The following is a 45,833-nucleotide window of genomic DNA, read 5'->3' on the forward strand; positions in this document are numbered from 1 at the left end:
GCGTGGACGACGCCACCTGGACCAGGGGGCGGGGTTGGGCGCTGGCCACCGGGCTGAACGCCTACACCTCATACGCCGACGACCCCCGGGTCGCCGCGCAGACCACCCGCCAGATCAACGAGGCGCTTGTTCGACAGCACACCGCCTGACGATTCCCACGGCCCGGGGCGGGACCCATCGGGACCCGCCCCGGGCAGGGAATCCGGCCGCCGGCCGGACTCAGAAGGTGACGTCCGAACAGGCATAGAACGCGTTGCCGGTGTCGGCGATCGTCCACACGCCCAGGATCAGGTGCTTGCCCGACTTCTGCGGCAGAACCCCGGAATGGGTCACGGTGGATCCCGGGAGACGGCCGCCGAAGGGCACGGTCAGGAACGGCTGCGGCTCCAGATCGGCCCGGGTGAGGGGCTTGGTGGGGTCGTAGCCGTCCTTGGTGATGTAGTAGCGGAAGTCGGTCGTGGCGTGCCGGGCCTCGATCCGCCAGCGGAAGGTGTAGCTCTGTCCGCCGGTGACCTGTGTCGCGGGCCAGGCACCGCCGCGCGGGTCGTCGAGCTCGGAGAACCGGCCGTTGCCGCCGGCGCAGATGGTGCCGTCGACCGGGCCGCGGGCGGGGAAGCCCTTCGGGCCCTCGACGCTCGGCGGCTCCCACTGGATCTGGCCGCAGTTGCGGACGGTGCCGTTGCCGCAGAGCTGCTGACGGCTGATGGGTGCGTCGGTGTAGCCATGGCCCTGGGCGCTGCCGGTGGTGACGAGGAGGGAGGCTCCGGCGATCCCGAGGCCGAGAACGAACGAGGTGATCCTTCTGCGCATGCTTCTCTCCTGAGGGAGGTGTGGGGGCGCTGCGAGGCGAGTGGGGAGGGCGCGCTCCAACCCACTAGGTCTAGACCAACTTCGAGACTAGTCAGGTGAATTGGTCATGTCCATACCAGTAATGCGCCGCTGCGTAACCGATCGGTAACCAGATCGATCGGGTCCGGGAGTGCCGCCGACGCAGTGCTTTGCCGGACAAAGCAGGCGTAGGCTGACTAAAGCGCCTGTGCACCGCGAGTGAGCGATGGAGGCGGCCCATGACCGACCCGCACGGCTTCCTCAAATTCCCCCGCCGCCCTGTCCCGGCGCGCCCCGTCGAGGAACGGCTCCGCGACTGGAACGAGGTCTACGCGGGACAGGCGACGCTCCCCCTCGTCTCCGAGCAGGCCGGGCGCTGCATGGACTGCGGCATACCGTTCTGCCACAGCGGCTGCCCGCTGGGAAACCTCATCCCCGAGTGGAACGCCTACGCGAGGCGCGCGGACTGGCGGGCCGCCGCCGAGCGGCTGCACGCGACGAACAACTTCCCGGAGTTCACCGGACGACTGTGTCCGGCCCCGTGCGAGGACGCCTGCGTGCTGACCATCAACGCCGACCCGGTGACCATCAAGAACGTCGAGCAGGCCATCGCCGACCAGAGCTGGGAACGCGGGTACGCGTCACCGCGGCCGCCCGAGCGGCTCAGCGGGAAGACCGTCGCCGTCGTCGGCTCCGGGCCGGCCGGACTGGCCGCGGCGCAGCAGCTCACGAGAATCGGCCATACCGTCGCCGTCTACGAGCGTGCCGACCGCATCGGCGGACTGCTCCGCTACGGCATCCCCGCGTTCAAGATGGAGAAATGCCACCTGGACCGCCGCATCGAGCAGATGCGGGCGGAAGGCACCGTCTTCCGCACGGGCGTGGACATCGGCAGCGACCTCGACGCCGCCGAGCTCGCCGAGCGCCACGACGCGGTCGTCGTCGCCGTCGGCGCGCGAGGACAGCGGGAGTTGCCCGTCCCCGGTCGCGAGCTGCGCGGCATCCATCAGGCCATGGACTATCTGACCCTGGCCAACCGGGTCACCGAGGGCGACTTCGAGACATCCGCCGTCACCGCCGAGGGCAAGCGCGTGGTGATCATCGGGGGTGGGGACACCGGCTCGGACTGCATGGGGACCGCGTTGCGCCAAGGGGCCTCCTCCGTCGTGCAGTTGGACATCAATCCGGAGCCCGGCGACACCCGGCGGGACGGCGAGCCCTGGCCCGTGTACCCGAAGGTCTATCGGATATCCCACGCCCACGAGGAGGCCCGGGGACGCGAGGGCGCGGATCCGCGGGTCTTCGCCTCGGCCACCCTCCGCTTCGAAGGCGACCCGACCGGGCAGGTGCAGGCGTTGCGCCTCGCGGAAGTGGAGCCCGAGGGCAGGAGGCCACGCCCGGGGACCGAGCGGGGGATCCCGGCGGATCTGGTCCTGCTCGCCCTTGGCTTCCACGGCCCGGAACAGGGCACGGGGCTGATGCGACAGCTCGGACTCAGGCTGGACGACCGGGGAAACTTCGCCCGGGACGACGGCTTCGGGGCCCGGACGGCGGAGCGCACCCGGCCGGACGGGATCTTCATCGCCGGTGACGCGGGCCGCGGCCAGTCCCTCGTGGTGTGGGCCATCGCGGAGGGACGGTCGGCCGCCGCCGCGACGGACCGCTACCTGAGCGGCTCCACCGTCCTCCCGGCCCCCATCGCACCGCAGGACCGGCCTCTGGTGGCCTGAGCGTCCGACCGCGCGGATCCGCCCGGGTGTCGAACGGCCGACGTCAATGCGCCATCCTCGCCCCGTATTTCAGGCGTGTCCGTCGCGCGGCACACCGTTGGCGGCCGCGCATACGGACCTCAGGGCGACGTCCAGCGCCGCCGCATGCAGTTCGTCGAGGCTCCTGTCGCGGCCCACGCGTCCCGCCGAGACGGCCAGAGCGGTGCGGCAGAGCGTGACGGAGCGCCGGTACGGCGCCGCGTCGGCGACGGCCCGGACGAGCGCCTCGTTGAGGTGGTCGATCTCCTCGCGTGCCTCGTCGAGGTCGGGACGGTCGGTGGGCGCCTCGCCCGGATGGTCCCGCCACAGCCGGTGCAAGCCGCGCTGCACCTTCTTGTTCGCCTCGATCTGGTCCCTGAAGACCAGCCTGGTCAGGCGTGGGTCCGCGCCGAGCTTCCTGGCCTGTCCGGCGGCGGAGTCCAGCACCCGTTGTTCCCTGGCGGGGTCGTCGACCGGCTCTCCGGCGCCCCACTTGGCCGCGGCGACCAGGTCTCCGGTGGCGATGCGCCGGGCGGAGATCTCGGCGACGGAGAACAGGGGAGGCCGCTGGGACGGACCGCCGGTACGCGTCGCGGCCGTGGCGGGCGGGACGGCGGCCGCTCCGACGAGCAGTACCGCCGTGGTCACCGTACTGGTCGGCAAATGGCGCGGCAGCGGGGTCCGTTGCACAGGGATTCCTTGTCGATCCGGAGCGGCGTTCGAGGGAAATCGAAAATACTTTCCGGTATTACTAGTAATTCATATTCACGGCGGGCTGAAGGATTCGGGAGTCATCCGCCATTTTCTCCAGGATCGCCGCAGCGTATCGCTACGAGGCTTGAATTCGACGGTTGGGCCCGCTGGTAGGGGAAAAGTAAGGAGGGCGGGCCACGAGACGGCACTCGGGTCCGCAGGGCCCATCAGACGGTCCGCATCACACTCCAGCCCACATTCTCCGCGCGTGACAGGCGACGAACGGTGTGCCGGTCGTGTGTATCCACAGGTAGTAGTCAGTTTCTCCTTCACGGTCTGTGCGCCCATCTGTGCATCGCTCCGTGCTGGTTCCTTCGTAAAGGTGCTGCGAGTGGAAAGTTGTGAACCGCTGCCCGGCGGTGAGCCGGAGGTGGATTCCGGTCGGGCCCGGGGGGAAGGCGCGCCGACATCCTCCACGCGCGCTGTTCTGTGTGTGTCGGCCTACCCCTTCCTGCTGGCGAGCACGGTTTTGGTGGCCGCCGTGGCGTTGTGGTTCGACTGGGACCCCGACCGGGTGAGTCCGCTCTTCCTGCTCGGCGTCATCTCCTATCTCACCGCGCTCGAACGCCTGATTCCGCACCGGCGGTCCTGGCACCCGAATGCCGGTGAATGGCGTTGGTACGGCGTCTATTTCGTACTGACGATGGTGGCCAGCGCCTTTGCGCAGTACCTGGTTTCCGCGGTCGTCACCGTGGTGTCGCCGCACGAGCCGGCGTTCAACCTCTGGGTGGAGATGCCGGCGGCATTGCTGACGGGTTCCCTGGCCAGTTATCTGGTGCACCGGCTCGGTCACACCAACGCGATACTGTGGCGCGTGCACGGGGTGCACCATGTGCCGGAGAAGGTCAACGTCGCCAATAACGGCGTCAACCACGTCCTCGATATCGTTCTCGCGCAGGGAACCGTTCAACTGGCCCTGGCGCTGGTCGGTTTCTCGCGTGACTCCGTGTTCGTCGTGGGCCTTTTCGTCGCTGCCCAGGGCTACTTCGTCCACGCCAACATCGACGTGCGCATCGGCCGGCTCAACCATGTGCTCGCCAGCCCCGAACAGCACCGTCTGCACCACAGCACCGACCTGTCCGAGGCGGGCCACTACGGCTCGGACCTGTCGATCTGGGACCACTTCTTCGGCAGTTACACCTGGCGGCCCGGCCGCGAACCGGTCGCGGTCGGCCTTGGCGACCCCGCGTCCTTCCCCCCTACCGGGGAGATCGTTTCCAGCCTTCTTCACCCCTTGCGCCGTGCGAAGGGGCCCGGGACCGGTTCTGCCTGAACTGCCCTTTCCATGCCGTGCCGCGGCGCCACGATCTAGGAGTACAGCCTTGCCCGACGTGAACAGTGCCTCTGTGAGCGACAAAGTAGCGATCATCGGCATGGGGTGCCGACTGCCCGGCGGTGCGTCGGACCATCGCACGTACTGGAAGAATCTCATGGAGGGCAAGGACTGCATCGCACCGACACCGGCCGATCGCTACGACGTCGGCAGCCTGGGCAGCAGACACAAGGAGAAACCCGGACGTCTGATCGGCGGCCGCGGGGGATACATCGACGGATTCGACGAGTTCGACCCCGCCTTCTTCGGTATCAGCCCGCGCGAGGCCGACCACATGGACCCGCAGCAGCGCAAACTGCTCGAAGTCGCCTGGGAGGCACTGGAGGATGGCGGCCAGCGGCCCGCGGAGCTCGCCGGCAGCAACACCGCGGTGTTCGTCGGTGCGTTCACACTGGACTACAAGATCCTCCAATTCTCCGACCTGGGCTTCTCGTCGCTCGCCGCGCACACCGCCACCGGCACCATGATGACGATGGTCTCGAACCGTCTCTCGTACTGCTTCGACTTCCGCGGACCGAGCCTCTCGATCGACACCGCGTGCAGTTCCTCCCTGGTGGCGGTACACCTCGCCTGCCAGAGCCTTCAGAACCGGGAGACGGACCTCGCGCTGGCCGGCGGTGTACTGCTGCACATGGCGCCGCAGTACACCATCGCCGAGACGAAGGGCGGATTCCTCTCGCCCGACGGCCGTTCACGTGCCTTCGACGCCTCGGCCAACGGCTACGTACGGGCCGAGGGCGTCGGCCTGGTCGCGCTCAAGCGGCTGGACGACGCCCTGCGCGACGGCGACCCCATCCACGCCGTGATCCTCGGCGCGGGGGTGAACCAGGACGGCCGGACCAACGGCATCACCGTCCCCAACGCGGACGCCCAGGTCTCCCTCATCCGACGCGTCTGCGGCGAAGCCGGCATCACGCCCGGCGACCTCCAGTACGTGGAGGCGCACGGCACCTCCACTCCCGTCGGCGACCCGATCGAGGCGAACGCACTGAGCCGGGCGCTCTCCGTGGGCCGCCGACCGGACGCGGCCTGCTACGTGGGCTCCGTCAAGACGAACATCGGGCACACCGAAGCGGCAGCGGGCATCGCCGGACTGATCAAGACCGTGCTCTGCCTCAAGCACCGTCTCATCCCGCCCCACATCAACCTGGAGCAGCTCAACGCCGCCATCGACCAGGACTCCGCCCCGTACCGGATCCCGACGGAGCCCACCGCATGGCCCGACCACGAGGGACCCGCACGGGCCGGGGTCAACTCGTTCGGATTCGGCGGCACCAACGCGCACATCGTGCTGGAACAGGCGCCGCCCAGTCAGACACCACCGGCCGCACCCGCCGAACGGGCCTGGAATCTCCTCCCGTTGACCGCCCGCACCCCCGAAGCGCTGCCGGAGGTGGCGGCCGGAATCCGCCGCGAGCTGGCCGGCGTCGACGGGCCCGGGGTGTCGCTGCCCGACCTCGGCCACACACTGGCCCACCGCCGCCAGCACCTGGAGTCACGGCTCTCCGTCGTGTACTCCTCACGGGCCGGACTGGACGAGGCACTCGCCGCCTTCCTGCGCGACGAACCGCACCCCGGAGTCGTCCACGGCAGACAGCTCGAACCCGGACAACGCGGTCTGGTCTGGGTCTTCACCGGCATGGGCCCGCAGTGGTGGGGGATGGGCCGCCAGCTGCTGGAGAGCGACGAGGTGTTCCGGGACGCGGTCACCCGCTGCGACCGGGCCATCCGCGCGATCGCGGGCTGGTCCCTGATCGAGGAGATGCGGGCCGACGAAGCCGGATCACGCATGGGCGAGACCTGGCTCGCCCAAACGGCCAACTTCGCCGTCCAGGTGGGCCTCGCGGCGATGTGGCGCCAGTACGGAGTACGACCCGACGCCGTGGTCGGCCACAGCACCGGGGAGGTCGCCGCTTTCTACGAAGCGGGGGTCTACACCCTGGAGGACGCGGTGAAGGTGGTGGTGAACCGCAGCCGCCTCCAGCAGAAACTGACCGGCACCGGCACCATGCTCGCCGTGAGCCTGACCGAGGAGGAGGCGCAGTCCCGGGTGTCCGCGTTCGGGGACCGGATCTCGGTCGCCGCGGTCAACAGCCCCTCCGCGGTCACCCTGGCCGGGGACCGGGACGCCCTGGCCGAACTGGCGGAGAGTCTCCACGCCGAGCAGGTATTCGCCAAGTTCCTCACCGTGCAGGTCCCGTACCACAGCGCGGGCATGGAGGCGATCAAGGACGAACTGCTGACCTCGCTGGAGGGTCTCGCCCCCCGGCCGGCCACGGTTCCCCTCTACCTGACCGGGCAGGAAGGCACGGCGCACGGCAGCGAACTGGACGCGGACTACTGGTGGAAGAACGTCCGTGACAGGGTCCGGTTCCGCTCGGCCGTCGACCGGCTCGCCGACGACGGGTACGGGCTGTTCCTGGAGATCGGTCCGCACCCGGTGCTGGGTCACTCCATCCGCGAATGCCTCGAAGGCAGGGAGACGCCCGCCCGGACCCTCCCGTCGATCCGCCGGCAGGAGAACGAACCCGAACGCTTCGCCGCCTCGCTGGCGGAACTGCACAACCTCGGCGTCCCCATCGACTGGGACACCCTGCACCCGACCGGCAGACCGGTGGTTCTGCCCCGCTACCCGTGGCGGCGCGACCGCCACTGGACGGAGCCCGCACCCGTCGCCCAGGTCCGCCTCGGCCACTTCGACCACCCGCTGCTGGGCCGCCGCACCGACGACACCGAGCCGACCTGGCACGCCACACTGGACACCGAGCGGCTGCCCTACCTCGACGACCACCGCATCCAGTCCACCGTGGTCTTCCCGGCCGCGGGCTACCTGGAGATGGCCACGCAGGCCGTCCGCACCCTGACCGGCGGCACCCATGTGGTGCTGACGGACATCGAATTCCGCAAGGCACTGTTCCTGCCCGAGGGCGAGGACCGGGCGGTGCGCCTGACCCTCTCCTCGCAGAACGCGGCGTTCACCATTGCCTCGGCCGGACCGGACGAGGGCAGCCGTGCGGTGCACGCGAGCGGCGTCGTGCGCTCGGGGCAGCCACGCCCGGCCGGGCCCCCCACCGACACCGAAGCCCTCCGGGCGCGCACCCGGCGACGGCTGGGCGGTGAGGACTGCTACGCGGCGCTCGCCGCCCTCGGCTACCACTACGGGCCCGCTTTCCGGGCCATCGAAGAGGTGTGGATCGGTTCCGGAGAGGTCCTCGCCCGGCTCCGGCCACCCTCGGTGATCGGCGACGACGCGGCCGGACACCACATCCACCCCGTACTGCTCGACGCCTGCTTCCAGTCACTGCTGGCGACACAACTGCCCGAGACGGAGGCAGACGCCGAAGGCGCGGGTGAACCGGAACGGCAGAGCTCCGGGATCCGGCTGCCACTGTCGATCGACGAGCTGCGCCTCGCCCCGGTGGGAGACCGGCCGATCTGGGTGCACGCGACGGTGACCCGCGACGGCGCGGACGAGCTCGTCGGGGACATGGCCGTCTACGCGGACGGCGGCGAGCCCCTCGGCGGCATCCACGGCTTCCGCGCGGCCGACGTGGAGAAGGCGTCCACGGCGGTCGGCCTCGGCACGATCGATTCCTGGCTGGCCGAGACCATGTGGATCGACAGCCCCTCCGCCGAAGAGGAGGACGGAGCCGGTCCCGACCGTGCCGTGCCCACCGGCGGCGACTGGCTGGTGTTCGCGGACCGCCAGGGCGTCGGCGACGCCCTGAGCGCCCTGCTCGCCGAGCGCGGCGAGCGCTGCCACCTGGTGCGCCCCGGCGACACGTACCGAAGAAGCCGCGAAGGCGGCGAGTTCACGATCGATCCGGAGTCCGACACGGACCTGGAGCGGCTCCTCACCGAGCTGAGCGAAGACAGCGACGGCGCGGACGGCGCCGGGGGACCTGTCGGCACCGTCGTGCACCTGTGGAACCTCGACCTGCCCCACCGCGCCGACGCCTCGCCCCAGGACCTCGTACGGCACAGCGGCACCGGGGCCTACTCGCTGGTCGCGCTCGCCCGGACCCTGCTCCGCCGCGAGGCGGCCGGCCGACTGCACATCGTGACCCGCGGCGCGCAGCACACCGGCCCCGGCGATGCCGTCGAGCCGCTGGGAGCGCCCGCGTGGGGAGTCGGCCGGGTGCTCAGGCACCAGGAGCTGCTCTCCCACCCCGGCAAGCTGATCGACCTCGCCCCCGGTCCGCAGAGCGGCGAAGGATTCCGGGACGAGGCCCGCGCACTGCTGCGCGAACTGCTGACCGATGACGAGGAGGAGATCGCCCTGCGTGGCGCGGCTCGCCTCACCAGCCGGATCCGGCAGGCCGAGCAGCTGACGCACCCCCTTCCGCTGCGCCTGCGCACCGATGCGAACTACCTGGTCACCGGCGCCTTCGGGGCGCTCGGCCGACTGCTGTGCCGCACGCTCGTCCGGCGCGGGGCGCGCAGTCTGATCCTGATCGGACGCACCGCACTGCCCGAGCGCTCCGCCTGGCGGGACCTGGACCCCGGTACCGCCGAGGGCCGTGCCACCGCTTTCGTCAAGGAGTTGGAGGCGCTCGGGGCACGGGTCGTCCTGGCACCGCTCGACATCACCGACGAAGCCGCGCTCGCCTCCTGGCTGGAGCTGCACCGGAGCACCGACCCGCTGCCGGTGCGCGGTGTGTTCCATCTCGCCGGACAGGTCCGCGACACCCTCGTCGAGGACATGGACCGCCGGACGTTCGCGGACGCCCACGATCCCAAGGCCATCGGCGCGTACCTGCTGCACCGCCACCTCCGGGACGAACCGCTGGACCACTTCGTCCTGTTCGCCTCGATCGCCTCACTGCTCACCACGGCCGGCCAGACCAACTACGCCGCCGGGAACGCGTTCCTGGACGCGCTGGCCCAGCACCGCCGGACACTCGGACTGCCGGGGCTGAGCGTGGACTGGGGCCCATGGGCCACCGGCATGATCGAGGAGCTGGGACTCGTCGACCACTACCTCCACCACCGGGGGATGAGCTCGCTCGCGCCGGACGTCGGCATGGCCGTACTGGAACGCGTCATCGGCCAGGACCGCGCCCAGCTGCTCGTCGCCACGATCGTCGACTGGCCGGTGTTCCTGGCCTGGTACGCCTCGCCGCCCTCGCTGGTGGCGGAGCTGGCCGCGGCGGCACCGGCCGGGACGGCCACCGGGCCGGGGGAGGGCGTCCTCGACACCTTCCGCCACGCGGACCCGGCCGAACGTCTGGCCCTGGTGACCGGGCGGTTCATCACGCTGACCGCCTCCGTGCTGCGGACCGGCCCCGACCGGATCGATCCACACGCGGGACTCAACGCGCTGGGACTCGACTCGCTCCTGGCGATGGAGCTGCGCGCCCGGATCAGCTCCGAGCTGGGCGTCGCCCCTCCCGTGGTGGCGCTGCTGAGCGGCACTCCCGTGGCCGAGCTGATCACACAACTCCACGATGCTCTCGCGGAGTTGGTCGCCCATGAGGCCGGCGGCGCCGACACGGCCGCGGTGGAGGTGTTCGAGGACGAACTCCGCCACCCGCTGACGCAGAACCAGAAGGCCCTGTGGTTCCTCAGGCAGCTCAATCCCGAGGGCTACGCGTACAACATCGGCGGCGCGGTCGAGGTCCGGGTCGCACTCGACCCGGAACTCATGTTCGAGGCCGTCCGCTGCCTGGTGGCACGGCACCCCGCGCTGCGGACCAACTTCCTCACGGTGGACGGCGTCCCGATGCAGCAGGTGTCGCCGGAGGCCGTCGCCGACGTCGCGCTGTTCGACGTGCGGGACCAGGAGTGGGAGGACATCCACCGCACGATCGTGGCCGAGTACCGCAAGCCCTACGACCTGGAACACGACCCGCTGTTCCGCTTCCGCCTCTTCAAGCGCGCCGACGACCGCTGGGTGATCATGAAGGCGGTGCACCACATCGTCTCCGACGCGATCTCGACGTTCACCTTCATCGAGGAACTGCTGGCGGTGTACGAGGGGCTGCGCCAGGGCCACGCCCCCTCGCTGCCGCCCGTCACCGCCCGCTATCTGGACTTCCTCAACGCGCAGAACCGCTTCCTGGCCGGACCCGCGGCACCGCGCATGCTCGACTACTGGCGCTCGCACCTGCCGGTCGAGGTCCCGACCCTGGAACTGCCCGTCGACAAGCCCCGCCCCGCGGTGCAGACGCACAACGGCGCCTCGGAGTTCTTCGTCCTGGACACCGGGCTCACCACCCGGGTGCATGCTCTGGCCCGTGAGCACGACGTGACCCCGTTCATGGTCCTGCTGAGCGCCTACTACCTGCTGCTCCAGCGCTACTCGGGCCAGGACCAGGTCATCGTGGGCAGCCCGGTGACCGGCCGGACCGAGCAGGAATTCGCCTCCGTCTACGGCTACTTCGTCAACCCGCTCCCGTTGCACGCGGACCTGTCCGGCGACCCCTCGGTCGCCCGGCTGCTGCAACAGGTCCGCACCACCGTGCTGGGCGGCCTGGACAACCAGGAGTACCCGTTCGTCCTGCTGGTCGACAAGCTGGGACTCCAGCACGACCCCAGCCGCTCCGCGGTGTTCCAGGCCATGTTCATCCTGCTCACCCACAAGGTCGCCACCGAGAAGTACGGCTACCGGCTCCAGTACATCGAGCTCCCCGAGGAGGAAGGGCAGTTCGACGTGACCCTGTCGGTGTACGAGGACGAGGCGGAGCGCCGGTTCCACTGCGTCCTGAAATACAACACGGACCTGTTCCTGCCGGAGACCATGCGGCGGATGGCATCGCACTACACCGCACTGCTCGACAGCATGACCCGGGCCCCGGCGGAGCGGTCCACCTCCCGGCTGGAGATGCTGGGCGCCCAGGAGCGCGAGCGGCTGATCGGCGAGTGGAGCGGCGCCGGGCGCACCGCCCTGCCCCCGGGAACGGGCGAGGCGGACGCGTTCCGTCCGGTGCATGAGCTGATCAGCGAGCGGGCCGCCCGCTGCCCGGACGCCGTGGCCGTCACGGTCCCGGCGCTCCACGAGCCGGCCCGCCGGCTGACGTACGCGGAACTGGACCGCCGGTCCGAGGAGTCGGCCCGGCACCTGCGAGGGCTCGGGGTCGGCGCCGGATCGGTGGTGGCGCTCTGCCTGGAGAAGTCGCCAGAGCTCGTCGTCGCCCTGCTCGCGGTCCTCAAGGCAGGCGGCGCCTACCTGCCGATCCCGGCCGACCACCCGGCCGACCGGGTCGCCCACACCGTACGGACCGCGGGCGCCACCCTCGTCGTCGCCGAGGACGACGCCTGCCGCGACCGGCTGGCCGGGCTGCCGGAGCGGACGCTGACCCTGCGGGAACTGCGCGAGGCCGCGCCCGCGACGGACGACCTGAGCGGAACAGGCCCCGGCGCCGCCGAACCGGCCGGTCCGGACTCGACCGCGTACGTCATCCACACCTCCGGCTCGACCGGCCTCCCCAAGGCCGTGCGGGTCAGCCACCGCAATCTGGCCTCGGCCTACGGAGCCTGGCTCCAGGAATACCGGCTAGACCGCGACGTCCGGGTGCACCTCCAGATGGCCGCTCCCTCGTTCGACGTGTTCACCGGAGACGTGGTGCGCGCGCTGTGCTCGGGCGGCAGCCTGGTGCTGGTCGACCGCGATCTGCTCTTCGACACCGAGCGGCTGTACACCACGATGCGTCAGGAGCGGGTCGACTGCGCGGAGTTCGTGCCCGCCGTCGTGCGCGGACTCATGGACCACTGCGAACGCCGGAGCCTGCGACTGGACTTCATGCGGCTGCTGGTCGTCGGATCCGATGTGTGGAAGGCGGGGGAGTACCGGAGGCTGCACGAGCTGTGCGGACCGGGCACCCGTCTGATCAACTCCTACGGGGTAACGGAGGCGACCATCGACAGCGCCTGCTTCGAGGGACCTCTCGACGACCTGGAACCCGGACGGACGGTGCCGATCGGGCGACCCCTGAGCAACAGCACGCTCCATGTGCTCGACCGGCACGGTGAACCGGTGCCGCCCGGTGTGCCCGGCGAGCTGTGGATCGGCGGCGACGGCGTCGCACTCGGCTACGCGGGCGACCCCGAGCTGACCGACCGGCGCTTCGTCACCCGGACCCTGAGCCGGGAGCCGGGCGCGGCTCCCGTACGCCTCTACCGCAGCGGCGACGCGGCGCGCTGGGACGCGGACGGCCGGGTCCATCTGCTCGGCCGGGCCGACAGCCAGATCAAGCTCCGGGGCCACCGGATCGAGCTCGGCGACATCGAGGCCCACCTCGCCCAGTGGCCCGAGCTGGTCCGGGCCGTCGTCACGGTGCGCCCCGACGCCCGGGGCGAGGAGGTGCTCTGCGCCTACTGCGTACCGGCCGAAGGAGCGGTACTGGACCGGCGCGCGCTGCGCCGGCACCTCGCGGACCGGCTGCCCGGGTACATGGTCCCGGCGCACTTCGTCACCGTGCCGGAACTGCCCCTGACCGCCAACGGCAAGGTCGACCCCGCCGCCCTGCCGGTGCCCCGGTTCGACGCGGACGACGAGCCCGAGGAGAAGCCCAGCACACCGTTCGAAGTAAGCATGGCCCTGCACTGGAAGGAGCTGCTCGGCCTGGAACGGGTCGGCCTCACGCACGAGTTCTTCGAGGTCGGCGGCAGCTCCATCAAGCTGATCGAGCTGATCCACCGGCTGCGCAAGGAGTACGGCGTCGGCATCCCCGTCAGCCTGCTGTACCGGGTGACGACCCTGCACGGGATGGCCGCCACGCTGGAGCGCCTCGCCACCGGATCGGTCTCCGACGACCTGCCCTGCCTCAGCTTCAACAGCGACCGGGAGCCGACCATGTTCTGCTTCCCGCCCGCCGGCGGGCACGGACTCGTCTACCGGGAGTTCGCCGCCACCCTGCCCGAGTACCGGCTGATCGCGTTCAACTACGTACCCGGCGCGGACAAGGTGGCCCGCTACGCCGACCTCGTCGAGTCCCACCGGCCCGACGGCAGGTGCCTGCTGCTCGGCTACTCGCTCGGCGGCAACCTCGCCTTCGAGGTGGCCAAGGAACTCGAAGGCCGGGGACGCGACGTCGCCCATGTGATCGTGCTGGACTCGCACCGCATCCTCGAACCGTATGTGCCCGGCCCCGAACACATCGAGTTCTTCGAGGCGGAACTGGCCGAGCACCTGCGCAAGCACACCGGATCCGATGCCGTCGCCCGCGAGACCCTGGACCACGCCGCGGAGTACCTGGCCTTCTGCGGCCGCACACCGAACCTCGGAACGGTGTCCGCGACCGTCAGCGTGGTCACCGACGAGGACAAGACGGCGCTGTACGCCGCGGACGCCCGCGGTACCTGGCACGGCAGCTCGACCGCCGCCACGGCCGTGCTCCGCGGCTCCGGGATCCACGCCGACATGCTCGACCCCAAGCACGCGGCCCGCAACGCCGACCTGGTGCGCGGCATCCTCCAGGAGGGCGGCGCCGATGTCCGGTGAACCGGAGGACGAGTGGAGTTCCCGTGACGGTGCGGGGGACGGCGGGCCCCGGGTCATCGTGATCGGCGCAGGCGTCGCGGGAATGTCCACCGGGTGCTACGCACAGATGAACGGGATGCGTTCGCGCATCTTCGAGAAGCATGTACTGCCCGGCGGCTGCTGCACGGCCTGGTCGCGCGACGGCTACATCTTCGACTACTGCATCGAGTGGCTGATCGGTACGGCCGAGGGCAACGAGGCCCATCAGGTGTGGCGCGAGCTGGGGGCGCTCGACGGCAAGACCATCACCAACTTCGAGATGTTCAACAGGGTCGTCGACGAGACCGGCCGCTCCGTGACCTTCTACAACGACCCGGACCGGCTGGAACGCCACCTGCTCGACGTCTCGCCCGCCGACGCCCGGCTGATCCGGACCTTCTGCCGGGACCTGCGCCGGTTCGTCGACATCGAGCTGTACCCCTTCCTGACCGCCCCCGCCCTGCGGACGGTACGGGAGAGAGCGGCCCTGCTGCGCACCGTCCTGCCCGCGTTCCGGCTGTTCTGGCGCACGGCTTCGACGCCGATGCACGAATTCGCCGACCGGTTCCAGGACCCGTTGCTCCGCCGGGCGTTCCGCAACATCTTCTTCCAGGACCCGGAGGGCTTCCCGCTCCTGCCGTACCTGTTCAACATGGCCGGCGCCCATCACCTCAACGCCGGTTTCCCCCAAGGAGGTTCGCTGGGCCTGGCCCGGTCGATCGAGGAACGCTACACCTCGCTGGGCGGCCGGATCAGCTACCGGGCACGCGTCGAACGGATCCTGGTCGAGGACGGGCGCGCCGTCGGGATCGAGCTGCGGGACGGCAAGCGGTACTACGCCGACCACGTGGTCTCCGCCTGCGACGGCCACACCACGATTCACGGCCTCCTGCAGGGCCGGTTCACCGGCCCCCGGATCGACAAGCTGTACGACGAGCTGCTGCACCGTCCCGGCGCCCTCTTCCCCGCGGTGGTCTCCGCCTTCGTCGGGATCCGGGGCGATCTGGGCCCCGACCGGGCCCACAGCACCACCTATCTGCTCCCGCCCGAGGACGCCGCGCAACTGCCCGGCGCGCTCCAGAGCAGTGTGGTGGTCCAGCTGCGCTCCGACTACTCGGACGGATTCGCCCCACCCGGCAGGTCCGTCATCCACTGCACCTACTTCAGCGACTTCGCGTACTGGAAGGCGCTGCGCGCCGCCGACCGCAAGGACTACCGAGCGAAGAAGGGCCAAGTGGCCGCATTCGTCAGGGAGTTCCTGGAACGCCGGATGCCCGGGGTGGGCGAGCGCATCGAGCTCGTCGACGTCGCGTCCCCGGCGACGACCCGGCGCTACACCGGCAACCACGACGGATCCATCCTGGCCTGGAAGGCGTTCTCCGAGGCCGACGACATCGCGGCCAAGCTGGTCGGCAAGGACCGCATGCGTCTGCCCGGCCTGAGCGGTTTCTCGATGGCCGGGCAGTGGGTCGGCATGGGCGGACTGATCCGCGCCGCGTCCACCGGGCGCTTCGTCGTCCAGTACCTCTGCGACGAGCTGGGACGCGGGTTCACGGCGTCGGAGAGCCGGGGCACCGAGCCCTGGCACCCCGGGAAGCTGGGCCGACTGCCCCAGCTCGACAAATGGTCCATGCGTGGTGACATCCGCACATGAACACCGAGGAGAACAGGTCCATGGCGCGTTCCGGAAGACAGTCGATGATCATCATCGGCGCAGGGCTGGGTGGGCTTTCCACCGGTTGCTACGCCCGGATGAACGGCTACCGGACCCATGTCCTGGAGATGCACGAACTGCCCGGCGGCTGCTGCACGGCCTGGGACCGCGGCGACTTCAGGCTGGACCCCTGCGTCAGCTGGCTCCTGGGCAGCGGCCCCGGGAACGAGATGCACCAGATCTGGCTGGAGCTGGGTGCGCTCCAGGGCAAGGAGGTGCGGCACTTCGATGTGTTCAACGTGGTACGCGGCACCTGTGGCCGGTCGGTCTACTTCTACTCCGACCCCGACCGGCTCCAGGCCCACCTCATGGAGCTCTCGCCCGCCGACTCCGCTCTGATCAAGAACTTCTGCGGGCAACTGCGCGCCTTCCGTAAATGCCTCGCCGTCTATCCGTTCCTCAGACCGGTCGGGCTGATGCCGGCGATGGAGCGCTGGCGCATGCTGGCCTCCTTCGTCCCCTACTTCAACGTCGTACGCAAATCCATCGGTGTACTCATGACCGACTACTCGGCGCGGTTCAAGGACCCCCTGCTGCGCGAGGCGTTCAACTTCATCCTCTACGAGAAGCACCCGGCCTTCCCCGTACTGCCGTTCCACTTCCAGCTCGCCTCGCACGCCAACCTCTCCGCGGGCGTCCCCGAGGGAGGATCCCTCGGGCTGGCCGAGTCGATCGAGCGGCGCTACCGCTCGCTCGGCGGCGAGATCACCTACAACGCCAAGGCCGAGGAGATCCTGGTCGAGGACGACCGCGCGGTCGGGGTCCGGCTCAGCGACGGGCGTGAACTGCGCGCCGACATCGTCGTCTCGGCGTGCGACGGACGCACCACGACGATGGACCTGCTGAAGGGCCGCTACCTCAACGAGGAGTACCACCGCCTCTACACCCGGACCATCGAAGCGCCCGGCATGGTCTTCCCCGGGTACTTCACCCTCTTCCTCGGCCTGCGCCGCGAATTCCCCGACGCCGACCCCTGCACCACCTATCTGCTCGACGAGAAGGAAGCGGCCGGGCTGACCGGCATGCGGCACCCCAGCATCAACGTCCAGTTCCGCAACAGGCACTACCCCGAGCTCTCCCCGCCAGGGACGAGCGTCGCGTACGTCACCTACTTCTGCGACATCGCCCCCTGGCGCGCCCTGGACGAAGGCCCGGAACAGGCGACCCGGACTCGCGGCGGGCAGGAACTGCACACCCTTCCGGTACGCCACGGCCGCGGGTACTACGCGGCCAAGCGCCGGGCCCGCGAGACCCTCGTCGCCTTCCTGGAGCGGCAGCACCCCGGCATCGCGGACGCGATCGCCGTCCGCGATGTGTCCAGCCCGCTCACCCAGGTCCGCTACACGGGCAACTACGACGGCACGGTGCTCGGCTGGCAGCCCTTCGTGGAGAGCGGGGAGACGCTGGAGAAGCTCATCAAGAAACACGGCCCCGGTCTGCCCGGACTGCGCAACTTCTACCAGTCCGGGGTCTGGGCCACCACGGGCGGCCTGATCCGCGCGGCGGCGGCGGGCCGGCACGTCATGCAGTTCATCTGCCGCGACGACGGCCGCCCCTTCACCGCGTCCGTGGACGAGAGCGGTCCGCCTCCCACTCACCGGGTCATCGAGGTGGGGCCCCGGCCGGTGTCATCGGCGCCACGTCCCGTCGCGGAGGGCCGTCCGGCCCTCGTCGAGAGGAAGGGAACAGTATGAGGGCCAGGAAGTGGGTGGTGCGCGAGCACATCGAAGGCGTCCCCGACGTCGAGCGGGTCTACGGACAGGTCGAGGAGGATCTCGACACCGAACTGGCCCCGGACGAGATGCTCCTGAGGACGCGGTACGTATCGGTGGACCCCTACCTCCAGGGCATCGCGCTGGACACCCCGCTCGGTGGGCACATGGGGGCCGACTCGATCATGGAAGTGCTGGAGGCGGGTCCGCGCGCGGCCCACCGGCCCGGTGATCTGCTCCAGGGCTTCGGCGGCTGGCGCACCCATCTCGTCAGCAACGGCGCGGCCACCCCGTGGTGGACCGGGACGTTCCCGATGGTCTTCCCGGCCTTCCGCCGCCTCGATCCCCGCTGGTACGACGACGCGCTGCCGCTCCCCACCGCGCTCAGCGCCATGGGCGGCCCCGGCATGACCGCCTGGGGCACCCTGACGAAGTTCATGTCGGTCCGCCCGGGGGACACCGTGGTGATCAGCGGCGCCTCCGGCTCGGTCGGCTCGCTGGTCGGCCAGATGGCCAAGCTCGCAGGGGCCCGCGTGGTGGGCACCACGTCGACGACGGAGAAGGCGGACTACCTCGACGAGCTGGGATTCGACGCGGTCATCGTCTACCGCCACGGGGACAACCACGAGGCCGTCCGGGACGCGCTCCTGTGGGCCGCACCGGACGGCGTCGACAAGTACTTCGACAATCTGGGCGGCACCGTCACCGACGCCGTGTTCTCCATGCTCAACGTCGACAGCCAAGTGGCCGTGTGCTGGCAGTGGGCCACCCAGGTGGGCCGCGACGTCACGGGTCCGAGGCTGCTGCCGCAGATCATGTTCCCGCGCGCACATGTGCGGGGCATCTTCTCGCTGGAGTGGTTCACCGAGGAGAACTGGCGCGCACTCCACGACGAGCTCGGCGGCCTGATCCGGCGGGGTGAGGTGCGCTGCGGACACACCCTTCACCACGGCTTCGAGAACATCCCCGACGCCTACCGCAGTCTCTACCAGGGCACCGACGGAAGCCGGGGCAAGGTCCTGGTCGAACTCTGATCCCGGCCCCGCACCACCGCGTCCCCCGTCAGCCCCGTCCAGCGGTTCACCGTATCCGTGCAAGCCAGGAGGTCCTGTGTCCTGCCCCGCCGACGCCCACGTCCGCCCCGGCCCGTCCATGCCCCCGCTGCACCGTCTGTCGTTCGGCCCCGCCGGACCGCCCCGGCTCATCGATCTCCCCGATGGGACACGGGCCTGGATGGTGAGCCGCTACGCCGATGTCCGCAAGGTCCTCACCGACAGCCGATTCGGACGCGCGGGGCTCCACACGGCCGACGCCCCGTCGCTGTCGGGCGAATCCGGCCTGGTGAGCAGCCTCGACCTGATCTTCAACCAGGACGGCGAGGACCATCTGCGTCTGCGCCGCACCATGCGGCGTGCCTTCACACCGAGGGCCGTCGCCCGATGGCGGCCGTGGATCGCGACGATCGTCGAACAGTGCCTGGACGAATTCGCGGGCAGCGCACGCCCGGCGGATCTGGTGGCCGGCTTCACACTGCCGTTGCCGGTCGCGGTGGTCAGCAGGCTGATGGGCCTCGATGCCGAAGCCCGGGAGCGGCTGCGCCACTGGAGTCAGTACGCCTTCTCCGACGGTTCGCATCCCGAGGAGGAAATGGCGTCCGCGCTGGCGGAGTTCGCCGCGTTCGGAGCGGAGCTGCTGGCAGAGCGGAGGCGGGCACCGGGCGACGACCTGACCAGTGTGCTGGTCACGGCGGCCGACGAGGAGGGGGGTGTCCCGGAGAGCCAACTCATCGACCTGGTCTGCGGATTGGTGGTGGGTGGCCATGACAGCACCATGACGATGCTCGGTAACTCGCTGCTCTATCTGCTGGGCGAACGGCCGGAGGTCTGGCCCCGTCTCGGGACGGACGAAGAGGCCGCCGGGGCGCTCGCGGAGCGCCTGCTCCATCTGATTCCGCTCGGCGACGACCGGGGGACCGCGCGCCACGTCGCCGTCGACACGGAGGTCGGCGGCGTGGTGATCCCGGCGGGTGCGGTGGTACTCGCCGAATGCGGCACCGCCAACCGCGACCCCGAGGTGTTTCCGTCCCGGCCGTTCGAGGACCTCTTCGCACCCCTGGCGGCGCCGACCCTGTCGTTCGGCGCGGGCGCGCATTACTGCCTGGGCGCCTGGCTGGCCCGGCTGGAGCTCCAGCTCGCCCTGCACCGGCTCGCCGCGCGCTTCCCCGGACTGCGCCTGGCAGAGCCCGCCGACGCGGTCGAGTGGCATCTGGGCACCACCTCCCGCAGTCCGCGGCGGATCGCCGTCACCTGGTAGGAGACCGTTCGCGTGGGCGGGCGTCAGGCGGGCTTCGGCCAGTCCTGGGCGTCCGCCCACGCGGCGTAGGGCGTCCAGGGAACGGTGGGGAACTGCGTCCGCAGCGCCGCCAGGTCCACCTGGTAACCGGTGTTCACGAAGAAGTTGTACATGGCGAACATATCGGGGTTGCGGGTGCGCAGGTCCTCCAGCGACGACTGACGGAACTCGACCGTGCCGCCCGCGGCCCGTCCGATCTCCGCAGCCATCCGTAGTGGCGTGGGATCGTCGCCCGCCACCTCGACCCGCTGCCCGATCCAGCGGTCCGGGTCGGTGACGACCGCGGCCACGACACGGCCCAGATCCTGCCGCGCCACCTGCTGAACAGGGGTGTCGCCGGGAACCGGCATGGTGAGGAGGCCGGCGGCCACCTCGTCCAGACCGCCCAGGGCGTTGTCGTAGAAGTAGGTCGGCGCCACCACCGTCGCCGGCAGCCCCGAGGCGGCCAGCAGTTCCTCGGTCCTGGCCTTGGTCTCGAAGTGCGGGACACCGGTGTCACGGTCCGCACTGGCGACCGAGGCCATCACCAGATGGGGCAGGGCGGCGTCCGCGGCCGCCCGTACGATCGCCGCGCCCTGGGCGACCTCGGCGTCCAGGCCGTCCTGGAACGGGGTGGTGACGGCGAACGCGGCCGCCGCGCCCCGGAACGCGTCGGCGAGCGAGGCCGCGTCGAACAGATCCCCCGGCACGACCTCCGCCCCCGCAGCCGCCAGCGACCGGGCGCGCCCGCCGCCGGGATCGCGCACCACCGCCCGCACCGGACGTCCCGCTTCCAGCAGGGCGGCAACCACCGCGCCACCCTGCCCACCGGTCGCGCCGAGTACCGCGATGGACATGAGATCTCCCTGGCCGAGCGACATGTGTCCATGGTGACCAGACCCGGCCGGGGCTGCCACCGGGAGACGGGGACTCAGCCTCCGGAGCCGGAACCGGCCGCGTTGCGCCAGACGGTGAGATCGAGTGTCATGTACGTGCTGGGGGACTCCTCGCCCGAGAGCCCCTGGACCGTCACGAGGCCCATGTGCCCCGTCCCCGTCGTGACACAGATCTGCCGCCCCTTCGAGACCGTGTTCAGGTAGATGGTCTCGGTGAACCGGGTGTCCGCGCGGCAGGCCTCCAGCGACCCCTCCTGCCCCGGATCGAGCAGCACCAGGCTGCCGCCCGTGGACTCCGCGTCGAGATATCCACCGGTGTCGTAGGAGAGTTCGTACCCGCCGTCCTCGCCCTGCTGGGGCCGGACGTGGTCGTCCCCGAGCGTCAGGTGGTAGCCGGCCGTCAGATTGATGCCCTTGTACTCGACGGGCTTCGGCCGGGGCTTGGCGCTCGGCTTGGCGTCCGCCTCCTTGTTCCCGTCGTTCCCGTCCTTGGCCGGGTCGTCCGTCTGCTTGCCGTGCGAGGAGCTGTCCGCCCGCTTCTCCTGGCCGTTGTCCTTGAGCAGCACGTAGAGAGTCCCGCCGCCCACCACACCGAAGACCAGCGCGGCGGCGAGGGCGAGGACCACACGCCGCTTGCCGGAGCCCTCGGGCCGCCCGGGAGCCTGGGGCACGGGCTGACCGGGGTACGTCGGCGCATGGGCCGGCATCTGGGTCGGGGCGTAGGCCTGGGCGTGTGCCTGGGGCGGATGGGGCGTCGGGTACGGGGGCTGAGGCGTGGGCGGGAGCTGGGAGGGCTGAGCGGGCTGGGTGGGCTGGTACGCCGCATGCGGGCCGAAGCCCGGGGGAGGGGTGGCCGGTGCGACCGGTGCGGTGGGCGAGTAGCCCGAGGGCGGGGCGGACGCGGGGGGCGGCGGCGTCTGGACCGGCGCCGGGGCCGCCGCGCGTACCGTGATGTCGGCGGTGACCGGGGCCGGCAGCCAGTCCTCGGGGCGGCGCAGCACGGTCCCCGCGTTCGCGGACTGGCAGAGCGCGATGACCTCGGCGATCGACGGCCTGGCGGCGGGATCCTTGGCGAGGCAGCGGCTGACCAGCTCCAACAGCCGCTGCGGGACGCCGGTGAGGTCCGGCTCCTCGTGGACGATCCGGTACAGGACACCGTGCGAGGTGCCCTCGCCGAACGCCGGGGCCCCCGTCGCCGCGTACACCGCCACCTGGCCGAGCGCGAAGACGTCGGTGGCCGGGGTCACCCTGCTCCCGGCGGCCTGCTCCGGCGCCATGAACGAGGGGGTGCCGATGGTGACGCCGCTGCCGGTGAGCGAGGTCGCGTCCGCGGCGTGGGCGATACCGAAGTCGATGACACGGGGTCCGTCCGAGGCGAGCAGCACATTGGACGGCTTCAGATCGCGGTGGACGATGCCCGCGCCGTGGATGACGTGCAGCGCCTCGGCCATCCCGGCGATCAGCAGCAACACCGTCTCGACGGGCAGCGCCCCGTGCGCGACGACCGCGTCGGAGAGCGAGGGGCCCGGCACGTACGCGGTGGCCAGCCACGGCTGCGCGGCGTCGGTGGCGGCGTCGATGACCGGCGCCGTGAACAGGCCCTGCACGCGCTGCGCGGACTTCACCTCCTGGGCGAACCGGCGGCGGAATTCGGCGTCCTCGCCGAACTCGGGCCGGATCACCTTGATGGCCACGGGCCGCCCGCCGGGTGTGTACGACAGGTACACCTTGCCCATACCGCCCGCGCCGAGCTTGGCGGCGAGCCGGTATCCGGCGATGGTGGTCGGGTCGTCTCCGCCGAGCGGCTGGAAGACCTGGAAGGCCCGTCCCGGGTCCGGCTGCTGACCACTCATCACTTACGTCTCCCCCGTAGAACGCCGATGTCGAAACGGCACCTTATACAAGGACGGGCCGTCGGCGCGGCTTCCGGTCAGGTGTTCAGAGCCGGGAGGACGCCACCGGTGGGTCCGGTCGCGGATCCCGGTCCTGGGGCAGCCTGCGCGCGGCGTACACGCCCGCGCCCGCCGCCAGCAGCACCACGCAGCCCGTGAAGACCAGCCCGGCCGGGCGCAGCCCGAGCAGCACGGCCAGGGCGCCGACCCCGACCACCGGCACGGAGATCCCGGCGTAGGCGACGACGAAGAACGCCGAGATGGTGCCGCCGCGATGCTGAGCCGGGGCAGCGCCGCCGATCAGGGTGAGCGCGGCGCGGAAGGCCAGGCCCTGGCCGGTGCCGCCGCACAGGGCGCCCAGGACGAGCAGCGGCAGGGATTCGACGAGCAGCGACGAGGCCACCAGCAGCAGACCGGCGACGAGGACACCGCAGCCGGCCGGGAGCGCGCGGCGTGCGCCGATCCGTCGAGTCAGGGACTGCCCGGCGGTCGAGGCGAGGAACACCGAGAAGACCACGGCGCCCGCGACGGCCAGGTTGTGCACCCCCAGCGTCTTCGCGGCGAAGCTCGGTGCGACGGCGGTGAACAGGCCGAGCAGTGCGAACCCCGCGAAGGCCGCCAGCGAGGCGGGGAGGAAGACCGTCTTCACCTCGGGTGGAACGGACAGTCCCTGCGGCCTCAGGGGTGGCAGGCGCTTCGGCTCGGCGACGGTCTCCGGCAGGAGCCAGGTGATCCCGCAGGCCGCCGCCACCAGTCCCAGGTGGACCCAGAACGGAAGCGTCAGCGGCCAGGGCGTGTACTGCGCGAGGATCCCGGAGAGCAGTGGCCCGCAGCCCAGGCCTCCCATGTTCGCCGCGGTGGCGGCGAACCCGGCGCGTGCCCGGTGCTCCGGTCTCGCCAGTTCGATGACGGCCGCCGTCGCCGCGCCGCTCAGCAGCCCGGCCGCGCAGCCGGACAGCATCCGCCCCGTGAAGAGCAGCGGCAGCCCGCCTTCGAGCAGGAAGCATGCCGCGCTTGCCGCCGACAGTGCCAGGGCGCACAGGAGGACGGGTCTTCGGCCGACCTCGTCGGAGTAGTTTCCCGCGACCAGCAGCACCGTGATGACCGCGACTGCGTAGACGGCGAAGACCACGGTCACCATCAGCTCGGAGAACCCGATCTGCTTCTGGTAGAGCCCGTACAACGGGGTGGGCAGCGTGGTCCCGGCCATCCCGATGGCGAACACCAGGGCCGCGGCCACGTAGCCGGGGCGCCGTCTTCCGCCGACTTTGGATGTGCAGTCGCGAATGTTCATACACATCACCTCGCGGCCGGTGCCCCGGCGCGGCCGGGCCCGGGAAGGTCAGTCCCAGAGCTCGCGCGTCACGACCCGCTCCGTGTGCGCCGGGGTGCCGTCGGTGTAGACGAGGTGGAGCTGGGTGAACTGACGCTGTTCCGGATGGGCCTGCCAGGTCTCCGGGTGGTCCAGCCGCACGATGACGGGGTAGGAGTGGAACGTACCCGCCGCGCAGTAGGGCTGACAGTCGTTCACCGCGTCGAGCGCCGTGCCCATGGCCGACGCCGGACCCCAGTGGGACCAGTGGATGTCGACGAGGCGGTTGTTGCCGTCCCCGCAGGCCAGCAGGAAGTCGCCGGGGCGTACCTGCGCCTGTGAGAAGCAGTCCACGGCCACCGCGTGAGCCGACGGGCGGGACTCCGCGGATGCGGATACGGACGCGGCTGCGGATACGGCGGCGGACGCCGGTACGGGAATCGCCGCCGCGAGCGCCGCGGTGGCGCACAGCATGACCGCTGTCCTGAGCTTGCTCTTCTGCATGTCGGCTCCTCGGCTGCCTCATGTCGAGCCCACGCCGCCCCGGGCAGTCGTCGGGCGTGGCGCCCTTCTTCCAGCCGTCGTTCCTGCATCGACAATATGGCCACACCCAGTGATACACCACCCGTACGGGTGAGAACAGTGTAAAAACGGTGCGAAAGGTATTCGGGTCGTCATCCGAAGGTTTGTTACCGGCCGGGGGTGTGTTCCGGTCACTCCGGCGTTCGGACGGCGCTGTTCGTGCGTTCCGGGGCCGATTCGCTCGCGTGCTCCAGGGCCGATTCCCACTCCGCGCGTGCGGGGCCGTCGTACGCGGGCGTGAAGTCCGGGTGTGCGTCCAGCCAGTGCGCCAGACGGGCGCGCACCTCTTCGGTGCTGTACGCCCGATCGGCGGTCAGGACGAGATGGCGGGCCTTCGCCCGTGCGCGCATGACCATCGGGTCGTCGTGCGCGCAGGCAAAGAGGGCGGCCCGCTCGCGAGCGGCCGCGGTGGGAGGTTCGGCCGACGCCCGTGCGGGGTCGGCCAGTTGGGTCGCGTTGGCCCGGTCCGCGGCGACCTGGGCGTCGAACCACGGGCGCAGGGCTCGCGCGAGCCAGCGGTGGTACTCGGCGGCGAACGAGGCCGGGTCCGGGGCCGTGTCGGCGTGCTGGGCCACCCACTGCGCCGCCCACAGGGCCATGGCCACCCCCTGCCCCATCGTGGGATTGGTGTACGCCACCGAGTCCCCGACGCCGACGAGACCGGTGACCACGGGTCCGTCGGCATCGGCCGGCGCGGCCCAGCGATTGTGCAGGCCCCCCATCGCGAGCACCCCGGAGACCGGCTCCGGATCCAGCGCCAGCCAGGCCGCGATGGCGGGGAACGTCCGGGCGGCCCTCTCGAACACGGCGGGGTCCCGCAGGGCCGCGCGGGTGGGGTCGGCGGTGGAGACCGTCAGGGACGCCGCGAAGACGCCGTTGTCCGACGGGAACACCCCGCCGACGGCGAAGGCCGAGACCGAACCGGCCTTGACGCGTCCGGGGTCACGTGGTCCGTCGGCGCGCAGCCGGTACCAGCGGCAGAAGTACGCGATTCCCACCAGGTGGTTCTCCGCGGCCGCGTCCCGGCAGCCCGCCTCGGAGAGCCAGCCGGACACCGGGGAGCGGCGCCCGCCGGCGTCGAGCACCAGATCCGCCTCGTACGTCCCTGACGCGGTCCGCACCCCCGTGGCCCGGGGCAGGTCGCCGCGCCGGTCGACGAGAAGCCCCTCGACGGGTTCCCCGAGCCGCACGTCGACACCCGGCTCGCGGCGCACCGCATCGTGCAGTGCGGCCTCCAGCACGATGCGCCGGGTCTGGACGGTGACCAGGTCCTCGTCCCCCGGACGGGCTGGCGGACGCTCGGCGAACCAGTCGAGCTCGTTGCGCTCGCGGGCCCCCATGCGCAGCATCGCGCGGTACACGTCCGGAGCCTCCGCGCGCAGCACGGTCCGGACCGGGGCCAGGAGTCCGTGCGGCTGGACCGCGTGCGGCACACCGGGGCGGTGCCAGCCGAAGAAGTCTCCGTCGATGTCGGCTCCCGGCCGGTGGCCGTCCCGCTCGAACAAGGTCACCCGATGCCCCCGGCGCCCCAGGAACAGTGCCGCGGCCAGTCCACCCGGTCCGCCGCCGACTATCGCAACCCGTGTCAATGTGGTCCCCTCCACGCCGTGTTGCGAACCAACCGTATCCCAGGGGCCGGGGCACGAATCGCCCCCGGCGGCCGGTGACGACCACGGCAGGCAGGCGTGGCAGGGGTGTTCAGTCCCGTTCGATCAGCCGCCGGGTCGCCGACAGCGCCGTGCGCAGCGCGCCCGCCCGGTCCGCTCCGCGCTGGCCGAGGACGACACGTGTGCTCAACCCGTCGAGCAGGGCGAGGAGTTCGGAGGCGCGCTCCGCGGTGTCGAGGCCCGCGGCGAAGCGGCCCTGTCGCACGCCCGTGGCCAGGAGTGATTCGAGATCCTCCTGCCAGCCGCGGTCGATCTCGGCCTGGGCCTGTCGCAGCGGCTCGTTCGACGCCGTGCGCGCCCACAGCTCGATCCACAGAGTCCAGCGCGGATCGCGCGGCCCGCGGGGGAGGTACAGCTCCAGGAACAGGGCGAGCTTGCGTTCGGCACCGCACCGGCCGGCCAGCAGTGCCCGGCGCTCCTCGGCGAGCGCGCTCTCGCTCCAGCCCAGCACCTCCAGGAGCAGCCGGTCCTTGCTGCCGAAGTAGTAGAGGATGTGGCCGCCGCTGGTGCCGAGCCGCTTGGCCAGTGCCGACATGGTGAGTGCGGCCAGGCCGTCCTCGGCGATGGCCGTCATCGCCTCCTCCAGCATGCGTTCCCGGGCCAGGTGCCCGTCGCGCCGTCGCGCCGTCGCTGCCACGCCACCCCTCCACTTCGATGAACCCGGTGACGACCCTAGAGCATGCGATTTCGGCGGAGGTCTTGACGGGCCCCCGTACACACATCTTGAATGCCGTTCTAACTTCTAGAACGGCATTCAAAGTGCTGTTCCGGGCTCCCGGAGCACGCACGGATGAGGGGCAGGCCGCATGACGCAGCAGGAGACGACCGCGAGGGCGCCCGGCGGGACCATGGCCACCGACCAGGTCTTCCAGGTCGAGACGCACGGCATCGACCCGATTCCCGACGAGGACCGCCACGGCAGCGCGAAGGATCTGTTCTGGCTCTGGTTCGGCTCCAACCTCACCTTCACCTATGTCATCAACGGCGCCCTGGCCGTCGCCTTCGGGCTGTCGTTCTGGCAGGCGACCGGAGTCGTCGTCCTCGGCGGACTGGCCTTCTTCGCCATCAGCGCCGCCGGACTGAGCGGCGTACGCACCGGCACCGCCACCCTGGTGATCTCCCGGGCCCCCTTCGGCGCACGCGGCAACTGGCCCGCCGGGATGCTCAACTGGGTGGTCAGCATCGGCTACACGATCCTCAACACCGTCGTCGGCACGCTGGCCCTCGAAGCGTTCCTCACCGATCTCGGCTGGGCCTCCGGCCGTACCGGGCGGGCCCTCGCCCTGCTCATCACCCTCGCGCTGACCTTCGTCGTCGCCCTCTGGGGCCACGCCACCGTCCAGTTCGCCGAACGATGGATCTCGTACGTCCTCGCCGTCGGGTTCGCCGTGCTCCTCGTGTTCCTGCTGCCGGGCGCCGACACGGGCGGGGCGGCGGCCCATCCCGGCGCGTCCGGGTGGAGCCTGGCCTTCGTCGTGATGCTGGCCGGGCCGTTCTCGTACGTCCCGATGCCCGCCGACTACACGCGCTACCTTCCGAGGACGACCTCGATGCGCTCGCTCACCTGGTACGGGGCCCTCGGCGGCTTCGTCTCCTCGGTGGCCCTGGGCGTGGCCGGGGTGGCCGCCGCCACGCAGACGGACATGACCGACGCCGTGGCGGGCACGGAGAAGCTGCTGCCGGGATGGTTCCAGCCGCTCTTCCTCGCCCTCGTGCTCGGCGGCTCGGTCACCAACTCGATCGTCACGCTCTACTCGTCGAGCCTGAACCTCCAGGTGCTCGGCGTCCCCTGGAGCCGCTCCAAGGCCATCGTCATCAGCGCGGCCGTCACCGCCGGCGGCGCCCTGTGCGCGCTCTTCCTCACCGACTTCACCAGCTCCCTCCTGTCCTTCCTCTCCCTGCTCATCATCGTGTTCGCGCCCTGGGGCGGTGTGTTCCTCGCGGACATGCTGATGCGCCGCTGCCGCTACGACGCACCGGCGCTGCACGCCGGACCGGGCGGTGCCTACTGGTACAGGTCCGGCTACCACCCCGCCGGGATGACCGCGCTGCTCGTCGGCATGGTCTTCGCCGCGCTCACCTGCGACTCCGAGCTGTGGACCGGCCCGCTGGTCGCCCCGCTGGGCGGCGCCGACCTGACCCTGCTCGGCTCCGTCGTCTCGGGGCTCGTCTACTGGGCGCTCGCCCGGCGGACCGTCGTACCGCACACCGACCCGTCCTGACCGGCCGCCCTCCGGCGCCCACCGGCGTGGCGGCGACGCCCCACCCCGGCCACCGCACCACCGACCGCACCACCGCACCACAAGGAGTCACCTCACATGGCCAGCCCCGCCCACCCCGCCCCTCTCGTCCTGCGCAACGCCCGCATCCACACCGTCGACCCGGCGCTGCCCGAGGCGCAGGCGATGGCGGTGGTCGACGGCCGCATCGCCTGGCTCGGCCCCGACGAGGACGCCCGGGGATGGACCGGGCCGGACACCCACGTGATCGACGCCGGGGGCAAGCTCGTGCTCCCCGGGTTCATCGACGCCCACAATCACGTCCGGCTCGGCTCGGACGACGCCTGCGTCCAGCTCTCCGGCGCCCGCACCCTCGACGAGGTCCACGCCCGCATCCGCGCCTGGCACACGGCCAACCCCGGTGCCGAGTGGATCGAGGCGGAGGCCTTCGACTACTCGGCCATCCCGGACGGCCGGATGCCTGCCGCCGCCGACCTCGACCCGGCCACGGGCGACGTACCGGCCTTCGTGCTGAGCTACGACGTGCACACCGCCTGGGTGAACACCGCGGGCCTGCGCCGCCTCGGCATCGACCGCGATCACACCCACCTGCCGTTCGGCGAGGCAGCCACCGACCCGGCCACGGGCGAACCCACCGGCTTCATCAAGGACTTCGCGGTCAAGGGCCTCTCCCGCGACGGCCACCGGGCCCTGCGGGAGCTGGGTCTGCCGTGGGCCTCGCCGGACCGGCAGTACGGGCGGCTCGCCAAGTCCCTGGACGACGCCATCGGCTTCGGCATCACCACCGTGGTCGAACCCCAGAACTCGCTCGACGACCTTCCCCTCTTCGAGCGCGCACGCGCCGAGGGGCGGCTCAAGTCCCGTATCGTCGCGGCCCTCTTCCACCCGCGCGGCACCACGGACGCCGACCTCGACGACTTCGCCGCCGCCGCTCACAGCCACGACGACGACCGGATCCGGGTCGGTCCGCTCAAGCTCTACATCGACGACGTCGTGGAGCCTCGGACCGCGGCCCTCCTGGAGCCCTACGCGGGCTGCCGCCACCACCGGGGCGACACCTTCTACCCGCCCGAGGAATTCGCCGAGCTGCTGACGAAGCTGGACGCCCGCGGCTTCCAGTGCTTCGTCCACGCGACCGGCGACCGGGGGATCCGTACCGTCCTGGACGCCGTCGAACGGGCCCGCGCGGTCAACGGGGCGAGGGACGCGCGCCACCAGGTCGTCCACGTCGAGTGCCTCGATCCCGACGACACCCCGCGCTTCGCCGCCCTCGGCGTGATCGCCTGCATGCAGCCGCGCCACAGCGCCCCGGAGGTCGCCGGCCCCGGCAAGGACTGGGCGGAGAACGTCGGGGCCGGGCGCTGGCACAAGGCGTGGCCGCTGCGCAGCCTGCACGAGGCCGGGGCCGTGCTCGCGCTCTCCAGCGACTGGAACGTGGCCGAGATGGACCCCATGGTCGGCATCCACACCGCCGTCACCCGGCGCCCGCTGGGCGGCGGCGCGCCCTGGATGCCGCAGGAGACGATCAGCGTGGAGACCGCGGTCCACGGCTACACGATGGGTTCGGCGTACGCCAACTTCCTTGAGGACGAGCGAGGTTCGCTCACCGTCGGCAAGGCCGCCGACTTCGTCGTCCTCTCCCGTGACATCCTGCGGGCCGCGCCCGAGGACATCCCCGGCACCGTCGCGGAGACCGTCGTCGTGGGAGGGATCGTCGAACACACCGCGTGATCCCGGCCCCGACGGCCTCCCGGAGCGCGACATGTCGTCGCGTCCGGGAGGCCGTCGGGTTTCTTCGTGTTCACGGTGCTCGGCGGGGTGGCCTCGGGCGTCGTACGCGCCACCCCGCCCGTCAGGCGGCCTGGATCTCGTAGACCGCGAAGTTGCCCCACTGGAGGTGGGCGTCGCGGATCGTCAGGCGCAGGCGCTCGGTCGTGACCCGCTGCGACAGGGTGATCGTGCGCTGCTCGACGGTGGACGTGTTGCCGGACCAGGCCAGTTGCTGCCCCCTGGCCTGTGTCACCCACGACGAGCCGTTCCACGTCTGCACATCGAGCTGCTTGACGCCCTGGCCGGTGGCGAAGGCGGTGCGCAGGGTGAGGGAGCCGATGCTGGTGGGCTGCCGGTAGTCGATGTCGATGGTGCCGGGGAAGGTGATGCCGTTGGCCACACTGCTCCACGCGGTCGAGGTGTCACCGTCGGCCATCCGGTAGGCGTGGCTGTTGCCGAGCGTGGGGTACGACGTGGTGACCACGGGGCGGTACGGGGCCCCGGTGAACTGGTGGAAGCCCCGGTCGGGAGCGGTGGCCGGGACGGGGTTGCCGAAGTAGTCCTCGATGCCCTGCGTCACCGTCGCGCCGCGCCCCCTCGCGGGGGAGTCGGCCCGGAGCTCGAAGCCTGCCGGGTCGGTGCCGATGGAGACCGGCTTCGGGTCCGCCTTGATCGCGTTGATGTCGCCGGAGGGGGCGACCGGTGAGGCGGTGCCCCAGTACAGGTTGGAGTCGTAGACGGTGCCGTTGGCGGTGTCGTAGCCGGCGGTGGTGCGGTTGTAGAAGATGTTGTTGCGGATCTCGATGCCGCTGGCGTTGTTGTAGATGTGCACGATCTTGCCGAGCGGATAGTCCCCGGCCCCGGCGTAGGGCGGATGCACGGTGACGACCCGGCCGCTCGCGTAGACCGTGTTGTTGTGGATGCGGGTGCCGGACGTCTCGGTGGAGAGGCTGAAGACCTCGTAGCCGTCGTCCTTGCTCAGGTTGTACCGGACCACGGTGTCCTTGGTCGGTGCTCCGTTGAAGGAGACGGTGATGAAGAACCCGCCGTCGTTGTCGTGGCTGTAGTTGTACTGGACGACGCTCCGGTTGTTGTCGGCGTCCGCGTCGAAGCCGTGGCCGTCGGTGCCCGGCCCGTTGAAGCCGGTGCCGGACACCTCGTTGCGCTGGACGAGCAGATCGTCGTTGCCCTGCCACCAGATGGCGACATTGCCGCCCTTGGTGTTGAGCCGGCCACTGGCGGCCTTGTGGACACGGTTGCCCTCGACGACGGCGCCCTTGGTGTGCATGGGCGTGATGCCGCCGGCCGTCACGTCATGGACGTAGTTGTCGCGGATCCTGACGCGGGTGCTGGGCGTCCAGGTGACGACCTCGCTGTCGGGGATGCCGGTCTCCACCGGGTACAGGCTGGTCATGCCGTTGCGCCGGGACCAGGTGGACCAGGTGATGATCCCGTACGAACGGACCCTGCTGACCTCGTTCTTCTCCACCACCAGGTTGTCGAAGTATGTGGGCGTCTGGTTGCCGCGGACGGAGACCAGCAGCCCGGCCGAACTGACGGTGCTGCCGCCGGGGCCGTCGATGTCATGGATGTTCAGGTTGCGCAGGGTGACGTTGGACAGCTTGCCCGCGTCCTTGGCGAAGAGGTTCACACCGGAGCGGGGCGTGGTGCTGTCGCTCCAGTTGGTCACCTCCAGCCCGTCCAGGGTGAAGTCGTGGACGTTGTTGAGCCTGACCGCCACATCGGTCGTGCCGCCGCCCTCGATCAACGGCTTGGCTCCGCTGCCGTACGAGCCGACGAACGCAGGGGTGCCCGCCGCCCCAGCTCCCTGGACGTCGAGCCGGCCCTTCCACCGCTGGCCGGACTTGAACAGCAGCCGGTCCCCGGGGCCCAGCGTCAACTGGCTCGCCCTGGCGAGGGACTTCCAGGCGGCCGCCGTACCGAGGCCCGACGCTCCGTCGTCGCCGGATTCGGCGTCCACGTAGTACGTGGTGCCGGCCGTGCGGAGGTGGGGCCGGTCCGGGGACGCCGCCTGCGCGGGCCCCGCCGCCACCGCGGAGAGCGGTAGGGCGAGAGCCGCCAGGAGCGCCCCTATGAGACGTCTCTTCGGGGTGGGTGGGGTGCTTGGGACACGTGCGGTGCGCAAGGTGGGCATGTCTCGGTCCTTCCGGGTCGATTGCCGGTCTCTGTCGCGCGTTACTTACCGATCCCCGCAGTCATGCCCTCGACGATGCGACGGCCCAGCCAGAGGTAGAGCACGATCATGGGATAGACCAGGATCACGATTCCGGCGAACAGGGCGCCCCAGTCGGAGCTGTACTGCATGGAGCCATAGAGGCTGAGGAGGGCCGCGGGAAGCGTGCGCTCCTCAGGCGTGGGGGTGATCAACAGGGCGAGCAGCGTCTCGTTCCACAGGCCGATGACATTGAGGATCAGCACGGTCATCACGCCCGGTTTGGCCACCGGCAGCACGACCTGGACGAAGGCGCGCAGCGGACCCGCGCCGTCCAGCTCGGCCGCCTCCTCGATCTCGTGGGGCAGCGAGCGCATGTAGCCGGTGAGCACGAACACGGCGAACGGCAGCGACAGCACCACCTGGAAGACCAGGAGCGTGATGCGGTTGTCCCACCAGCCGGTCACCCAGTCGATCATGAAGGTGGAGACGGACAGCTTGATCACGATGATGGGGATCACGATCGTCTGCACCGGGATGCTCAGACCCATCGCGAAGTACCCGGTGAGCCGTCCTGCCGCCCGCCGGTCCGAGCGGGCCAGGACATACGCGGCGGGCGCCGACAGGGCGACGATCAACAGGGATCCGACCAGGGTCAGTACGGTGCTGTTGAGCGCGGCGGCGGAGAAGCCGGCCGCCTTCCACGCCGCGGAGTAGTTGCCCCACTCGACGGTGTCCGGCAGCGCGAACGGCGACAGCCAGACCTGCCCGGAGTCCTTGAGCGACTGGAGCCCCACCCAGGCCACCAGCGCGAGATTGAAGACGACCCAGGCCCAGAGCGCGACGGTCGTCGCGCGTGGCACCAGGATGTCGCCGAACAGGCGCCTCATGACAGCTCCACACGTTCGCGGCGGGTGACACGCCGGGTCAGTACGATCAGGACCGTCGTCACGATCAGGATGACGACGCCCATGGCGGCACCCGAACCCAGCTCGGGCACCCCGCCACCGGCCACCGAGGCGTACTGCTGCACCGCCACGGTGCGGGCCTGGATCGGCGGGCTGGCCGGAGTGCCGGCCGTGGTGAAGGCGATCACGATCTCGAACACCTTCAGGCTGTTGACCACCCACAGCACGGCCGACACCGCGAACACGTCCCAGGTCAGCGGCAGTGTGATGTGCCGGAACTGCTCCCACTTGGTGGCGCCGACCAGCTTGGCGTCCTCGTAGAGGTAGGGCGGGATGGAGTCGGCTGCCGACATCATCAGCGCCACGTAGAAGCCCGTGCTCGACCACACCAGCCCGGCGACGATGCACTTGAACACCATGTCCGGGCCCAGCCAGGGCCGTCCCTCGATGCCGATCCAGCCCAGGACCGTGTTGACCGCGCCGTCCGGATTGAGGAGGAAGCCGATGGCGACACCGACCGCGATCACCGAGATGATCATCGGCAGGAAGATCACGGACCGGATGAAGGCCCGGCCCTTGACCTGCCGGAGCACCATCATGGACAGGAAGGTGAAGGCGAAGACGAGGACCCCGCCCCCGAAGGCCAGCACGAAGGTGTTGACGAAGGCGGTGCGGAACGCCTCGCTGCGCGTCAGCTCCAGGTAGTTGCCCAGGCCGTTCCACGTCATGGCGGAGCCCGGCCCCGCCCATTTGTTGAAGCTGACCCAGAAGCCGAACAACGACGGCAGGACGAAGAGCGCGGAGTAGGCGATCAGCGCGGGGAGCAGGAAGGGCCAGAAGGCGCGTTCGCGCGCCGGCCGCGGGCGTTTACCCGTCCGGCCCGCCTTGCCCGCGGCGGGCGGTGCCGCTGTCGCGGGCGGGGTGAGTGTTGCGGTCCCCACGGGCTCAGCCCTTGCTGGCGAGGTAGTCGGCGGCCTTCTTCTTGCCGGTCTTCACGAAGGTCGCGGCATCGATCTTGCCGGAGAGCAACTCGTCGTCCAGCGGCAGGAAGACGTTGTTCCACCAGTTCTTGTCCGCGGCCATGTCGTCGTAGGTCCGGTGGGTGTACTTCGCCTCGGCGACGTCCTTCTGCACCCCCGCCAGGTAGCCGGGCGCGGGGACGTCGGGGCGCGCGGGGATGTTGTGCGCGGTGTCGGAGATCTTCGCCTCGTACTTCTTCTGCAGGGCGAAGGCGAGGAACTTCTTGGCCGCCTCGATGTTGTGTCCCTTGGCGTTGACGCCCCAGCCGAGGGTGCCGACCTCCACGGAGTTCTTGCCGCCGGCCGGCAGCTGGAACGAGGCGACCTCGGTGCCCTTGGCCAGCTTCGCCCCGGTCTCGGCGGCCAGCCAGGTGCCGTTGAGGTTCAGGTCGTACTTGCCCTGGGCCCAGGCGTCCTGCGCGGCAGGGTACTTGGTGGCCATGAAGTCCTTCTGGAAGTAGCCGCCGTCTGCCAGCTGCTCCACCTTCTCGGCCGCCGCGAGGACGGCCGGCCTGTCCCAGGCGGCCGGATCCTTGCCCAGGGCGCTGAGGCTGCCGGCGCCCTCGGAGCGGACCAGGGCCGAGTAGAACCAGTACGCGTTGTAGAAGTTGACCGTGCCGTCCTGGCCCAGCGGAGTGCGGCCGTCCTTCTTCGCCTTGTCGAGGTAGTCGATGAACTCGTCCCACGTCCTGGGAGCGAGCCCCGCGTGCTTGGACGCGTCGTACCAGACCGCCGTGGAGATCACGGTGTGGGCCATGAAGCGCACATGGCCGTCGTCGGTCGACGCCTTCCGCACGGACTCCGGCAGGACGTCCCGCACCTTCTTGCCCTCGCCGGGCACCTCCATGTCCAGGACGTCGTCGAGCGGCGCGGCGAGCTTCTGGGCGACGAAGGCGCCGACGCTGTCGGTGGAGGTGTCGAAGAGGTCCGGGCCCTGGCCAGCGGTCATCTCGGTGGGGAGGGTGTCGGTGCCCTTGCGGCCCACGAACTTCAGGTCGACCTTGGTGCCGGTCGCCTTGGTGAAGTCGTCGGCTATCGACCGGATGAGCTTGCCCTGGGGCTCGTCGGCGCCCCAGGAGGAGGTGTAGACGATCTCCTCGTCCGAGGCGGCGGAGCCGTTCTTCTTGCCGCAGGCGCCTACGCTCAGTGCGAGAGCTCCGACGGTGAGCATGGCTGTCAACTTACGCACGGGAGTGTGCCTTTCGTGAGGGTGACTGGTGGGCGCGGGAGTCCGCGGGCGTGCTGCGACGGCCGGGGATCAGTCCGGCAGGAGGGATACGACGGTGCCGGTGCGGCGGGCACGCTCGGCCGCCCAGACGACCCGGTGCGTGGCCAGGCTCTCGGCACCGTCGGTGAGTACCAGGGAGGGATCGTTCCCGCTGATGGCGTCGACGAAGGCGTCGAACAGGGCCGCGTCACCGCCGCCGTGCCCGGTGGCCGCCGTGGGATCGCCGTTGGCACCGGTGTCGATCACGGTGACCTCGTCGGTGACGAAGTCGTGCACGCGCAGGACGACACCGTCGCCGTCGACGGAGCCGCGCGTTCCGAAGATCCGGGTCTTGCGGTGCTCCAGCGCCGCGAACGCGGTCACCGTGCAGGTGGCCGAGGTGCCGTCGGCGAACTCCATGGTCACCACCTGTGTGTCGACCACGTCGTTGTCGCAGGTGTACGCGCACCGGCCGTACGGGCCCTCGGCCAGCGCCGCGAGCACGCCCTCCTTGGTGTGGTCCGTCGTGACCGCGGACAGCGGCCAGAACTCCTTGTCCGCGTCCCCCAGGCAATCGAGGTAGATGCGCTTGGCGGAGTACGGACAGGTGGACTCCACCGGGCACTCCACGCAGCGGTCCGCCGCGCCGTCGGGCCGGTTCTCGGCGCGGAAGTGCACCAGATTGCCGAACGAGGAGACCCGCTCGGGCAGCGCTCCCTTGATGTGGGCGATCCAGTCGAGGTCGTGGCAGGCCTTGGTCATCAGCATCGGACCCGACCCCTCCTGACTGCGCCAGTTGCCCCGTACGAACGAATGGGCCTGATGCCACCAGCCGACCTGTTCCAGGTGCTGGATGTTCATCACGTCGCCGATCCGCCCCTCGGCGATGAGCTCCCTGAGCCTGATGGTGTAGGGGGTGTAGCGCATGACGTGGCAGACGGCCAGCAGAACGCCGTTGCGGTCGGCGGCCGCGGAGATGGCGACGGCCTCCTCCTCGCTCTGCGCCATCGGCTTCTCCAGGAGCAGGTGGTAGCCGAGATCGGCCGCCCGCACCGCGGGTTCCGTGTGCATGCTGTCCTGCGTCGAGACCACCGCGGCGTCGGCCAGCCGGTCCCGGGCGAGCAGATCCCGCCAGTCGGCGAAGACGTTCTCGGCCGGAACGCCGTGCGCGGCGGCCATGCTGCGCCGGCGTTCCGGATCGGGCTCGGCCACGGCCACCACACGCGCCAGGCCGGTCTCCAGAGCACGCCGCGCATAGCTCATACCGCGCAGCCCCGCCCCGATGATGGCGAGAGTGACCACAAATACCCCCTCGGACTTGCCACTTACTAATGCAACCTGTTTTTATTTCTCATGTACAGAGCCTGTCAAGGGAGTGACGGTGACAATTTCCGGAGGCGACACCTCGCGGCTGCGGCGCATCAACCTGGTCACGACACTTCGTGCCCTGCGCGGTCAGGGCCCCCTCAGTCTCACCGAGGTCACCAAGCGCACAGGCCTGTCCCGCCCCACGGTGGAGAGCCTGACCGAGGAGCTGCTCGGCTCGGGATGGCTGAAGGAACTACCGCCGCATTCCGGCCACATGGGCCGCCCCGCCCGGCTGTTCAGCTTCCACTCCACCGGTGACTACGTGCTCGGGATCGACATCGGCTCCTACAGCATCAGGGCGGCCGTCGCCGACCTCGACGGCACCGTCGTGGCCTCCCGCACCGAAGGGGTGAGCGCGGACGCGGGGCGTGCCGTACGGCTGGCCGCCGTGCGCGCGACGGCCGCGGGCGCACTGGAGTCGGCGGCGGTCGGCTGCGCCCAGCTCGCCGCCGTCTGCGTCGGCACCACGGGGGTGGTCAGCCACGACGGCCTGGTCAAACGGTGCGTGGGCCTGCCGGAATGGGACGGTCTGGACCTCGCGGGCGAGATGGCCGCCGACTTCGACTGCCCGGTCCTGGTGGAGAACGACTGCAATCTGGCCGCACTCACCGAGGGGTGGATCGGCGAGGCCCAGGGCGTGGACGACGTGGCCTTCGTCCTGTCCGGAGTCCGCACCGGGGCCGGTCTGCTGATCGGCGGCCGGGTCCACCGGGGACGCGGCGGAGCGGCCGGTGAGATCGGCGCCCTGCCCCTGGTGGGCTGGCACCGGGCCACCTCGCATCTGACCGGCTATCCGAAGATGCCGCCGGACATCCTGCCCCAGGAGGCCGCCGAGTACGTGTTCGCCCGCGCCCGCACCGGTGAACCGGCGGCCCGCTGGGCCGTCGAGCAGTACGCCCACGACCTGGCCGAGGGCATCGCCGCCCTGGTCCTGGCCCTGGACCCGGAACTCGTCGTGATCGGCGGCGGGGTCTCGCGCTCCGGCGATGTGCTGCTGGAGCCGCTGCGGCGGCATCTCGACCCGCTGTGCCTGGAGCCCCCGGCGCTGGCGGTCTCCTCCCTCTCCGACCAGGCGGTGGTGCTGGGTGCCGTACGGCTCGCTCTCGACCATGTGGACGCGCGGCTGTACGACGTCGACACGGTGCTGCCCGAACCGTCGTCCTGACCCCGAGAAGTCCGAAGCCGTCGCCCCGGTGTGCGGTACGTTCTGGCCCCGGGCTTAACCAAAGTATCTGCATATGTAGGGCGGGTGTCCTCGGGACACGGGCCCGCCGAAAGGAACGGCAGGAATGACGCCCCCCATGCTGCTGCCCCGGCCCGTCACGGCCCGATCCGCACCGGGAGAGTTCCCGCTCGACGCGTACACCACGATCACGGCCCCCGCCGTGCTGGCCACGACGGCCGCCCGGCTGCAGTCGGCACTGCGCCCCGCGACGGGCCTGCCCCTGCCGGTCACCGAAGACGGGTCCGGACCGGGCATCGCCCTGACACTCCGTCCGGAACTGGGGGCCGAGGCATACCGTCTTGAGTCCGGGCCGGCCGGTGTCCGCATCGAGGGCGGGGACGTGAACGGGGTCCGCCACGGTTGCCAGGCGCTGCGGCAACTGCTGCCGCCGCGGGTCTACCGCGGTGCCCGGATCGCCGACGAGCGGTGGGCGGTGCCGGGGGCGGTCATCGAGGACGCGCCGCACTTCCGCTGGCGCGGCGTCATGCTGGACGTGGCCAGGCACTTCCTGCCCAAGCGGGAGGTGCTGCGCTTCATCGACCTGATGGCGATGCACCGTCTCAACACCCTCCACTTCCATCTCACCGACGACCAGGGCTGGCGCGTGGAGATCCTGCGCCACCCGCGCCTCACGGAGACCGGCGGAGGGCGCCGGTCGTCCCAACTGGGTTCCACACTCGACGACAGGACCGAGAACAGGCCGCACGGCGGCTACTACACCCAGGACGACATCCGGGAGATCGTCGCCCACGCGGCGGAGAACGGCATCACGGTCGTCCCGGAGATCGACGTTCCCGGACACTCCCAGGCGGCCATCGCCGCCTACCCCGAACTAGGCGTGACCCACGAGCAGGTGGAGGTCATGACCCGATGGGGCGTCAGCCCCCACACCCTGAACGCAGAGGAGTCGACCATCGACTTCTTCCGGGAGGTCTTCGACGAGATCATGGCCCTCTTCCCCAGCACCTTCATCGGTGTGGGAGGCGACGAGTGCCCCAAGGACCAGTGGAAGGGCGACCCGCGCACCCAGGAGCTCATGGCCGAGCGCGGCCTGGCCGACGAGAACGCCCTCCAGGCGTGGTTCATCGCCCGGATCGCCACCCATGTCGCGGACGCCGGGAGACGGGTCTTCGGCTGGGACGAGATCCTGGAGGGGGAGCTCCCGCCGGGTGTCGCCGTGGCCTCCTGGCGCGGCATGACCGGTGCCGTCACGGCGGCACGCAGGGGCTTCGACGTGGTGTCGTGCCCGGACGACCAGGTCTACCTCGACTACCGGCAGTCTGAGCATCCCGACGAGCCGATCCCGGTCTGCGTGCCCGTGACATTGGAGGACGCCTACGCCTTCGACCCGGTCCCGGACGGCCTGACCGGTGAAGAGGCGGCACGGGTGCTCGGCGGACAGGCCAACCTGTGGACCGAACACGTGGACTCGCCGCGCATGGTGGACTACTACGCCTTCCCCCGGCTGTGCGCGGTGGCCGAGGCGCTCTGGCGCGGGCCGGGCCACCGCGACTTCGACGAGTTCCGCACCCGTCTGTACGACGCGCACCTGCCCCGGCTCGACGCCCTCGGCGTGGAGTACCGGCCCGCGACCGGCCCGCTGCCCTGGCAGACGCGCCCCGGCGTTCTGGGCGCACCCGCGTCGAGGGCCGAGCGCGAGGCGCACATGAACCGCCGGGTGGCGGCCATCCGTTCCTGAGCGGGTGCGCGGCACGGTGCCGTGACCCGGGTGCTCAGAGCGAGGGTTCGAGGTGCGCCCAGGGGCGCTCGGCCTCGATCCGGGCGGCGAGTGCGAGGAGGGTCCCCTCGCCGCCCAGCGGGCCGACGAACTGCACACCGAGGGGCAGGCCCTCGGGAGTGCGGTAGGTGGGAACGCTCATCGCGGGCCGTCCGGTGATGTTGGCCAGCTGGGTGTACGGGGTCGCCGCGAGGTTGGCGATCACCGCGCTCTCCCACGCCCTGGTCCCGGCCAGGGCTCCCAGCAACCCCACGCGCATCAGGGTCCGGGCGACGGCGCGTACCGGTCGAGGGGTGTCCAGTTCACCGATCCGTACGGCAGGCCGGGCCAGGGTCGGGGTGAGGAGCAGATCGTAGCGGCTGTGGAAGGAGGCGAGTTGCCTGCTGTAGGTGTTCCAGCGGTCGTGGGCGGCATAGTAGGCCGGTGCCTTCAGCTTGCGCCCGGCGGCGGCCAGCAGATGGGTGTCGAGCTCGAAGTCCTCCGGTCCGGCGCCGGTCGACCGGCGGATCCCGTCGACGGTGTGGGCGAGTTGGGTGGTCCACATCGCGAGGAAGTCGAGGGCGAGCTGCCGCTGGTCGATCTCCGGCTCGGCGGGCTCGACGTCATGACCGAGGTGGCGGAGCAGCACCGCGGCGTCCTCGACCGCGGCCACCGCCTGCGGGTCGACCTCGGTGTCGATGGGGGAGCGGGTGCTGAAGCCGATCCGCAACGTCCGGGGCCTGCGGGCGAGTTCGGTGTACGGCAGCTCGGGGCGGGCGTGCAGATACGGTCCCGCCGCGTCCGGCCGCGAGGTCAGCACATCGAGCATGGCCGCGCTGTCGCGGACGCTGCGTGAGATGACGCCTTCGGTCGCGGCGCCGTGCAGGTGCTCGGCGACGGAGGGACCGGCCGGGACGAGTCCGCGTCCCGGTTTCAGGCCGAACAGCCCGCAGCACGCGGCCGGGATGCGGATCGATCCGCCGCCGTCACTGGCACCGGCCACCGGGACGATGCCCGCCGCCACGGCCGCCGCCGCTCCGCCGGACGAGCCGCCCGGGGTGCGGGTCAGGTCCCAGGGGTTGCGGGTGGGCCCGTTCGCCTCCGGCTCGGTGATGCCCTTCGCGCCGAACTCCGGGGTGTTGGTCTTGCCGAAGATCACCAGCCCGGAGTCCAGCCAGCGGTCGACCACCTCGCTGTGCCGCTCGGCGGGACGATGGCGAAGGGACCGGCTGCCGCTGCCGGTCGGCAGCCCGGCGTAGTCCTGCGACAGGTCCTTGATCAGGAAGGGGACTCCGGCGAACGGCCCGGTCAGCGGCTTCTTAGCACGCTCCCGGGCGAGTTCGTGCATCGGCAGGACGATCGCGTTGAGTGCGCCGTCGACGGCCTCCGCTCGGGCGATGGCGACATCGAGCAGCTCGTCCGGTGAGACCTCCCCCCGGGCGACCGACTCGGCCAGGCCCATCGCGTCCTGTGCTCGGTACTCGGCGTAGTGCATCATCAGGGCCCCGCCTCCCACTGCGTCCCGCAGATTCTGTGACGTCCAGACGCTCTCACAGCGGGCCCGGGGCGTCACCCCGGAGGCGGGCGTGCAGATGCTGGTCGTGCCATCCGTCCGCGTGCAGCAGTGCGCCGCGCATGACGCCTTCGACGGCGTATCCGGCCTTGAGCGCCACACGGCAGGAGGCCGGGTTGGCCATCGAGTGGCACAGTCGCAGGCGATGCAGCCCCAGTTCCTCCAGGGCCCACCGGCCGACGGTGCGCACGGCCTCGACCGCGACACCACCGCCGCGGGCCGCGGGCAGGAGCCAGTAGATGATCTCCGCGCTGCCGCCTTCGAGGTCGATGCCGTTCAGCCCGATGAGTCCCGCGGCCTCCTCGCCCGGCCGGGCGACGGCCCAGACGGCACCCGTCTCGGCCTGCCAGCGCCGGTGCATGCGCTCGATCCGCTCGCGCGCGTCCTGCGCCGATTCCACGAGAAGGAGGTTCCATTGGCGGATGGCCGGATCCTGGCCGGCGGCGGCCAGTACATCGGCGTCGTCGCGGCACCAGGGGCGCAGCTCAAGGCCGTTGGGGAGGCCGAGTACCGGCTGGTGGTTCCGGGCCATCCGACCTGCGGGAACGACGCGGGGAACAGGTGTACCGGAGATCATCCGGGCATGGTGCCACAGGTCTTCGCAGGGGCGGTATCCGATGTCCGCCGTCGCCTTCCCTCCCTGTGGGCGAGCAGCGCGAAGGGCGCCTGATGAGCGTTCGCCGCATCAGGCGCCCTTCGCGGACCGTCCGCCGGGATCAGACCGCCGGGGCCGGGTAGGTCGGGTACTCCACGCCGGAGACGTGCTGGACGACGCGGATGACCTGGCACGAGTAGCCGAACTCGTTGTCGTACCAGAGGTAGAGGATCGCGTTGTCACCGTCGACCTTGGTGGCACCGGCGTCGACGATCGAGGCGTGGCGCGAGCCCATGAAGTCGCTGGACACGGCGTCCGGGGCGGTGGTGAAGTCGATCTGGCGCTTGAGCGGCGAGGTCAGCGACACATTGCGGAGGTAGTCGAGGACTTCGTCGCGGGTCGTCTCGCGCCCGAGCCGCAGGCTGAGGATCGCGATCGAGACGTCCGGCACCGGGACACGGATCGAGCTGCCGGTGATCGGCGCCTTGAGCTCGGGCAGCGCCTTGGCGACCGCGGATGCGGCACCGGTCTCGGTGATGACCATGTTCAGCGGCGCGGAACGGCCGCGGCGATCGGCCTTGTGGTAGTTGTCCAGCAGGTTCTGGTCGTTGGTGAACGAGTGGACGGTCTCCACGTGGCCGCGCAGGACGCCGTACTCGTCCGCCATCGCCTTCAGCGGCGGCACGATCGCGTTGGTGGTGCAGGAAGCGCAGGACAGGATCTGCTCGTCCGGCTTGATGGTGTCGTGGTTGACGCCGTGCACGATGTTGGGGACGTCGCCCTTGCCCGGCGCGGTCAGGACGACCTTGTCGATGCCGGGGCGCAGGTGGTTCGAGAGACCCTCGCGGTCGCGCCACTTGCCGGTGTTGTCGATGAGGATGGCGTCCTTGATGCCGTACGCCGTGTAGTCGACCTCGGAGGGATCGTTGGCGTAGATCACCTTGATCTCGTTGCCGTTGGCGACGATCGTGTTCTTCGCCTCGTCGACGGTGATCGTGCCCTGGAACTGGCCGTGGATCGAGTCGCGGCGCAGCAGCGAGGCACGCTTGACGAGATCCTCGACGTCCCGGCCGCCGCCCTGGCGTACGACGATGGCGCGCAGCCGCAGTCCGTTGCCGGAGCCGGCCTTCTCGATGAGCAGGCGGGCGACGAGGCGGCCGATGCGGCCGAATCCGTAGAGGACGACATCGCGCCCGTCGCCGCGCTCGATCTTGTTGGCGCCCGTGGCGCCGGCGACGGCCTCGGCGGTGAACTCCGCGACCGAGAGGCCCCGCTCGTCGGCCGCGTAGGTCGCGGCGAGCATGCCGATGTCGATCTGGGAGGGGCCGAGGTCGAGGGTGGTGAGGGCCTGGAGGAACGGCAGCGTGTCGGTGACCGAGAGCTCCTCACCGGCGATCTGGCGGGCGAACCGGTGGGTCTTGAGGATGCTGACCACCGACTTGTTCACCAAGGAGCGGCTGTGGAGCAGGATCGTTACGTCCCGCTCCCGGTGCAGTTTCCCGATGACCGGGATCATCGACTCCGCGATCTCCTCGCGGTTCTTCCAGCTGGTGAACGAGTCGTCATTGACAGTCACAGGTTTATCTTTCGAGCTAGGCGGCGCTCATATGGTAACCCCTCGCTACTTTGATCATCCAAATGGGCCGCCCGGCCCGGGGGGCGCGACGGGACCGGGTGTCCGCACCGGCTCGGCTCCGAACGGTGTGGCCGGCTCGGGCAGGGTGCGGAACAGCAGCCAGCTCAGGGCGGGCGTCAGGATCAGCGGGGTGAGGGCCGTCCGCAGGGAGGTGGCGTCGGCGACGCTGCCGATGACCGGGCTGATCAGGCCGCCGATGCTGACGGTCAGGCCCAGGGTGATCCCACTGGCGGTGCCCATGCGCGAGGGCAAGTAGTCCTGGGCGAGGGTCACTTGCAGCGAGAACGGCACGTACAGAGCGATCGAGGTCAGGGCGATGAACAGATAGATCGCCGGGCCGGGGACGAAGACGGTCCCGGCGACGGCGCCGACCGTGACCAGGTACGAGATGCGCACCACCGTGACCCGGTCCCACCGGTCGGCCAGTCGGCTGCCCAGTACGGTGCCGGCCGCGCCGCCGAGGTAGAGGACGAACAGCGCGGCGGTGCCCGCCGCCGTACCGCCGCCCGTGCGCTGCCGGGCATAGAGCGAGATGAATGTGCTCAGACCGACGAAGGCGACCGACCGGCAGACCACGGCGAGCGACAACTTCAGGAACGAGCCCCTGTCGTCGGTCCCGGTCACGGCCGAGGCCCCGGAGTCGGCGGATGTCGTCTTCTCCAGAGCGCGCAGCACGGGTAGACAGAACACACTGCCGACGACGGCCGGCACCACGAGCAGGGGTGAGAACCGCAGTCCGCCGGTGGCCACGACGGCGGTGACCAGCAGTGGGGCGGCAGCGAAACCGACGTTGCCGCCGAAGGAGAACCACCCCATCGAGCTGTGGCTTCCCTGGCCGACGAGCCGTGCGATGCGGGCGGATTCGGGATGGTAGGCGGCGACCCCGATCCCTGACACCGCCACGAACAGCAGGGTCAGGGGGTACGAACCACCGAGGCCGCTGAGTGCGACCCCGAGGCCGCCCAGGATCGTGCTCGCGGGCAGCAGCCAGGGTATGGCCCGGCGGTCGGTGAACGCTCCGAACGCCGGTTGCGCCACCGAGGACAGCAGCGACGCGGCGAGCACGATGCCCGAGGCGGCCGCGTAGGAGTAGGCGCGCTCCGCCACGAAGAACGGGACGAGGGACGCCACCGCACCCTGATAGACGTCCACGCAGGCGTGCCCGACCGAGAGGAGAACGATTGATCTGTTCCTTGGCATGGCGACATGGTCGGCGCCGCGCGGCGTGTCGCGCTTCCGATAATCTGCCAACCTTTGCCGGAAATCCGCCTCCCCGTTCAGGGGCGGCGGTTGTGCGTGCCCGGGGTGTAGCCGAAAGCGCGTCGGAAGACATCGATGAACGCGCTGGTGGACGACCAGCCGCAGCGCTGGGCGACCGAGGTCACCGGGGTGTCGTCGGCGAGCATCCGAAGGGCGTGGTACAGGCGGAGTTGGGTGCGCCACTGGGGGAAGGTCATGCCCAGTTCGCCGCGGAAGAGGCGGCTGAGGGTGCGCTGCCCGACTCCCGCCCCGGCTGCCAGGTCGGCGAGTGTGCGAGGGTCCGCGGGGTCGTGGTGCAGCATGCCGCAGACGGCCTTGAGCCGGGGGTCGGTGGGGGTCGGCAGGTGTACGGGCTGCTGGGGCGAGGCGCGCAGCCGGTCGAGGAGCACCGCGCGCAGCCGCAACCGCTCCGGGGTGTCGTCCTCGGGGCCCAGGGTGCAGGCGAGGATCAGTTCGCGCAGCAGGGGGTCGACCGAGAGGACGGTCGGGGTGTCGAGGCCGAGGGGATTGGTGTCGGCGGGCAGGCCCAGCAGGTGCAGGGCGAGGTGTCCGTGGGCGCGGTGGGCGTGGACGCAGCCCGCGGGTACCCAGATGGCCCGGGTGCCGGGGGCGAACCAGGTCCCCGCGTCGGTGGTGACCGCGAGGACGCCGGAGCCCGCGTAGGCGACCTGGTGGTCGTCGTGGCGATGTGCCTCGATGTGTTCCCCGGGGGCCATCGCCCGGGTGCGGGTGGGGGCCTCGGGATAGTGGCGGATGTCCGGCATGAAGGGGGACTCCATGGGTAGTGCGCCGGGCCGGGCGCGGATGCCTCGAAAGGGCCCTGTGGGTGTGATGCCACCCATAGGGCCCACGTCACATCCTAGGGCGGGTAGTAGGAGCGGGGTCGCCCGAAAGGCGTGAAACCTAAGCAGAGT

General features: G+C 70.7%; 30 protein-coding genes (1 of these 30 only partly in view). 12 read left to right on the forward strand and 18 right to left on the reverse strand.

Annotated elements, in window-relative coordinates; all coding sequences use genetic code 11:
* Nucleotides 1-149, forward strand: partial view of an aminoglycoside phosphotransferase family protein gene (locus tag GA0115234_RS27650; RefSeq protein WP_093547138.1) — the end only. 745 nt of this gene lie to the left of the window's left edge; 149 of the gene's 894 nt are visible here — the last part of the coding sequence; its start codon lies beyond the left edge, outside the window; its stop codon occupies nucleotides 147-149.
* 70 nt (nucleotides 150-219) lie between these two features.
* On the opposite strand, the gene GA0115234_RS27655 is transcribed toward GA0115234_RS27650, so the two are convergent.
* Nucleotides 220-810: a lytic polysaccharide monooxygenase auxiliary activity family 9 protein gene (locus GA0115234_RS27655; RefSeq protein WP_093547140.1), complete on the reverse strand. Its 591-nt coding sequence runs from the start codon at nucleotides 808-810 to the stop codon at nucleotides 220-222.
* Between the two features lie 257 nt (nucleotides 811-1,067).
* Between GA0115234_RS27655 and GA0115234_RS27660 the strand changes: the two genes are divergently transcribed.
* Complete coding sequence (locus GA0115234_RS27660) at nucleotides 1,068-2,558, forward strand: glutamate synthase subunit beta (protein ID WP_093547142.1); 1,491 nt, start codon at nucleotides 1,068-1,070, stop codon at nucleotides 2,556-2,558.
* 69 nt (nucleotides 2,559-2,627) lie between these two features.
* Here the strand turns inward: GA0115234_RS27660 and GA0115234_RS27665 are convergent, their stop codons facing one another.
* Nucleotides 2,628-3,266, reverse strand: coding sequence for a chorismate mutase (locus GA0115234_RS27665; protein WP_176729291.1), 639 nt, complete (start codon nucleotides 3,264-3,266; stop codon nucleotides 2,628-2,630).
* A 433-nt stretch (nucleotides 3,267-3,699) separates the two neighbouring features.
* Here GA0115234_RS27665 and GA0115234_RS27670 point away from each other — a divergent pair, with 433 nt between their 5' ends.
* The 6 genes from GA0115234_RS27670 to GA0115234_RS27695 all read left to right on the forward strand — a co-directional run bounded on the left by GA0115234_RS27670 (nucleotide 3,700) and on the right by GA0115234_RS27695 (nucleotide 19,861).
* Nucleotides 3,700-4,602 (forward strand): sterol desaturase family protein, encoded by a 903-nt coding sequence (locus tag GA0115234_RS27670; protein WP_256088831.1) that lies wholly within the window; start codon nucleotides 3,700-3,702, stop codon nucleotides 4,600-4,602.
* A 49-nt stretch (nucleotides 4,603-4,651) separates the two neighbouring features.
* The gene (locus GA0115234_RS27675; protein WP_093547148.1) at nucleotides 4,652-14,104 is read left to right on the forward strand and encodes a non-ribosomal peptide synthetase/type I polyketide synthase; all 9,453 of its coding nucleotides are present in this window, start codon (nucleotides 4,652-4,654) and stop codon (nucleotides 14,102-14,104) included.
* Nucleotides 14,094-15,776: a phytoene desaturase family protein gene (locus tag GA0115234_RS27680; RefSeq protein ID WP_093547150.1), complete on the forward strand. Its 1,683-nt coding sequence runs from the start codon at nucleotides 14,094-14,096 to the stop codon at nucleotides 15,774-15,776. The genes GA0115234_RS27675 and GA0115234_RS27680 overlap by 11 nt, the downstream gene beginning before the upstream one ends.
* Before the next feature lie 20 nt (nucleotides 15,777-15,796).
* Entirely contained in the window at nucleotides 15,797-17,530 is a 1,734-nt protein-coding gene (locus tag GA0115234_RS27685; protein ID WP_237541797.1) for a phytoene desaturase family protein, read from the forward strand.
* Nucleotides 17,527-18,582, forward strand: a complete 1,056-nt coding sequence (locus GA0115234_RS27690) for an MDR family NADP-dependent oxidoreductase (protein WP_093547154.1) — start codon at nucleotides 17,527-17,529, stop codon at nucleotides 18,580-18,582. Before GA0115234_RS27685 ends, GA0115234_RS27690 begins: the two co-directional genes overlap by 4 nt.
* A 118-nt stretch (nucleotides 18,583-18,700) precedes the next feature.
* Nucleotides 18,701-19,861, forward strand: a complete 1,161-nt coding sequence (locus tag GA0115234_RS27695; RefSeq protein WP_093547194.1) for a cytochrome P450 — start codon at nucleotides 18,701-18,703, stop codon at nucleotides 19,859-19,861.
* A gap of 23 nt (nucleotides 19,862-19,884) precedes the next feature.
* Here the strand turns inward: GA0115234_RS27695 and GA0115234_RS27700 are convergent, their stop codons facing one another.
* The 6 genes from GA0115234_RS27700 to GA0115234_RS27725 form a co-directional block, all read right to left on the reverse strand.
* On the reverse strand, nucleotides 19,885-20,736 hold the full coding sequence (locus tag GA0115234_RS27700) for an NmrA family NAD(P)-binding protein (RefSeq protein ID WP_093547196.1): 852 nt from the start codon (nucleotides 20,734-20,736) through the stop codon (nucleotides 19,885-19,887).
* Between the two features lie 74 nt (nucleotides 20,737-20,810).
* Entirely contained in the window at nucleotides 20,811-22,628 is a 1,818-nt protein-coding gene (locus tag GA0115234_RS27705) for a serine/threonine-protein kinase (protein ID WP_093547156.1), read from the reverse strand.
* 85 nt (nucleotides 22,629-22,713) lie between these two features.
* The gene (locus GA0115234_RS27710; RefSeq protein ID WP_093547158.1) at nucleotides 22,714-23,961 is read right to left on the reverse strand and encodes an MFS transporter; all 1,248 of its coding nucleotides are present in this window, start codon (nucleotides 23,959-23,961) and stop codon (nucleotides 22,714-22,716) included.
* 48 nt (nucleotides 23,962-24,009) lie between these two features.
* Nucleotides 24,010-24,483 carry a hypothetical protein gene (locus GA0115234_RS27715; protein ID WP_176729292.1) on the reverse strand — a complete coding sequence of 158 codons (474 nt, stop codon included), beginning with the start codon at nucleotides 24,481-24,483 and terminating at the stop codon, nucleotides 24,010-24,012.
* A 209-nt stretch (nucleotides 24,484-24,692) separates the two neighbouring features.
* Nucleotides 24,693-26,150, reverse strand: coding sequence for an NAD(P)/FAD-dependent oxidoreductase (locus tag GA0115234_RS27720; RefSeq protein ID WP_093547160.1), 1,458 nt, complete (start codon nucleotides 26,148-26,150; stop codon nucleotides 24,693-24,695).
* 109 nt (nucleotides 26,151-26,259) lie between these two features.
* Nucleotides 26,260-26,865 carry a TetR/AcrR family transcriptional regulator gene (locus GA0115234_RS27725; RefSeq protein WP_093547162.1) on the reverse strand — a complete coding sequence of 202 codons (606 nt, stop codon included), beginning with the start codon at nucleotides 26,863-26,865 and terminating at the stop codon, nucleotides 26,260-26,262.
* Between the two features lie 169 nt (nucleotides 26,866-27,034).
* Here GA0115234_RS27725 and GA0115234_RS27730 point away from each other — a divergent pair, with 169 nt between their 5' ends.
* On the forward strand, nucleotides 27,035-28,450 hold the full coding sequence (locus tag GA0115234_RS27730) for a purine-cytosine permease family protein (RefSeq protein WP_093547164.1): 1,416 nt from the start codon (nucleotides 27,035-27,037) through the stop codon (nucleotides 28,448-28,450).
* A 96-nt stretch (nucleotides 28,451-28,546) separates the two neighbouring features.
* On the forward strand, nucleotides 28,547-30,199 hold the full coding sequence (locus GA0115234_RS27735) for an amidohydrolase (protein WP_093547166.1): 1,653 nt from the start codon (nucleotides 28,547-28,549) through the stop codon (nucleotides 30,197-30,199).
* Nucleotides 30,200-30,320: 121 nt separating this feature from the next.
* Here GA0115234_RS27735 and GA0115234_RS27740 read toward each other — a convergent pair whose 3' ends face one another.
* The 5 genes from GA0115234_RS27740 to GA0115234_RS27760 form a co-directional block, all read right to left on the reverse strand.
* On the reverse strand, nucleotides 30,321-32,393 hold the full coding sequence (locus tag GA0115234_RS27740; RefSeq protein ID WP_093547168.1) for a right-handed parallel beta-helix repeat-containing protein: 2,073 nt from the start codon (nucleotides 32,391-32,393) through the stop codon (nucleotides 30,321-30,323).
* 41 nt (nucleotides 32,394-32,434) lie between these two features.
* Entirely contained in the window at nucleotides 32,435-33,301 is an 867-nt protein-coding gene (locus tag GA0115234_RS27745) for a carbohydrate ABC transporter permease (RefSeq protein ID WP_093547170.1), read from the reverse strand.
* Nucleotides 33,298-34,260: a carbohydrate ABC transporter permease gene (locus GA0115234_RS27750; protein ID WP_093547172.1), complete on the reverse strand. Its 963-nt coding sequence runs from the start codon at nucleotides 34,258-34,260 to the stop codon at nucleotides 33,298-33,300. The genes GA0115234_RS27745 and GA0115234_RS27750 overlap by 4 nt, the downstream gene beginning before the upstream one ends.
* A gap of 4 nt (nucleotides 34,261-34,264) precedes the next feature.
* Nucleotides 34,265-35,527, reverse strand: coding sequence for an ABC transporter substrate-binding protein (locus GA0115234_RS27755; RefSeq protein WP_141718489.1), 1,263 nt, complete (start codon nucleotides 35,525-35,527; stop codon nucleotides 34,265-34,267).
* A gap of 69 nt (nucleotides 35,528-35,596) precedes the next feature.
* Nucleotides 35,597-36,847, reverse strand: a complete 1,251-nt coding sequence (locus GA0115234_RS27760) for a Gfo/Idh/MocA family protein (protein ID WP_093547176.1) — start codon at nucleotides 36,845-36,847, stop codon at nucleotides 35,597-35,599.
* A 79-nt stretch (nucleotides 36,848-36,926) separates the two neighbouring features.
* Here GA0115234_RS27760 and GA0115234_RS27765 point away from each other — a divergent pair, with 79 nt between their 5' ends.
* Entirely contained in the window at nucleotides 36,927-38,078 is a 1,152-nt protein-coding gene (locus tag GA0115234_RS27765; protein ID WP_202554233.1) for an ROK family transcriptional regulator, read from the forward strand.
* Between the two features lie 124 nt (nucleotides 38,079-38,202).
* Entirely contained in the window at nucleotides 38,203-39,837 is a 1,635-nt protein-coding gene (locus tag GA0115234_RS27770; protein WP_093547180.1) for a beta-N-acetylhexosaminidase, read from the forward strand.
* 34 nt (nucleotides 39,838-39,871) lie between these two features.
* On the opposite strand, the gene GA0115234_RS27775 is transcribed toward GA0115234_RS27770, so the two are convergent.
* The 5 genes from GA0115234_RS27775 to GA0115234_RS27795 all read right to left on the reverse strand — a co-directional run bounded on the left by GA0115234_RS27775 (nucleotide 39,872) and on the right by GA0115234_RS27795 (nucleotide 45,683).
* Entirely contained in the window at nucleotides 39,872-41,353 is a 1,482-nt protein-coding gene (locus GA0115234_RS27775) for an amidase (RefSeq protein WP_237541798.1), read from the reverse strand.
* Nucleotides 41,354-41,405: 52 nt separating this feature from the next.
* Complete coding sequence (locus GA0115234_RS27780) at nucleotides 41,406-42,005, reverse strand: GNAT family N-acetyltransferase (RefSeq protein WP_093547182.1); 600 nt, start codon at nucleotides 42,003-42,005, stop codon at nucleotides 41,406-41,408.
* Between the two features lie 139 nt (nucleotides 42,006-42,144).
* On the reverse strand, nucleotides 42,145-43,599 hold the full coding sequence (locus GA0115234_RS27785) for a glyceraldehyde-3-phosphate dehydrogenase (RefSeq protein ID WP_093547184.1): 1,455 nt from the start codon (nucleotides 43,597-43,599) through the stop codon (nucleotides 42,145-42,147).
* 54 nt (nucleotides 43,600-43,653) lie between these two features.
* Nucleotides 43,654-44,859: an MFS transporter gene (locus tag GA0115234_RS27790; RefSeq protein ID WP_093547186.1), complete on the reverse strand. Its 1,206-nt coding sequence runs from the start codon at nucleotides 44,857-44,859 to the stop codon at nucleotides 43,654-43,656.
* A 77-nt stretch (nucleotides 44,860-44,936) separates the two neighbouring features.
* Nucleotides 44,937-45,683 (reverse strand): helix-turn-helix transcriptional regulator, encoded by a 747-nt coding sequence (locus tag GA0115234_RS27795; RefSeq protein ID WP_093547188.1) that lies wholly within the window; start codon nucleotides 45,681-45,683, stop codon nucleotides 44,937-44,939.
* Nucleotides 45,684-45,833 lie beyond the last annotated feature (150 nt).

The organism is Streptomyces sp. DvalAA-43, from assembly GCF_900091725.1.
Taxonomy (GTDB): domain Bacteria; phylum Actinomycetota; class Actinomycetes; order Streptomycetales; family Streptomycetaceae; genus Streptomyces; species Streptomyces pulveraceus.

What these genes read in the sequence shown, in the direction of transcription:
- GA0115234_RS27790 (WP_093547186.1), bottom strand. Translation starts at nt 44,859, where the DNA reads ATGCCAAGGAACAGATCAATCGTTCTCCTCTCGGTCGGGCACGCCTGC.
- GA0115234_RS27780 (WP_093547182.1), bottom strand. Translation starts at nt 42,005, where the DNA reads ATGATCTCCGGTACACCTGTTCCCCGCGTCGTTCCCGCAGGTCGGATG.
- GA0115234_RS27740 (WP_093547168.1), bottom strand. Translation starts at nt 32,393, where the DNA reads ATGCCCACCTTGCGCACCGCACGTGTCCCAAGCACCCCACCCACCCCG.
- GA0115234_RS27690 (WP_093547154.1), top strand. Translation starts at nt 17,527, where the DNA reads ATGAGGGCCAGGAAGTGGGTGGTGCGCGAGCACATCGAAGGCGTCCCC.
- GA0115234_RS27730 (WP_093547164.1), top strand. Translation starts at nt 27,035, where the DNA reads ATGACGCAGCAGGAGACGACCGCGAGGGCGCCCGGCGGGACCATGGCC.
- GA0115234_RS27745 (WP_093547170.1), bottom strand. Translation starts at nt 33,301, where the DNA reads ATGAGGCGCCTGTTCGGCGACATCCTGGTGCCACGCGCGACGACCGTC.
- GA0115234_RS27680 (WP_093547150.1), top strand. Translation starts at nt 14,094, where the DNA reads ATGTCCGGTGAACCGGAGGACGAGTGGAGTTCCCGTGACGGTGCGGGG.
- GA0115234_RS27655 (WP_093547140.1), bottom strand. Translation starts at nt 810, where the DNA reads ATGCGCAGAAGGATCACCTCGTTCGTTCTCGGCCTCGGGATCGCCGGA.
- GA0115234_RS27710 (WP_093547158.1), bottom strand. Translation starts at nt 23,961, where the DNA reads ATGAACATTCGCGACTGCACATCCAAAGTCGGCGGAAGACGGCGCCCC.
- GA0115234_RS27715 (WP_176729292.1), bottom strand. Translation starts at nt 24,483, where the DNA reads ATGCAGAAGAGCAAGCTCAGGACAGCGGTCATGCTGTGCGCCACCGCG.
- GA0115234_RS27735 (WP_093547166.1), top strand. Translation starts at nt 28,547, where the DNA reads ATGGCCAGCCCCGCCCACCCCGCCCCTCTCGTCCTGCGCAACGCCCGC.
- GA0115234_RS27660 (WP_093547142.1), top strand. Translation starts at nt 1,068, where the DNA reads ATGACCGACCCGCACGGCTTCCTCAAATTCCCCCGCCGCCCTGTCCCG.
- GA0115234_RS27795 (WP_093547188.1), bottom strand. Translation starts at nt 45,683, where the DNA reads ATGCCGGACATCCGCCACTATCCCGAGGCCCCCACCCGCACCCGGGCG.
- GA0115234_RS27695 (WP_093547194.1), top strand. Translation starts at nt 18,701, where the DNA reads ATGCCCCCGCTGCACCGTCTGTCGTTCGGCCCCGCCGGACCGCCCCGG.
- GA0115234_RS27685 (WP_237541797.1), top strand. Translation starts at nt 15,797, where the DNA reads ATGGCGCGTTCCGGAAGACAGTCGATGATCATCATCGGCGCAGGGCTG.
- GA0115234_RS27700 (WP_093547196.1), bottom strand. Translation starts at nt 20,736, where the DNA reads ATGTCCATCGCGGTACTCGGCGCGACCGGTGGGCAGGGTGGCGCGGTG.
- GA0115234_RS27770 (WP_093547180.1), top strand. Translation starts at nt 38,203, where the DNA reads ATGACGCCCCCCATGCTGCTGCCCCGGCCCGTCACGGCCCGATCCGCA.
- GA0115234_RS27705 (WP_093547156.1), bottom strand. Translation starts at nt 22,628, where the DNA reads ATGAGTGGTCAGCAGCCGGACCCGGGACGGGCCTTCCAGGTCTTCCAG.
- GA0115234_RS27775 (WP_237541798.1), bottom strand. Translation starts at nt 41,353, where the DNA reads ATGATGCACTACGCCGAGTACCGAGCACAGGACGCGATGGGCCTGGCC.